General features: G+C 57.0%; 59 protein-coding genes (2 of these 59 running past the window's edge). 29 read left to right on the top strand and 30 right to left on the bottom strand.

Annotation, left to right across the window (positions count from 1 at the left end):
- From SERAS12_RS15270 to flgA, 4 genes are all read right to left on the bottom strand, one after another.
- Positions 1–213: the 5' portion of a type II toxin-antitoxin system RelE/ParE family toxin gene (locus SERAS12_RS15270; protein WP_013813498.1), read on the bottom strand. 33 nt of this gene lie to the left of the window's left edge; 213 of the gene's 246 nt are visible here — the first part of the coding sequence; it begins with the start codon at positions 211–213; its stop codon lies beyond the left edge, outside the window.
- Positions 214–438: 225 nt separating this feature from the next.
- Positions 439–873 carry a flagella synthesis protein FlgN gene (locus SERAS12_RS15265; protein WP_013813497.1) on the bottom strand — a complete coding sequence of 145 codons (435 nt, stop codon included), beginning with the start codon at positions 871–873 and terminating at the stop codon, positions 439–441.
- An 83-nt stretch (positions 874–956) separates the two neighbouring features.
- On the bottom strand, positions 957–1,283 hold the full coding sequence (gene flgM / locus SERAS12_RS15260) for a flagellar biosynthesis anti-sigma factor FlgM (protein ID WP_013813496.1): 327 nt from the start codon (positions 1,281–1,283) through the stop codon (positions 957–959).
- Positions 1,284–1,405: 122 nt separating this feature from the next.
- Complete coding sequence (gene flgA, locus SERAS12_RS15255; RefSeq protein ID WP_013813495.1) at positions 1,406–2,059, bottom strand: flagellar basal body P-ring formation chaperone FlgA; 654 nt, start codon at positions 2,057–2,059, stop codon at positions 1,406–1,408.
- 159 nt (positions 2,060–2,218) lie between these two features.
- Between flgA and flgB the strand changes: the two genes are divergently transcribed.
- The 11 genes from flgB to flgL all read left to right on the top strand — a co-directional run bounded on the left by flgB (position 2,219) and on the right by flgL (position 12,500).
- Entirely contained in the window at positions 2,219–2,632 is a 414-nt protein-coding gene (gene flgB, locus SERAS12_RS15250; RefSeq protein WP_013813494.1) for a flagellar basal body rod protein FlgB, read from the top strand.
- Positions 2,633–2,637: 5 nt separating this feature from the next.
- Positions 2,638–3,042 carry a flagellar basal body rod protein FlgC gene (gene flgC, locus SERAS12_RS15245; protein ID WP_004946094.1) on the top strand — a complete coding sequence of 135 codons (405 nt, stop codon included), beginning with the start codon at positions 2,638–2,640 and terminating at the stop codon, positions 3,040–3,042.
- A 12-nt stretch (positions 3,043–3,054) separates the two neighbouring features.
- A complete protein-coding gene (gene flgD / locus SERAS12_RS15240; protein ID WP_013813493.1) occupies positions 3,055–3,732 on the top strand; it encodes a flagellar hook assembly protein FlgD in 678 nt (225 codons plus the stop codon).
- A gap of 61 nt (positions 3,733–3,793) precedes the next feature.
- A complete protein-coding gene (gene flgE, locus SERAS12_RS15235; protein WP_013813492.1) occupies positions 3,794–5,026 on the top strand; it encodes a flagellar hook protein FlgE in 1,233 nt (410 codons plus the stop codon).
- Positions 5,027–5,038: 12 nt separating this feature from the next.
- Positions 5,039–5,794 carry a flagellar basal body rod protein FlgF gene (locus SERAS12_RS15230; protein WP_013813491.1) on the top strand — a complete coding sequence of 252 codons (756 nt, stop codon included), beginning with the start codon at positions 5,039–5,041 and terminating at the stop codon, positions 5,792–5,794.
- Positions 5,795–5,812: 18 nt separating this feature from the next.
- Entirely contained in the window at positions 5,813–6,595 is a 783-nt protein-coding gene (flgG, locus tag SERAS12_RS15225; protein WP_004946081.1) for a flagellar basal-body rod protein FlgG, read from the top strand.
- A gap of 75 nt (positions 6,596–6,670) precedes the next feature.
- A complete protein-coding gene (flgH, locus tag SERAS12_RS15220) occupies positions 6,671–7,372 on the top strand; it encodes a flagellar basal body L-ring protein FlgH (RefSeq protein ID WP_004946079.1) in 702 nt (233 codons plus the stop codon).
- Between the two features lie 145 nt (positions 7,373–7,517).
- On the top strand, positions 7,518–8,618 hold the full coding sequence (locus tag SERAS12_RS15215) for a flagellar basal body P-ring protein FlgI (RefSeq protein WP_013813489.1): 1,101 nt from the start codon (positions 7,518–7,520) through the stop codon (positions 8,616–8,618).
- Positions 8,618–9,559, top strand: a complete 942-nt coding sequence (flgJ, locus tag SERAS12_RS15210; protein WP_013813488.1) for a flagellar assembly peptidoglycan hydrolase FlgJ — start codon at positions 8,618–8,620, stop codon at positions 9,557–9,559. The genes SERAS12_RS15215 and flgJ overlap by 1 nt, the downstream gene beginning before the upstream one ends.
- Positions 9,560–9,835: 276 nt before the next feature.
- On the top strand, positions 9,836–11,482 hold the full coding sequence (gene flgK, locus SERAS12_RS15205) for a flagellar hook-associated protein FlgK (RefSeq protein ID WP_013813487.1): 1,647 nt from the start codon (positions 9,836–9,838) through the stop codon (positions 11,480–11,482).
- Between the two features lie 58 nt (positions 11,483–11,540).
- Positions 11,541–12,500, top strand: coding sequence for a flagellar hook-associated protein FlgL (gene flgL, locus SERAS12_RS15200; RefSeq protein ID WP_013813486.1), 960 nt, complete (start codon positions 11,541–11,543; stop codon positions 12,498–12,500).
- Between the two features lie 316 nt (positions 12,501–12,816).
- Here the strand turns inward: flgL and SERAS12_RS15195 are convergent, their stop codons facing one another.
- The 16 genes from SERAS12_RS15195 to fliF form a co-directional block, all read right to left on the bottom strand.
- A complete protein-coding gene (locus tag SERAS12_RS15195) occupies positions 12,817–13,143 on the bottom strand; it encodes a hypothetical protein (RefSeq protein WP_013813485.1) in 327 nt (108 codons plus the stop codon).
- Between the two features lie 14 nt (positions 13,144–13,157).
- The gene (locus tag SERAS12_RS15190) at positions 13,158–13,424 is read right to left on the bottom strand and encodes a hypothetical protein (protein ID WP_013813484.1); all 267 of its coding nucleotides are present in this window, start codon (positions 13,422–13,424) and stop codon (positions 13,158–13,160) included.
- 339 nt (positions 13,425–13,763) lie between these two features.
- Complete coding sequence (sra, locus tag SERAS12_RS26545) at positions 13,764–13,898, bottom strand: stationary-phase-induced ribosome-associated protein (protein WP_013813483.1); 135 nt, start codon at positions 13,896–13,898, stop codon at positions 13,764–13,766.
- A gap of 360 nt (positions 13,899–14,258) precedes the next feature.
- A complete protein-coding gene (gene fliR, locus SERAS12_RS15185; RefSeq protein WP_004946070.1) occupies positions 14,259–15,041 on the bottom strand; it encodes a flagellar biosynthetic protein FliR in 783 nt (260 codons plus the stop codon).
- Between the two features lie 2 nt (positions 15,042–15,043).
- A complete protein-coding gene (gene fliQ, locus SERAS12_RS15180; RefSeq protein ID WP_004946069.1) occupies positions 15,044–15,313 on the bottom strand; it encodes a flagellar biosynthesis protein FliQ in 270 nt (89 codons plus the stop codon).
- A 42-nt stretch (positions 15,314–15,355) separates the two neighbouring features.
- Positions 15,356–16,081, bottom strand: a complete 726-nt coding sequence (fliP, locus tag SERAS12_RS15175) for a flagellar type III secretion system pore protein FliP (protein ID WP_013813482.1) — start codon at positions 16,079–16,081, stop codon at positions 15,356–15,358.
- 47 nt (positions 16,082–16,128) lie between these two features.
- Entirely contained in the window at positions 16,129–16,533 is a 405-nt protein-coding gene (gene fliO / locus SERAS12_RS15170; RefSeq protein WP_013813481.1) for a flagellar biosynthetic protein FliO, read from the bottom strand.
- Positions 16,533–16,946: a flagellar motor switch protein FliN gene (gene fliN, locus SERAS12_RS15165; protein WP_013813480.1), complete on the bottom strand. Its 414-nt coding sequence runs from the start codon at positions 16,944–16,946 to the stop codon at positions 16,533–16,535. Before fliN ends, fliO begins: the two co-directional genes overlap by 1 nt.
- The gene (gene fliM, locus SERAS12_RS15160; protein WP_013813479.1) at positions 16,943–17,944 is read right to left on the bottom strand and encodes a flagellar motor switch protein FliM; all 1,002 of its coding nucleotides are present in this window, start codon (positions 17,942–17,944) and stop codon (positions 16,943–16,945) included. Before fliM ends, fliN begins: the two co-directional genes overlap by 4 nt.
- A gap of 5 nt (positions 17,945–17,949) precedes the next feature.
- Positions 17,950–18,432 carry a flagellar basal body-associated protein FliL gene (gene fliL / locus SERAS12_RS15155; RefSeq protein WP_013813478.1) on the bottom strand — a complete coding sequence of 161 codons (483 nt, stop codon included), beginning with the start codon at positions 18,430–18,432 and terminating at the stop codon, positions 17,950–17,952.
- 432 nt (positions 18,433–18,864) lie between these two features.
- A complete protein-coding gene (locus tag SERAS12_RS15150) occupies positions 18,865–20,094 on the bottom strand; it encodes a flagellar hook-length control protein FliK (RefSeq protein ID WP_013813476.1) in 1,230 nt (409 codons plus the stop codon).
- On the bottom strand, positions 20,091–20,537 hold the full coding sequence (fliJ, locus tag SERAS12_RS15145; RefSeq protein WP_006326110.1) for a flagellar export protein FliJ: 447 nt from the start codon (positions 20,535–20,537) through the stop codon (positions 20,091–20,093). Before fliJ ends, SERAS12_RS15150 begins: the two co-directional genes overlap by 4 nt.
- A gap of 21 nt (positions 20,538–20,558) precedes the next feature.
- Positions 20,559–21,920 (bottom strand): flagellar protein export ATPase FliI, encoded by a 1,362-nt coding sequence (gene fliI, locus SERAS12_RS15140; RefSeq protein ID WP_013813475.1) that lies wholly within the window; start codon positions 21,918–21,920, stop codon positions 20,559–20,561.
- Positions 21,920–22,618 (bottom strand): flagellar assembly protein FliH, encoded by a 699-nt coding sequence (gene fliH / locus SERAS12_RS15135; RefSeq protein ID WP_013813474.1) that lies wholly within the window; start codon positions 22,616–22,618, stop codon positions 21,920–21,922. Before fliH ends, fliI begins: the two co-directional genes overlap by 1 nt.
- Complete coding sequence (gene fliG / locus SERAS12_RS15130) at positions 22,611–23,603, bottom strand: flagellar motor switch protein FliG (protein ID WP_013813473.1); 993 nt, start codon at positions 23,601–23,603, stop codon at positions 22,611–22,613. The genes fliH and fliG overlap by 8 nt, the downstream gene beginning before the upstream one ends.
- Positions 23,600–25,300 (bottom strand): flagellar basal-body MS-ring/collar protein FliF, encoded by a 1,701-nt coding sequence (fliF, locus tag SERAS12_RS15125; RefSeq protein WP_013813472.1) that lies wholly within the window; start codon positions 25,298–25,300, stop codon positions 23,600–23,602. The genes fliG and fliF overlap by 4 nt, the downstream gene beginning before the upstream one ends.
- A 317-nt stretch (positions 25,301–25,617) precedes the next feature.
- On the opposite strand from fliF, the gene fliE reads away from it, so the two are divergent.
- Positions 25,618–25,932 (top strand): flagellar hook-basal body complex protein FliE, encoded by a 315-nt coding sequence (gene fliE / locus SERAS12_RS15120; protein WP_013813471.1) that lies wholly within the window; start codon positions 25,618–25,620, stop codon positions 25,930–25,932.
- A 203-nt stretch (positions 25,933–26,135) separates the two neighbouring features.
- Positions 26,136–26,426, top strand: coding sequence for a hypothetical protein (locus SERAS12_RS15115; protein ID WP_013813470.1), 291 nt, complete (start codon positions 26,136–26,138; stop codon positions 26,424–26,426).
- Between the two features lie 776 nt (positions 26,427–27,202).
- On the opposite strand, the gene SERAS12_RS15100 is transcribed toward SERAS12_RS15115, so the two are convergent.
- From SERAS12_RS15100 to fliD, 5 genes are all read right to left on the bottom strand, one after another.
- The gene (locus SERAS12_RS15100; protein WP_013813468.1) at positions 27,203–27,433 is read right to left on the bottom strand and encodes a hypothetical protein; all 231 of its coding nucleotides are present in this window, start codon (positions 27,431–27,433) and stop codon (positions 27,203–27,205) included.
- The gene (locus SERAS12_RS15095) at positions 27,433–28,299 is read right to left on the bottom strand and encodes an AraC family transcriptional regulator (RefSeq protein WP_013813467.1); all 867 of its coding nucleotides are present in this window, start codon (positions 28,297–28,299) and stop codon (positions 27,433–27,435) included. Before SERAS12_RS15095 ends, SERAS12_RS15100 begins: the two co-directional genes overlap by 1 nt.
- A gap of 347 nt (positions 28,300–28,646) precedes the next feature.
- Positions 28,647–29,015 (bottom strand): flagella biosynthesis regulatory protein FliT, encoded by a 369-nt coding sequence (gene fliT / locus SERAS12_RS15090; RefSeq protein WP_013813466.1) that lies wholly within the window; start codon positions 29,013–29,015, stop codon positions 28,647–28,649.
- Complete coding sequence (fliS, locus tag SERAS12_RS15085) at positions 29,015–29,425, bottom strand: flagellar export chaperone FliS (RefSeq protein ID WP_004945956.1); 411 nt, start codon at positions 29,423–29,425, stop codon at positions 29,015–29,017. Before fliS ends, fliT begins: the two co-directional genes overlap by 1 nt.
- Positions 29,426–29,452: 27 nt before the next feature.
- Positions 29,453–30,856: a flagellar filament capping protein FliD gene (gene fliD, locus SERAS12_RS15080; RefSeq protein WP_013813465.1), complete on the bottom strand. Its 1,404-nt coding sequence runs from the start codon at positions 30,854–30,856 to the stop codon at positions 29,453–29,455.
- 281 nt (positions 30,857–31,137) lie between these two features.
- Between fliD and SERAS12_RS15075 the strand changes: the two genes are divergently transcribed.
- The 7 genes from SERAS12_RS15075 to tcyN all read left to right on the top strand — a co-directional run bounded on the left by SERAS12_RS15075 (position 31,138) and on the right by tcyN (position 37,301).
- Entirely contained in the window at positions 31,138–32,379 is a 1,242-nt protein-coding gene (locus SERAS12_RS15075; protein WP_013813464.1) for a FliC/FljB family flagellin, read from the top strand.
- A 182-nt stretch (positions 32,380–32,561) separates the two neighbouring features.
- The gene (locus tag SERAS12_RS15070; protein WP_013813463.1) at positions 32,562–33,284 is read left to right on the top strand and encodes an RNA polymerase sigma factor FliA; all 723 of its coding nucleotides are present in this window, start codon (positions 32,562–32,564) and stop codon (positions 33,282–33,284) included.
- 56 nt (positions 33,285–33,340) lie between these two features.
- Complete coding sequence (gene fliZ / locus SERAS12_RS15065; protein WP_013813462.1) at positions 33,341–33,850, top strand: flagella biosynthesis regulatory protein FliZ; 510 nt, start codon at positions 33,341–33,343, stop codon at positions 33,848–33,850.
- Between the two features lie 125 nt (positions 33,851–33,975).
- Positions 33,976–34,968: a D-cysteine desulfhydrase gene (locus tag SERAS12_RS15060; RefSeq protein ID WP_013813461.1), complete on the top strand. Its 993-nt coding sequence runs from the start codon at positions 33,976–33,978 to the stop codon at positions 34,966–34,968.
- A gap of 114 nt (positions 34,969–35,082) precedes the next feature.
- Positions 35,083–35,883, top strand: coding sequence for a cystine ABC transporter substrate-binding protein (gene tcyJ / locus SERAS12_RS15055; protein WP_013813460.1), 801 nt, complete (start codon positions 35,083–35,085; stop codon positions 35,881–35,883).
- On the top strand, positions 35,883–36,545 hold the full coding sequence (gene tcyL, locus SERAS12_RS15050; RefSeq protein WP_013813459.1) for a cystine ABC transporter permease: 663 nt from the start codon (positions 35,883–35,885) through the stop codon (positions 36,543–36,545). Before tcyJ ends, tcyL begins: the two co-directional genes overlap by 1 nt.
- Before the next feature lie 3 nt (positions 36,546–36,548).
- A complete protein-coding gene (gene tcyN / locus SERAS12_RS15045) occupies positions 36,549–37,301 on the top strand; it encodes an L-cystine ABC transporter ATP-binding protein TcyN (RefSeq protein WP_013813458.1) in 753 nt (250 codons plus the stop codon).
- Positions 37,302–37,333: 32 nt separating this feature from the next.
- On the opposite strand, the gene SERAS12_RS15040 is transcribed toward tcyN, so the two are convergent.
- The 3 genes from SERAS12_RS15040 to putA form a co-directional block, all read right to left on the bottom strand.
- Positions 37,334–37,747: a type II toxin-antitoxin system HicB family antitoxin gene (locus SERAS12_RS15040; protein WP_013813457.1), complete on the bottom strand. Its 414-nt coding sequence runs from the start codon at positions 37,745–37,747 to the stop codon at positions 37,334–37,336.
- A 29-nt stretch (positions 37,748–37,776) separates the two neighbouring features.
- The gene (locus tag SERAS12_RS15035; RefSeq protein WP_013813456.1) at positions 37,777–37,959 is read right to left on the bottom strand and encodes a type II toxin-antitoxin system HicA family toxin; all 183 of its coding nucleotides are present in this window, start codon (positions 37,957–37,959) and stop codon (positions 37,777–37,779) included.
- Positions 37,960–38,125: 166 nt separating this feature from the next.
- Positions 38,126–42,097, bottom strand: coding sequence for a trifunctional transcriptional regulator/proline dehydrogenase/L-glutamate gamma-semialdehyde dehydrogenase (gene putA / locus SERAS12_RS15030; protein ID WP_013813455.1), 3,972 nt, complete (start codon positions 42,095–42,097; stop codon positions 38,126–38,128).
- A gap of 557 nt (positions 42,098–42,654) precedes the next feature.
- On the opposite strand from putA, the gene putP reads away from it, so the two are divergent.
- From putP to lpxO, 7 genes are all read left to right on the top strand, one after another.
- Positions 42,655–44,139: a sodium/proline symporter PutP gene (putP, locus tag SERAS12_RS15025; RefSeq protein ID WP_013813454.1), complete on the top strand. Its 1,485-nt coding sequence runs from the start codon at positions 42,655–42,657 to the stop codon at positions 44,137–44,139.
- Positions 44,140–44,390: 251 nt separating this feature from the next.
- Positions 44,391–45,236 (top strand): iron uptake transporter permease EfeU, encoded by an 846-nt coding sequence (efeU, locus tag SERAS12_RS15020; protein ID WP_006321371.1) that lies wholly within the window; start codon positions 44,391–44,393, stop codon positions 45,234–45,236.
- 19 nt (positions 45,237–45,255) lie between these two features.
- A complete protein-coding gene (gene efeO, locus SERAS12_RS15015; RefSeq protein ID WP_013813453.1) occupies positions 45,256–46,386 on the top strand; it encodes an iron uptake system protein EfeO in 1,131 nt (376 codons plus the stop codon).
- 10 nt (positions 46,387–46,396) lie between these two features.
- Positions 46,397–47,695, top strand: a complete 1,299-nt coding sequence (efeB, locus tag SERAS12_RS15010) for an iron uptake transporter deferrochelatase/peroxidase subunit (RefSeq protein ID WP_013813452.1) — start codon at positions 46,397–46,399, stop codon at positions 47,693–47,695.
- A gap of 214 nt (positions 47,696–47,909) precedes the next feature.
- On the top strand, positions 47,910–50,057 hold the full coding sequence (gene pqqU / locus SERAS12_RS15005; protein ID WP_013813451.1) for a TonB-dependent receptor PqqU: 2,148 nt from the start codon (positions 47,910–47,912) through the stop codon (positions 50,055–50,057).
- A 719-nt stretch (positions 50,058–50,776) separates the two neighbouring features.
- On the top strand, positions 50,777–51,562 hold the full coding sequence (gene phoH / locus SERAS12_RS15000) for a phosphate starvation-inducible protein PhoH (protein WP_004945903.1): 786 nt from the start codon (positions 50,777–50,779) through the stop codon (positions 51,560–51,562).
- A gap of 232 nt (positions 51,563–51,794) precedes the next feature.
- Positions 51,795–52,697, top strand: a complete 903-nt coding sequence (gene lpxO / locus SERAS12_RS14995) for a lipid A hydroxylase LpxO (protein WP_013813449.1) — start codon at positions 51,795–51,797, stop codon at positions 52,695–52,697.
- 57 nt (positions 52,698–52,754) lie between these two features.
- Here lpxO and chaA read toward each other — a convergent pair whose 3' ends face one another.
- Complete coding sequence (gene chaA / locus SERAS12_RS14990) at positions 52,755–53,855, bottom strand: sodium-potassium/proton antiporter ChaA (RefSeq protein ID WP_013813448.1); 1,101 nt, start codon at positions 53,853–53,855, stop codon at positions 52,755–52,757.
- Positions 53,856–54,227: 372 nt separating this feature from the next.
- Positions 54,228–55,046 (bottom strand): siderophore-interacting protein, encoded by an 819-nt coding sequence (locus tag SERAS12_RS14985; RefSeq protein ID WP_013813447.1) that lies wholly within the window; start codon positions 55,044–55,046, stop codon positions 54,228–54,230.
- 129 nt (positions 55,047–55,175) lie between these two features.
- On the opposite strand from SERAS12_RS14985, the gene chaB reads away from it, so the two are divergent.
- Together chaB and SERAS12_RS14975 are read left to right on the top strand one after the other, a co-directional pair.
- Positions 55,176–55,403 carry a putative cation transport regulator ChaB gene (chaB, locus tag SERAS12_RS14980; protein WP_013813446.1) on the top strand — a complete coding sequence of 76 codons (228 nt, stop codon included), beginning with the start codon at positions 55,176–55,178 and terminating at the stop codon, positions 55,401–55,403.
- Positions 55,404–55,664: 261 nt separating this feature from the next.
- Positions 55,665–56,118: the 5' portion of a gamma-glutamylcyclotransferase gene (locus tag SERAS12_RS14975; RefSeq protein WP_013813445.1), read on the top strand. 242 nt of this gene lie beyond the right edge of the window; 454 of the gene's 696 nt are visible here — the first part of the coding sequence; the start codon lies at positions 55,665–55,667; its stop codon lies off the right edge, out of view.

Here is a 56,118-nt window from a genome sequence, read left to right as displayed (position 1 = left end):
TCGATCTCCATCTCGAAAGGCAATCAGCACCCGGTAGCCGCCGCGTTTACCACCACCCGCTCGTGCGACCCGTTTCTTATAAACGCAACTGCCCAAATTGGCATCGTACAGTTGGCTTTGTATTTCTTGCGCAGCCTTGATCACCGTGGCGTCGTTAATGCGTTCATGGGCGGCAAATGCCTGAAACGTTTTGGTGAGATAAATATCGGTCATTCACTCTCCTTGCAAAACTATACCCTTTGAGGGTATAGATCAAGTGGTTTAAAAACCAACACAGAGTGGCGGAGTTGAATGGGAGGGCGAAGGGGGCAATTTTGGGTATGCGCAGTGTTGTGCAAATAAAAACTGCCGTGTAGGCAAGGGGCTGTTCAAAGTGCGAGTGAGTTTGAGCGTAAGAGATGCACCCGACTTTAGGTTGGTCGGGTGAAGTGTCTTTGATTAGACGCCGATTTTACGCCCCAGCAGGCTGCCGCTGCGCGACTGACCATCCGGGCCATAAAGCGATTTGTTGTTCTTGCCGAGGATCGCCAGCGCCTGGGCGTTATGATCAATCTGCTGATTGAGCAACAGGCCGTTATGCTGATTTTTCTCACGTAACTTTTGGCTGAGCAACTGTACTTGCTGCCAGGCGTCGGCCAGACGCGAGTGAGCGGAATAGGGCGCCTGTTGCCTTTGTGCGCGCTCCAGCCCCAGCCGTTGCTGTTCCAGGTAGTTCACCGTAGCCAACAGCTGGCTCTTGACATCGGTAACGCGCTGCAACGCTACGCCCGGCAGTTGGCCGGAGCAGAGTAAATGATGTTCTTCCGTCAGTACCGTATCGAGTGCATTCAGGGTTTCCAGCAAATTATCAAGCAGCTGTGGCAGATTTTCCATTGCGATTCATCACCTTTCAGAGTGTCCCTTGATCTTTCACGCCGCCGCCGTGTGGGCAATGCAGGCCAGGTTGCATCACACGATTATGCCTTCGGCGTTCGACCGCCGTTTGACATCCATTGGGCATCGCTCTGCGCGTCTTGCAGCAGCGCATCGGCAATTTTACCGGCGTCCATTTTCAATTCGCCGCGGCGGATTGCCTGCTTGATAGCGTCCACCCGGTTCATATCAATATCCTGAGTGCCCGGTTGCATCAGGCGCGCCTGCGCGTCGCTCAATTTTACCTGGGTGCCGCTGACGGCGCTTTCCGCCTGAACAGCCTTGCGCGGCTGAAGCTGATTTTCTGCCGGTGTTTCACGCGGCTGCACCGTTGTCACGGGCTGCAGCCGCTGGGTGCGATCGATACTCATGGTCAATCTCCATCAATGCCGCGGCCCGACGGGCAATGGCTGATATTTTTTGCGGCCCTGGCGGCCAGATAATTACTGCTTATGTTTTTCTTATCGGCAGGTTTTTATAAACCTTTACCTTTTTATAACGTAATGCGAATCGTACCGTCATCATCGGCAATACCGCTGACGATTTGCCCGGAGGCCATGCGTACGCGGACGCTGTCCTCGGCGGCGGCGTTGTTCATGGCTTTGCCTGCACCGCTGATGTTAAACCCGGTGCCTTGCGCCGTTACCCGCACCGGCTGACCGGCCTTGACCGCCCAGGCGCGGCGCAGCATGGCGAAGGTCAGCGGCTGCCCGGGGCTGATATTTCGCAGGCTGACCGCACCGACAGCCTTGCCCGCATTGGTCAGGGTGCGTGGTGCCAGGGTGTCGAGCCGGCCGCTTTTCAGCTTCACGTCTGCGGCCGTCAGCCGGCTGCCGGCGCTGATGCTACGCGCCGACACCAGGTAGTTGCCGATCACCTGCACTTGCGTTTGTATAAAACGCCGTTCCTGGCCGCAACGCGCCGAAATGCTGATGTTGCCCCAGAGGCGGGCGTTCGGCGCAAGCGACAACTGCGGAAACTCACACTGCGGCCACTGTGCCGCCGGCGTGCGCACCAGCACCTTAACCTGCACCGGGTTGCCGCTGAATTGGCCGCTGATGAAGCTGTCGATCTGTGCCGCCAGATCGTCGGCCTGTGCGTTCAGACTGCACAGCAGGGCGGCGAACAACAGTATTTTACCTTTCATCTTCGCTTCCTCAAGCGCCATCGGGTGCGGGTAAGTTTACCCGGACTGCGCGCAGGCTAAGCAGACAAATAGCGACGCATTTTGCCCTTATTCCCGCGATAGGCTGGCGGTAGGGACGTTTATGCTGTCGGCTCCAAATTCTAACCTCGCGGAGGGAGCATGATCGACAAACTGGACGCTGCTCTGCGCTTTGGTCAAGAGGCGCTGAATCTGCGCGCCCAGCGGCAAGAAATTTTGGCCGCTAACATCGCCAACGCAGACACACCGGGCTATCAGGCGCGGGATATCGATTTCGCCGGCCAGTTGAACAAGGTTCTGGCACAGGGCCGCGTCAGCGGCAGCGGCATCGCGCTGAATATGACGTCTGCACGCCACATTCCTGCGCAAAACATGCAGCCGCCGCAGCTCGATTTACTGTTCCGCGTGCCGGATCAGCCAGCGATGGACGGCAATACGGTGGACATGGATCGCGAACGTACCCACTTCGCCGATAACAGCCTGAAGTATCAGACCGACCTGACGCTGATCAACGGTCAGATCAAAGGGATGATGTCAGTGTTACAACAAGGATAAGGCGCATGTCGCTACTGAATATTTTCGATATCTCCGGTTCGGCGCTGTCCGCCCAGTCGCAGCGCATGAACGTCAGCGCCAGCAACATGGCTAATGCAGACAGTGTCACAGGCCCGGATGGCGAACCCTATCGCGCCAAACAGGTCGTGTTTGAAGTGGCCGCAGCCGCCGGGCAACCCACCGGCGGGGTGCGCGTATCTCAGGTGGTCGACGATCCGGCGCCGGAACGCCTGGTGTATCAACCGGGTAATCCGCTGGCGGATGGCAAAGGGTATGTGCGCATGCCGAACGTGGATGTGGTGAGCGAGATGGTCAATACCATCTCTGCCTCGCGCAGCTACCAGGCCAACGTCGAGGTGCTCAACACCACCAAGTCGATGATGATGAAAACCCTGACGCTGGGTCAGTAACCGGAGCTTTGCATGGCTATTGCCGCAACCACCAATGAATCGCTGGATAACACCGTCACCGGCGTCAACGCCAAAAGCAACACCGGCCAGGATCTGCAGAACAACTTCCTGACGCTGTTGGTGGCGCAGTTGAAAAACCAGGATCCGACCAACCCGATGCAGAACAATGAACTGACCACGCAACTGGCGCAGATCAACACCGTTCAGGGCATCGAAAAACTCAATACCACGCTGGGGTCGATCTCCGGCCAGATCAACAGCAATCAGTCATTGCAGGCAACTGCGCTGATTGGTCACGGCGTGATGATACCCGGCAGCAACATTCTGGTCGGCAGTAAAGACGGCAAGGTCAGCACCACGCCGTTTGGCCTCGAACTGGAGCGCGCCGCCGATACGGTAACCGCCACCATCACCGACGCCACCGGCAAAGCGGTGCGCACCATTGATATCGGCGGCCTGACCGCCGGCGTGCACTCATTTACCTGGGACGGTTCACTGACAGATGGCACCACCGCCCCCGACGGCGCCTACACCGTGGCGATCAACGCCAAGGGCAATGGCGAACAGCTGGTGGCGCGCAGCCTGCATTTTGGCATGGTCAATGGCGTTATCCGCGGTTCAGACGGCACTAAGCTGGATCTGGGCCTGGCGGGCAGCGCGACGCTGGAAGACGTTCGGCAGATTTTATAACTCTATCATTTGTTTCTCAGGCGTTATCGGACGATAGCCTGCACATTATTCGGAGAATGACATGGCCTTTTCTCAGGCAGTAAGCGGCTTGAACGCAGCAGCAACCAACCTGGACGTGATCGGTAACAATATCGCGAACTCCGCCACGTCCGGTTTTAAATCAGGCACCGTTTCCTTTGCCGACATGTTCGCCGGCTCGCAGGTCGGGTTGGGCGTCAAGGTGGCGGGGATCACTCAGAACTTCAAGGGCGGCACCACGACCGGCACCAGCCGCGCACTCGACGTCGCCATTTCCGACAACGGTTTCTTCCGCCTGCAGGACAAGGACGGCGGCATTTTCTACAGCCGCAACGGCCAGTTCAAGCTGGATGAAAACCGTAACCTGACCAATATGCAGGGCCTGCAATTGACCGGTTTCCCGGCGGCCGGTTCACCGCCGACCATTCAACAGGGCGCCAACCCGGTGCCGTTGAGCATTCCGGAAGGGATGATGACCGCCAAGTCCACCACCTCGGGCACCATGGTCGCCAACCTGAAGTCCACCCATAAGGTCCCGGATAACAAGACGTTCGATCCCGCCAAGCAGGATTCCTACAACTACGTCAACTCGATTACCGCCTATGATTCGCTGGGCAATGTGCACAATATCAATGCCTACTTTGTGAAGACCTCCGACAACAACTGGCAGGTGTACACCCAGGAAGGCAACATCCCCGGCTCCCCGGTGACGGATGCCGGTACGATGGCGTTCGATACCAGCGGCAACCTGGTCAGCACCACCAGCAAGCAGGGCACCACCGGCGCATTCAGCATGCTGATCCCGATGTCTGCCACCAACGGCGCCCCGGCGCAGAACTTCAGCCTGAGCTTTGCCAAGAGCATGCAGCAAAGCGTCAGCAGCGACTCGGTCAGTAAGGTGTCGCAGGACGGGTATACCGCCGGTGAGTACACCAACTTCCAGATCAATAACGACGGTAGCGTCGTAGGGGTCTATTCCAACCAGCAAACCCAATTGCTGGGCCAAATCGTATTGACCAACTTCTCCAATCCGGAAGGCTTGTCCTCACAGGGCGATAACGTGTGGCAGGAAACCGGCGCGTCCGGCCAACCGCGCGTAGGGCTGGCGGGCAGCGGCGGTTTCGGCAAGCTGACCAGCGGTGCGCTGGAAGCCTCCAACGTCGATCTGAGCCAGGAGCTGGTGAACATGATCGTCGCACAGCGTAACTACCAGTCGAACGCTCAGACCATCAAAACGCAGGACTCCATCCTGCAGACGCTGGTCAGCCTGCGCTAATAGGATTGATTTATGGATCACGCGATTTATACCGCGATGGGCGCAGCGCGACAGACGCTGGAGCAGCAGTCTGTCACCGCCAACAATCTGGCCAACGCATCGACTCCGGGCTTTCGCGCTCAACTTTCGGCGCTGCGTGCCGTGCCGGTGGACGGGCCTAGCCTGCCGACGCGTACGCTGGTCGCCGCGTCGACGCCGGGGGCCGACATGAGCCAGGGGGCGCTGAACTACACCGCGCGCCCGCTGGACGTCGCGCTGCAGCAGGACGGTTTTCTGGCGGTAAGCCTGCCGGATGGCGGCGAAGCCTACACTCGCAACGGCAATCTTCAGATTTCCTCCACCGGGCAGTTGACGGTGCAGGGCAGGCCGGTAATGGGCGATGGCGGGCCGATCGAAGTGCCGCCGTCGGCAGAGATCACCATCGCCGCCGACGGCACCATCTCGGCGCTGAACGCCGGCGACCCGCCGAACACCATCGCCCAGATAGGGCGGTTGAAACTGGTGAAGGCCAATGCGCGTGAAGTGATGCGCGGCGACGACGGACTGTTCCGCCTGACGCCGGAAACCCAGCAGCAACGCGGCAATCAGTTGCAAAACGATCCGCTGGTGCGGGTGATGCCGGGTGTGCTGGAGGGCAGCAACGTCAAGCCGATGGAAACCATGGTCGACATGATTGCCAACGCCCGTCGCTTTGAAATGCAGATGAAGGTCATCCACAGCGTGGATGAAAATGAACAGCGCGCCAACTCGTTGTTATCACTGAGTTAAGCAGCAAGGAAATAACCCATGATCCCCTCTTTATGGATTGCCAAAACCGGTCTGGATGCGCAGCAGACCAATATGGACGTGATCGCCAACAACCTGGCGAACGTCAGCACCAACGGCTTCAAACGCCAGCGTGCGGTATTTGAAGATCTGCTGTACCAGACCATGCGTCAGCCTGGCGCGCAGTCCTCCGAGCAGACGACCTTGCCGTCGGGCCTGCAGATCGGTACTGGCGTGCGCCCGGTGGCGACCGAGCGCCTGCACAGCCAGGGCAACCTGTCGCAGACCAACAACAGCAAAGACGTGGCGATTAAAGGCCAGGGCTTCTTCCAGGTGATGTTGCCGGACGGCAGCCAGGCCTACACCCGCGACGGCTCTTTCCAGATCGACCAGAACGGCCAACTGGTGACCGCCAGCGGTTTTCAGGTACAGCCGGCGATCACCATTCCGGCCAACGCCCTGAGCATTACCGTCGGCCGTGACGGCATCGTCAGCGTCACTCAGCAGGGGCAGACCGCCGCCCAACAGGTGGGTCAGTTGACCCTGACCACCTTTATCAATGACAGCGGCCTGGAAAGCGTGGGCGAGAATCTGTACCAGGAAACCGAGAGTTCCGGCGCGCCGAACGAAAGCACGCCAGGGCTGAACGGCGCGGGCCTGCTTTATCAGGGCTACGTGGAAACCTCTAATGTCAACGTGGCTGAAGAGCTGGTCAACATGATCCAGACCCAGCGCGCCTACGAGATCAACAGCAAAGCAGTATCGACGTCCGATCAGATGCTGCAAAAACTGACGCAACTGTAATTGACGGGCGCCGCCGGTGCGCCCGTCACCCTATTTCGTGAAACAAAGGCGAGACCCGTGGTAACCACATATCTGATGGCAAACGCGCCGCAGCAAGGAAAGCGCTGGCTGGCGGCGATGGCGATGCTGACGCTGAGCGGCTGCGCCTATATTCCGCATAAACCCCTGGTTGATGGCGCTACCACGGCGCAGCCGGCGCCGGCGGGCGCTCCGGTACCGAACGGATCGATTTTCCAGACGGTGCAGCCGATGAACTACGGCTATCAGCCGCTGTTTGAAGACCGCCGGCCGCGCAATATCGGCGATACCCTGACCATCGTGCTGCAGGAAAACGTCAGCGCCAGCAAAAGTTCCTCCGCCAACGCCAGCCGCAATGGGGCGAGCAAGTTCGGCGTCGCCACGTCGCCGCGTTATCTCGACGGCCTGCTGGGCAACGCGCGCGCCGATATGGATATCTCCGGCGACAGCACCTTTGGCGGCAAGGGCGGGGCCAACGCCAACAATACCTTCAGCGGTACCATTACCGTCACGGTCAATCAGGTACTGGTCAACGGCAACCTGCACGTGGTGGGTGAAAAACAGATCGCCATCAACCAGGGCACCGAATTTATCCGTTTCTCCGGGGTGGTCAACCCGCGCACCATCAGCGGCAGTAACTCGGTCACCTCCACCCAGGTGGCGGATGCGCGCATTGAATACGTCGGCAACGGCTATATCAACGAAGCGCAGACCATGGGGTGGTTGCAACGCTTCTTCTTAAATGTCTCCCCGTTTTGAGTACAGGCTATTTTACTTGTCATTTTGCGGTTGGGCAGTGCTCGGCGCCGTCACGTACTGCGTGTACGCTCCGCCGCCTGTGCGCTGTCCGCCCCCAAACTGCCTGCGACAATAACGCCTTGTGGGTAAGGCGAATGAGGTTCCAATGTTAAAGAAATTTCTAATGGCGCTGGTGATTTGTGCGCTGAGCCTGCCGGCGACGGCGGAACGCATCCGCGATCTGGTGACGGTGCAGGGAGTGCGTGACAACGCCCTGATCGGTTACGGGTTGGTGGTGGGGCTGGACGGTTCCGGCGATCAGACCATGCAGACGCCGTTCACCACCCAAAGCCTGAGCAATATGCTGTCGCAGTTGGGCATTACCGTACCGCCGGGCACCAATATGCAGTTGAAAAACGTAGCGGCGGTCATGGTCACCGCCAAGCTGCCGCCGTTCTCGCGCACCGGGCAGAACATTGACGTGGTGGTGTCCTCGATGGGCAACGCCAAAAGCTTGCGCGGCGGTACTTTGCTGATGACGCCGCTGAAAGGCGTGGATAACCAGGTTTACGCGCTGGCGCAGGGCAACGTGCTGGTGGGCGGCGCAGGCGCGGCGTCCGGCGGCAGCAGCGTGCAGGTCAATCAGCTGGCGGGTGGGCGCATCAGCAACGGTGCGACTATCGAGCGTGAGTTGCCGACCACCTTCGGCAACGGCGGGGTGATTAACCTGCAACTGAATAGCGAAGACTTCACGCTGGCGCAGCAGATCAGTGACGCCATCAACCGCCAGCGCGGCGGCGGCACCGCCTCACCGCTGGATGCCCGCACCATTCAGGTATTGGTACCACAGGGCAACAGCTCGCAGGTGCGTTTCCTGGCGGAAATTCAAAACATCAACGTCAGCGTCGGGGCAATTGACGCCAAGGTGATCATCAATTCACGCACCGGATCGGTGGTGATGAACCGCGACGTGATCCTGGATTCCTGTGCGGTGGCGCAGGGCAACCTGTCGGTGGTGGTCGATCGGCAAAATACCGTCAGCCAGCCGAACACGCCGTTTGGCGGCGGGCAAACCGTGGTGACGCCAAATACCCAGATTTCGGTGCAGCAGCAGGGCGGTTCGCTGCAGAAGGTGAACGCCAGCGCCAGCCTGAACAACGTGATCCGCGCGCTCAACGCACTGGGTGCCACGCCGATCGATTTGATGTCGATCCTGCAGGCGATGCAAAGCGCCGGCTGTCTGCGTGCCAAGCTGGAAATTATCTGATGGCCGGCGATCTGATGGCGATGTCGGGCGCCGCCTATGACGCCCAGGCGCTGAACGGCCTGAAACGCGACGCAGCGGCCGATCCGCAGGGCAACCTGAAGCAGGTGGCACAACAGGTTGAAGGCATGTTCGTGCAGATGATGCTGAAAAGCATGCGCGCCGCGCTGCCGCAGGATGGGGTGCTGAGCAGCGATCAATCGCGGCTATATACCTCGATGTATGACCAGCAGATCGCTCAGCAGATGTCGCAGAAGGGGCTGGGGCTTGCCGATATGATGGTGAAACAGATGGCCAATGCCAACGCCGTTCCGAGCGAAACGGCGGGGATGTCGCCGATGGCGTTAGACAACGAAGTGCTGCAAACGCTGCCGAATCAGGCGCTGGATCAGATTCTCCGCCGTGCGGTGCCGAAAGCGCCGGTGGCCGCGCCGCTGTCGCTCAACAGCGGCAACTTTGTCGCCCGTTTGTCGATCCCGGCACGCGTCGCCAGCCAGCAGAGCGGCATTCCGCATCAGCTGATTGTGGCGCAGGCGGCACTGGAATCCGGCTGGGGTCAACGCGAGATCCCGACCGCCGACGGCTCGCCGAGTTACAACCTGTTCGGCATCAAGGCGGGCGGCAGCTGGGACGGCCCGGTGACCGAGATCACTACCACCGAGTTTGAACAGGGGGCGGCGAAGAAGATCAAGGCGAGGTTCCGGGTTTATGGCTCTTACGTCGAGGCGATTGCCGACTACGTCAAACTGCTGACCCATAATCCGCGCTACGCCGACGTAGCCGCTGCCCGCAGCCCGGAGCAGGCGGCTCATGCGCTGCAACAGGCCGGTTACGCCACCGATCCGCAATACGCCAACAAGTTGGTCAGCGTGATCCAGCAGATGAAAAACGCCGGCGAGCAGGTGGTGAAAGCTTATACCTACGACCTGAAGGATCTGTTCTAAATCCCCTTCATTCTTGACGCTGTAGCGGCGTTGGCTGTGCAAGCGTACCCCGGTCACTGGGTTGACCAAGCTCCCGGGGATCCCTTTGCTTGCCGCCTGGCTACAACGCCAATTATTTGGGGGGACTTCAGTAAATGAAAAACAAAAGAGCCAGATCGGCTATTTCACACCTTAAGTTTCCCCCGTTTTTGCCGATAACAGAGACAGGCTGGGCGAACGGCTCGGCAGATTCATTGACTCCTGTGGGCCACCGGCGCCGCAGTAAAAGGAACTTCTATGTCCAATAGCTTAATCAATACCGCCATGAGCGGGCTGAATGCGGCGCAGGTGGCGCTCAGCACCGTCAGTAACAACATATCCAACTACAACGTGGCGGGCTACAACCGTCAGACGGCGATCCTGGCGCAAAACGGCGGCATGAGCACTATGAGCGGCTTTATTGGCAACGGCGTCACCGTCACCAGCGTCAACCGGGAATATAACCAGTTCATCACCAGCCAGTTGCGCGGTGCGCAGAGCCAGGCCGGGGCGCAGAACGCCTATTTCGAAAAAATCTCGCAGATTGATAACCTGTTGGCCAGCAAGACCAACACCTTGTCGACCAACATGCAGGACTTCTTCAGCAACCTGCAAAATCTGGTCAGCAACGCCGGTGATGACGCCGCGCGCCAGACGGTGCTGGGCAAGGCCAATGGCCTGGTCAATCAGTTCAACAATACCGACAAATACCTGCGCGACATGGACAGCGGCGTGAATCAGCAGCTCAGCGACAGCGCGCAGCAGATCAACAGCTACAGCCAGCAGCTTGCCAAACTGAACGAAGAGATCACCCGTTTGCGCGGCAGCGGCGGCGAGCCCAATGCGCTGCTGGACCAGCGCGATCAGCTGGTTACCGACCTGAACAAAGTGGTTGGCGTCCAGGTGACTCAGCAGGACGGCGATGCCTACACCGTCTCTTTCGCCAACGGCCTGACGCTGGTGCAGGGCAACAATGCTTACCAGGTCGCGGCGGTGCCCACCAGCGGCGATCCTTCCCGTCTGACGATGGGGTATGACCGCGGCAACGGCGCCAGCGAAATACCGGAAGGCCAAATCACCGGCGGCAGCGTCAGCGGCGTGTTGAAATTCCGCAGCGAATCGCTGGACAGCGCCCGCAATCAACTGGGGCAACTCGCGTTGGCGATGGCAGACAACTTTAACCAACAGCACCGCGCCGGGTTCGATCTTAACGGCGATGCCGGCACGGATTTCTTCAGCTTTGGCGGCGCCCGCGCAGTGGACAACAGCCGCAATACCGGCGATGCCGCGCTGTCGGTGTCCTACACCGACACCAGCAAGGTGAAGGCCAATGATTACCGGGTGGAATTTGACGGCAGCAACTGGCAGGTGAGCCGCCTGCCGGATAACGTCAAAGTTAACGCCACGGCGGGCACTGACGCCGCCGGCAACCCGACGTTGAGTTTTGACGGCCTGAAAGTCGGCATTGACGGCACTGCGCAAAAGAATGACAGCTTTACCGTCAAGCCGGTCAGCGACGTGGCGGGCAGCCTGAAGGTCGCCATCACCGATTCCGCCAACATCGCTGCCGCAGGCAAAGATGACAGCGGCCGTGGCGACAATGAAAACGCCAAGAAGCTGCTTGATCTGCAAACCCAAAAATTGGTCGATGGCAAGGCCACTTTCAGCGGCGCTTACGCCAGCCTGGTCAGCAGCGTCGGCAATCAGACCGCGTCCGCCAAGGTGAGCGCCACCTCGCAGGGCAACATCGTCAAGCAGTTGGAAAACCAACAGCAGTCGATTTCGGGCGTCAACCTGGACGAAGAATACGGCGAGCTGTTGCGCTTCCAGCAATATTATATGGCGAACTCGAAGGTGATTCAGACCGCCAGCACGCTGTTCGATACGCTGCTGAATATTCGTTGATTTTCATTTTAACCGGAGCCCTGGCGGCTCCGGCCGCTGATTTTGAGGAACCCGCACCATGCGCATGAGCACCAGCATGATGTACCAGCAGAACATGACCGGCATTACCGGTAATCAGTCGTTGTTTATGAAGGCGGCAGAACAGCTTTCTACCGGCAAAAAAGTCAGTAACCCGTCCGACGATCCGCTGGCGGCGTCGCAGGCGGTGATGCTGGCCCAGTCCCAGTCGGAAAACACCCAATATGCGCTGGCGCGTACCTTTGCCCGCCAGAGCGTGTCGATGGAAGAGACGGTGCTGTCCGGGGCGACCAGCACCATTTCGGACATGAAAGCGCTGATCGTCAATGCCGGCGGCACCAAAAGCGACAACGACCGCGATTCGCTGGCTACCCAGTTGCAGGGGTTGAAAGACCAATTGCTTAACCAGGCCAACAGTACCGACGGCAATGGCCGCTTTATGTTTGGCGGCTTTGAGAATGACAAGCCGCCGTTTGCGAACAACAGCGGTTCGGTCAGCTATGTGGGTGGCAATACGCCGGTCGAGCAGAAAGTGGATGCCAATCGCACCATGACGGTCGGCCATACCGGCGATACGGTATTCATGTCGCTGACCAGCAACCCCAAGCCGGAGCCGGACGGCAGCGCATCGGTGTCCAACGTGTTTGAAAGCATCGATATCGCGCTGAAAGCGTTGAAAACCCCGCTCGACGGGGCGGACGACGCCACCAAACAGCAAGTGAACGACGCGATGGCCAAGGCCAATCGCGGGCTGGACAACTCCTATAACAAGGTGCTCAGCGTGCGCGCCGAGTTGGGCAACCAACTGCAGGAAATGGATACGCTGGACAGTATTGGCAAGGATCGCGACATGATCAACCAAACGCAAATGAGTGCGTTGGTGGATGCCGATCTGACCGAGTCGATTTCCAGCTACTTCATGCAGCAGGCGGCCTTGCAGGCATCGTACAAGACCTTTGGTGATATGCAGGGGATGTCGCTGTTCCAAATGAACCGCTAATTCCCGTCGTCTTTCAAGCCGCAGCGTTGTTGCCTGCACTAACCCACCCCAGTCACTTACTTAAGTAAGCTCCTGGGGATGAGTTAGCTGGGCGCCTAGCTGCAACTCGAAATCCATAGGGTAATAACAAACACTCGTCGTGGATATATGGCGGGTACCTGGTTGGGTGTGCTTAGAGGACGTTATCGCTGTAACACAGCGGTGGGGAACTCTTGAAACCGGGCGCACTTTTTGGCACGTCACTCTTTCTCCCACAATAGGCTTGAGTGACGTGCCTTTTTTTTCTCCGCCATTCTCTTTCTATTTACGCTAATCGTTAGCGGAAGGGCACACCGCGATCGCGGCCGGCGTCTTTATTGCATTGACCGCCTATGTTGACAAAGGCTGAGGCCGCTGCAGTGCCAATCGCACTGCTGTTACGGCTGGCCAGGGCGCCGGCCATGGCAATGGCGCCGGTCACCACCGCGCCGGTACAAGGATCCTGAAATAGCCCATAGTCTTTCGCCGCCCAATTAGGCTGGAAGCCGTTCGCCTGCGCGCCGTAGGAGCTTGGGCCATAGTCGCGATCCCGGTCGCCGCCGTTATTGCCGTCACCGGCGCCGCCAATCCGTTGCATTTCTTCTCTGGTCAGTTCTCTCAGCATAGGTCGATCTCCTGTTAACGCGACTTAGCGTTATTTTTAGGGTTGTTATTTTCGATTTGAGGTTTGCGGCTCTCATTTAGCAGCCACCGTATTGGCTTATAGAGGCACTCGGCCAACTTCAATGAGCCAAATAAGGTAAACGGGATGATGACAAAACTATCGACACCAGGCGGCAGAGAAAATAAACCCCAGGAAAAACCCAGCGTGTTTAAAATAGTGCTCATGATCAAAATGGCGATGCCGCTGATGAATAAATCACTCAGCTGAAATTTTATCTTCATATTTACACCGATTATATTTTAGTGAGGCTTGCAGCGTGCTGGCTGCAAGGTTGTTTTCAATATAACGCTTGGGAAATAAGGTGGGAAATCGATTTTTCTTGTCAGTGAATAAATAAGAGGTGTGAGTAAATTAAATCGTTAATGCATTATTTTTAAATTTAACGCAGCAGCCAGAGTGATGTGGCGCGTTATTCCCTTCCTAAGAATAAAGTACACCGGCACAGTTTGCCGGCGAGTGATGAGTGTGGGTCCCGGGCTGCCGATGCGGCGCAGCGTCGAATGACGTTGCAGAAGCCGGATAGGGGCGCAACCCGGAATTTTTGCTAAGGTCCTGCGCGATTATTTCTTTTTCTTCACCACTTTCCATTTTCCGCCATCGCTGGTCTCGGTGAAGGAAACTCTAAACTTGTTGCTTTTCCAGTGGGTCAAACCGAATAATCGGCGTGCCTTGCGGTTGCTTTTCGCTTTAATCATGATATCACTCCTGTTGTTATCAGAGGTCAACGCTTCGCCCTGCAGCCAGCTGCCAGGCCGGGCGCATGTTTTTATGACGTACAGGGTCCTGCACGTAATTAATAAATACGTGGGTTAATCATTCAGTGGTTTAATAATTCGCCTATTGGATTTTTATGCCCTTTTCTCCAAAAGTTAATGGTCGATTATATTTTGTCGATGGGTCTATTCTAGGTCGGGTATTTTTTTATTCAAGCCGTGACGGACATTTGGACCTTAATCTGGACAAAAGGGCTTTATCACGCTTTTGTCCCGGTAAAGCCGGTTTATTGCCATTTTGTCTTGTGGCGGGCGGGGGCGTTGTGAGTAGCCGGTGGGGATTCAGAAAGCCATGCCGCCGATAACGCCTGCCAACTGGTCGAAGAATTCGCCGAACAGGTGCTCGCAGAACGGTGCCAGCATCGGCATCATCATGCCGATAGTCATAATGCCGATGGTCATGGTGACCGGGAAGCCAATGACGAACACCGACAGCTGCGGCGTCATGCGGTTGAGCAGGCCGAGCGCCATGTTCAGCGTCAGCAGCAGGCAGATCAGCGGCAGCGCCAGCATCATGCCGTTGATAAAAATCAGCGAGCCTACCTGGGTCAATGCTAGAAAACCGTTGCCGTTCAGCGGGGCGGGCTGGATCGGTAGGGTGTGGAAGCTGTCGGCCAGCAGGGAAATCAGCCACAGGTGGCCGTCAAAGCTCAAAAACAGCAACATCGCCAGCAGATTGAGCAGCCGCGCCAGCACCGGCGTGTTCGGTCCGCCGCTGGGATCGAAGAAGGTGGCGAAGGACAGACCCATCTGCATGCCGATCACTTCGCCGGCCAGGCGTATCGCCGCAAAGGCGAACTGCATGGTCAGCCCGAGCGCCACGCCAATCAGGATTTGCTGGGCTGCCAGCCACAAACCGGCGGCGGAGAAAATGGGAACGGCGCTGGTGGGTAGCCCGGGGGCGATCAGGATGACAATCAGCCCGCCGAGGCCGATTTTCACCTTTTTGCCGATTTGTTTTTCGCTGAACACCGGCGCGGTGCTGATCAGCGCCAGAATGCGCAGCAGCGGCCAGAAATAGTGGCTAAGCCAGACGCCGAACTGTGCGCTGTCAACGGTGAGCATGGCTAACCAATCAGATTCGGCAGGTTGCTGAACAGCGTGCGCATATAGTCCAGCAGCAGGTTCAGCATCCACGGCCCGGCAACCACGATAGTGGCGACCACCGCCAGAATTTTGGGAATGAACGACAACGTCATTTCGTTGATCTGGGTGGCGGCCTGCAGCAGGCTGACCACCAGGCCGCTGACCAGCGCGGCGAGCAGCAGCGGGGCGGACAGCGCCAGCGCCACTTTCATCGCCTCGGTGCCCAGCGCCATGACCGATTCGGGTGTCATTGTGAGTTCCTCAGTGGCTGCGTGGCGGCCACCTGAATAAATTTACGAATAAAAACTCTGCGCCAGCGAGCCGAGCAGCAATTGCCAGCCGTCCACCAACACAAACAGCATCAGTTTGAACGGCAGCGAGATGGTGGCGGGCGGCACCATCATCATCCCCAGCGCCATCAGCACGCTGGCGACCACCAGATCGATAATCAGAAACGGAATAAACACCGTGAAGCCGATTTGGAACGCGGTTTTCAGTTCGCTGGTGACGTAAGCCGGCAGCAGAATGCGCATCGGCACCGCTTCCGGCCCGGCCAGCGGCGGCTGGTTGGCGAGCCTGGCGTACAGCGCCAGATCGGTTTCACGCGTCTGGCGCAGCATAAACTCGCGCAGCGGTTGGGAACCTTTATCCAGTGCCGCGTCCAGGCTGATTTTGTCCTGGCTGAACGGCAGATAGGCGTCCTGATAGACCTTGTCGAAGACCGGCGACATGATGAAAAAGGTCAGGAACAGCGCCAGCCCGAGCATCACCTGATTCGGCGGCGCCGAGGGGGTGCCGAGCGCGTTGCGCAGCAACCCGAGCACGATGATGATGCGGGTGAAACTGGTCATCATCAGCAGCATGGCGGGCAGGAAGCTGAGTGACGTCAGCAGCACCAGCGTCTGTACCGGCAGCGACCAGCTTTGGCCGCCGTTGGCCAGCGGCTGACTGATCAGGCCGGGCAGCTGTGCCAATGCCGTCGGGCTGACAAGCAGCAGAGTGGCAGCCAGCCAGGGCATATTCTTCCCGCTTCGATAAAGCGAGGCGACACAATGAGCGATGGGTTTCATGCCGATTTTTCCGGACGTTTCAGAACTTTTTGCATCAGTTGGCGAAAATCAGCCGGTGGCGCGGCGTCGGCTGCTTCGCTATCCCGTGCTGGAGCCGGCAGCGTATGCAGCGGGGTGATTTGCTGCGCGGTTACGCCCAGCACCAGCAGGGTGTTATCCACTTCAATCACCACCACCCGCTCACGCTGCCCGACCTGGCAGCTGGCGCGCAGGTTGAGCAGTTTGCTGTTGCGCGCCTGAGGGGCAAACCCCAGGCGGCGGAACAGCCAGCCGGCCAGCAGGATAAGCAGCAGAATGCCACCCAGCGCAGTGCTGACCTGCGTCAGCACCGAACCGGCCGGCAGCGCCGGTGCGGCGGGTTGCAGTGTGCCCTGGCCGGGCACGGCGGTACCTGGGTTCATCAGCGGCTCAGGCGGCGCATGCGTTCGGATGGGGTGATGATGTCGGTGATGCGTACACCGAACTTGTCGGCCACCACCACCACTTCGCCCTGGGCGATCAGATAGCCGTTGATCAGAATGTCCAGCGGTTCACCCGCCAGCCCGTCCAACGCCACCACCGATCCCTGCGACAGGCGCAACAGCTCTTTGATGGTCATTTTGGTGCGGCCCAATTCCACGGTCAGTTTGACTGGGATATCCAGGATCAGATCGATATCCTGCAGGCTGCCGACGGCATCCTGCGCCTCCAGCGATTTGAATACCGCGTCGGTTGCGGACGTTTTGTCGGCCGCTTGCTGTTCGTTAAACGCATCAGCCCACAGATCGTCCACGGATTCCTTTCCTTCGCCAGACGGTTGCTTAGGATCACTCATTTGGGCTGTTCCTCACTCAGAGCATTCAAAATAGGGTTAATCAAATGTTCAACACGCAGGGCGTACTGCCCGTTTAACGTGCCATATTGGCTGGTCAAAACCGGTACGCCGTCCACATGGGCGATCAGGCGTTCCGGTTTATCAATCGGTAATACGTCACCCGGCTGCAGCTTCAGAATTTTTGACAGCCGCATCGGGATATCGACGAAGTTGGCAATCAGCTCCAGCTCGGAATGTTGCACCTGCTTCACCAGCGTTTCACGCCAGTGGCTGTCTTCCTGCCGCGAGTTTTCCAGCGGCGGGTTGGTCAGCAGTTCGCGCAGTGGTTCGATCATCGCGAACGGAATGCAGATGTTGAATTCACCGCTCAGCGCACCGATTTCCACCTGGAACGGTGTGGTGACCACGATGTCGTTCGGCGAGGTGGTGATATTGGTGAATTTCACCTGCATCTCGGCGCGCACGTATTCCACGTTGATCTTGTAAATCGCGCTCCAGGCGTCGCCATAGGCATCCAGCGCCAGGCGCAGCATGCGTTTGATCACCCGTTGTTCGGTTGGGGTGAACTCGCGGCCTTCCACTTTGGTCGGGAAGCGACCGTCGCCGCCGAACAGGTTATCGACGGCGATAAACACCAGGCTCGGCGCGAACACGAACAGCGCGGTGCCACGCAGCGGGTTCAGGTGCACCAGATTGAGGTTGGTGGGCACCGGCAGGTTGCGGGCAAATTCGTGATACGGCTGGATCCTGATCGGGCCGACGGTGATGTCCGGACTGCGTCGCAGCAGGTTGAACAACCCCATGCGAAACTGCCGGGCAAAACGTTCATTGATGATTTCCAGCGCGTGCAGCCGTTCGCGCACCACTCGGCGCTGGGTGGTCGGATCGTACGGCTTGACCTCGCTCTCGTTGCTGACCACCGCTTCGGGTTCATCCCCCGCGTTGTCGCCGTTGAGCAAGGCGTCGATCTCTGCCTGTGAAAGAATGCTGTCGCCCATAGTGATTACCGCAATATGAAGGCGGTGAACAGCACGTCGCTGACCACCTGCTTCGGTTGTCCCTTAACCAGCGGCGGGCTAAGCACGTCCTTAATCTGCGCCACCAGTTGCTGTTTCCCTTGCTCACTGCTCAGTTGGCCCACTTCCTGACGGGAGAGCAGCATCAACAGGCGGCTGCGTACTTCCGGTAGAAAATCGTTCATCTGGCGGCGGGTGTTTTCGTCCGGTAAGCGCAACGTCAGGCCGATATACAACACGCGATCGGGGTTGTTATCCGGCGTAACCAGATTGACGGTAAAAGTGTCCAACGGCATAAACACCGGCGCAGCCGGCGGCAGTGTTTTGGCGGCGGGTTGAGCGCCGTCTTTGTGTTGTTTCAGTTGCCACCAACTGTAGCCTGCCGCGCCGCAGGCGAGGACTGCAATCAACACCAGCAGGATGATCAGGAGAGGGCGTTTCGGTGCTGCCGGTAGGGTATTTTGAGACATAGCTAAATCAAATTCCTGTAGTGACATACCCTTCGTCTTTCAGGCCGCAGCGTTGTTGGCTGCTCGCACTCACCCCAGTCACTTACTTGAGTAAGCTCCTGGGGACTCATGCGCTGGCCGCCTAGCTGCAACTTGAAATCCATAGGGTATATATCCTTTATTTTTCAAGCTGCAACCTAAGATCTCGTAGGTATTTAGCGTGTGTAAAAGCCGCACGCACGACATATTTACCCAAAATAATTGGAGTGGCATCGCGACGGCAAGTTTGTAAGTCCCCAGGAGCATAGGTAACTATGTGACTGGGGCGCGCAAACGCAGCCAACACAGATGCAGCTTCAAGTATGACGGGTAAAGGTATTATCGCGCCTATTCCGGCGTGCAATAGCCAGAATAGGCGGGGAAAAGCGTGCCAGCTTGGACGTTTGCCGCCGCTCAGGCGAAAATATCAACGCCGCTGACGGCGCGGGCCATCGCCTGCAATTGTGTCGGGGCGATGAGGGTTTCGGCAGCCAGATCGCGTTCGCCGTGGCTATCGCGGTAGGACGGTCGGCCCTGATCGTCCGCCGTCTGCTGCTGTGCCTGTTGCCACTGTGGCGTGGACTCGCCGCCAACGCTGCTTTGCCCCAGACTGATGCCGCTTTCTGCCAGGGCATGGCGCAGTTGCGGCATGGCGGCTTCCACGGCGGCGCGCACCTGGCCGTGCGCTGAAGCGATGTGCAACTGCGCCTGGTTATCGTCCAGTTTGAGGGTGATTTGCAGTGCGCCCAGCTCCTGCGGGTGCAGGCGCAGTTCGGCGCTTTGCTGACCGTTGCGATGGAACATCAGTACCTGCTGGTTCAGCGCCTGTTGCCACTCCGGGCTGCCAAGTTGAGCATTCAATTGTGGCGTCGGCGGGGCGGTGACCAGGGAAGCGCTCGGCGTTGTCGCCACGACCGGGCTCGATATCTGCGGCACCATCAGGTGATTGACCGGTGCCTGAGGCTGGGTATCGGCGCTGAGTTTTAGCGCGGTTGTATCCGGCTGGTCATGGGCGGGCGCGGTTGGCTGTGGGCCATCGGTGCGCGCGTCAACGTTCAGCGGTTTCTCGGTCACTGGCGACGTGGCTTTTGGGGACGGCGTCATCGGGTTGACTGCGGCATTGGGCTGTTGGTTCAGCGCGACGCTCAGCAGGGCGGCAGGGTGCGCCGGGTCCTGTTCGCCGTCAAGGTTTGGCCCCGTTGCGGCCGTGGTCGGCGTGGCAGGGGTAACGGCCAGCGGCAGCATGGCGAACAGCGCCTGCAGCGTGGCGGCGTCTATTTCACCGGCGGGGCGCAAGGCGGCATCCGGTTTTTTATCCTGCGTCTTGTCATCGCCGCCCGCCGCGACTGGCGGCTGGATGTCGCTTAACAAGGAGGGCGCCAGCAGCCCATAGCGTTCACTGAAGGCGGCGAGCAGTGGGTTTAGCGGGGTGCGGCTCAGCGCCGGCGTGTTGTCATCTTCTGCTTCTGTGCTCAGCAACGTCGGCGGCAGCTTGCCCTCATCTTTGTCGGCCGGCAGCGTACGTGCGCCGAGCAGCAGGGCAAAGGCCGAGGACAACTGCGAGTCATCCATTGGCAACTGCGCGTCCGGCAGCACGCCGGCATCGCCAGGCGCTATGCTGCCCGGCAAGGCATTCAGGTTCATGGGTGTAGATTCCTTTGTGAACTGCGTTGAGCGAACTCATCCATCAGTTTTTGATCCCGTTTGTTCTCCACCTGCCGTTCTGCGCTTTGGGCGCGGGTATGCAGAGTGTCGAAGGCGTTCAGCCGCTGCTGTTTGTCCTGCCACTGTTTCATTGCGTGGTCTACCTTTTGGCCCCACTGCATCAGTTGTCGGCGGTGCTGATCGATGGCCTGCTCCAGCGTGCCGATAAACTGCTGGTAGTTTTGCCAGTGTGAAGAGTCCATTCCGTCACTCAACTGGTGATTCAGTTTCTGGCGGTACTCGTCTTGATAATTGAGCAGCATGGAAAGCTGTTGCTCGGCCGCCTGTTGCGCTTTGCGCACCTGGCCCAACTGTTGCGTAGCCTGTTCCACCGCATCCTGAGCCAGATCGCGTAGGGTAATCAGAGGTGACTGTGGTTTCATCGGGTTCAGCCTTTTGTGACGTTAAACGATCAACTGCTGTAACTGTTGACAGGCGTCGTCGTAACCGCTGCGTTCAAAAATGCCCTGCTGCAGATAGTCTTCCATCTGCGGGTACAGCGTCATGGCCTTATCCAGCAGCGGATCGCTGCCTGCTACGTAGGCGCCGACGCTGATCAGATCGCGGTTACGCTGATAACTGGCCAGCATCTGTTTGAAATTGCGCACCCGACGGTAATGTTCTTCGTCGATAAGCGAGGTCATGGCGCGACTGATAGAGGCTTCGATGTCGATCGCCGGGTAATGGCCTGCCTCTGCCAGTCGACGCGACAGCACCACGTGGCCATCGAGGATGGCGCGCGCCGAGTCGGCTATCGGATCTTGCTGGTCATCCCCTTCGGTCAGTACGGTATAAAACGCGGTGATCGACCCGCCGCCGTTGATGCCGTTGCCCGCGCGCTCCACCAGTGCCGGCAGTTTGGCGAACACCGAGGGCGGATACCCTTTGGTGGCCGGTGGCTCGCCGATAGCCAGCGCGATTTCACGTTGCGCCATGGCGTAGCGGGTGAGCGAGTCCATAATCAACAGCACGTGTTGACCACGATCGCGGAAGTCCTCGGCGATGCGTGTGGCGTAGGCGGCGCCCTGCATACGCAACAGCGGCGAGACGTCCGCCGGGGCAGCGATCACCACCGAGCGCGCTCGGCCTTCGGTGCCGAGGATATTCTCGATAAAATCTTTGACCTCGCGGCCGCGTTCGCCGATCAGACCGACGACAATCACGTCGGCCTGGGTGTAACGCGCCATCATGCCTAACAAGACGCTTTTGCCGACACCGGAGCCGGCAAACAGCCCCATGCGCTGGCCGCGCCCGACGGTCAGCAGGCCATTGATGGTGCGCACGCCGACGTCCAGCACCTGTTCGATCGGCGTACGTTGCAGCGGGTTGAACGGGGCGGTGATCAACGGCGCGCGATAGCCGGTCTCCGGCGCGGGCAGGCCGTCGAGCGGTTTGGCGCTGCCGTCCAGTACCCGGCCCAGCAGCGCCGGGCCGAGCGGCAGTTGCTTGCCGGCGCTTTGCCCTTCCGGCGCAATGCGGGCGTAAACCCGAGCGCCGGGCACGATGCCTTCCACTTCTTCCAGCGGCATCAGGAACAGCCGCTGGCCGTTAAAACCGACCACTTCGCTTTCCACTTCCTGCACCTCACCGCCGGTGTGACGTTCGATCAGGCAGGTGGCGCCGATCGGCAATTGCAGCCCGGTGGCTTCCAGTACCAACCCGGTGGCTCGTGTCAGGCGGCCGTAGCGGCGAACCGTAGGTGTGCAAGCGATGCGTTTTTCCAGCGTATCCAGCGAGGACAGCCAGCGGCCGAGGCGAGCGGTCATTACACGTCTCCCGGCGCAGCCAGGCGGCAGAGTTCGTGCCAGCGCGTCGCCAGGCTGGCATCGAGATCGCCTTCTTCGGCGCTGACCTTGCAGCCGCCGGGATGCAGTTGACCGTCCGCCAACAGCCGCCAGCCGTGCAGGCTGAGCGTGGCACCCAGTTGTTGTTCGATACGTTGATAGTCGTCCGGGTGCACGCGCAACTGTGGCTTGCCGCTGAACATCGGCTCTTGCTGGATCAACTGCTGGATCTGCGCCAGCAGGGCGGTACCGTCACATACCGGCGGCTGACCGAGCACCTGTTTGGCGGCGGTCAGCGCCAACTGCATCAAACGCGAGGCGATCACGCTGTCGAGTGCATCGAGCGTGTGCTGAAATTCGGTGATCAGTTGCTGCCAGTGCGCGGTCAGTGGCTGTTGTTGTTGCTGCGCCTCCCGCAACCCCTGCTGGCGGCCCTCTTCCATGCCGGCCTGGAGACCCGCTTCATAGCCTTTTTGCTGGCCGTCGGCATAGCCCAGCTGTTGGCCTTGCTGCTCCGCTTGCAGGCGCAACTGGAGCAACTGCTGTTGCCGTTCAGCGCCTTCGTCCAGTGGCGCGGCGTCCGTTTCAATGGGCGGCAAAGGTGCGATTGCCGGTTTAGGCTCCAGCAGATCGTTGAGTGACCAGGGCTGCCAGGGCAGGGTGTTAATGCGATCAGACATAGGTGTCCTCGCCACCGCCGATAATCATTTCGCCGCTCTCCGCCAATCGGCGGACAACCAGCAGGATGGCTTTCTGTTCGTTCTCCACCTGCGACATGCGCATCGGGCCACGGTTGGCCAGATCGTCGCGCAGAATGTCGGCGGCGCGTTGCGACATGTTTTTGAGGAACTTCTCGCGCAACGGCTGTTCCGCGCCTTTGAGCGCAACCAGCAGCGATTCGCCTTCCACTTCCTGCAACAGGCGCTGGATGCTGCGATCGTCGACTTCCACCAGATTTTCGAACAGGAACATCTCGTCGATGATCTTCTGCGCCAGCTCACCGTCGTATTCGCGCATGGCATCGATAACGGCTTCTTCCTGCTGGGTTTTCATCAGGTTGATAATCTCGGCTGCGGTGCGTACGCCGCCCATCTTGCTGCGCTTGAGGTTCTGGCCATCGAGCAGGTTGTTCAGCACCTCGGTCAGTTCCGCCAACGCCGCCGGTTGCACACCGCCGAAGGTGGCGATGCGCAGCATCACGTCGTTGCGCAGGCGTTCGTCGAACAGCGCCAGGATGTCCGCCGCCTGGCCGCGCTTCAGATGGACCAGAATGGTAGCGATGATTTGCGGATGCTCGTCGCGGATCAGATCGGCGGCGCTCATCGGCTCCATAAAGTTGAGGGTTTCCATGCCGGTGGTGGTCTCGCGCGATTCGAGAATGTCCTCCAACAGGCTGGAGGCACGCTCTTCACCCAGGGCTTTGACCAGCACCGAGCGCAGGTAGTCGCTGGCATTGACGCTCAGCGCTGCGTACTGTTCGGCATCGTCTTCGAACTCGCTCAGGACTTCGCCCAGCTGTTTGTGCGAGACCTGGCTCATGCTGGCCATGGTGCCGCTGAGCTGCTGCACTTCACGCGAGGAGAGGTGTTTGAACACCTCGGCGGCGCGATCTTCACCCAGCGTCATCAGCAGGATGGCGCTTTTTTCGGTTCCGGTCAGACTCATAATTCGTTACTCATCCATTGGCGGATTACCAGAGCGACCACGCGCGGGTCTTTATCAGCCAGATCACGGATCCGCTGGCTCTGGACTTCTGCACTGACGCGCTGCTGCGATTTTCTGTGCTGCGCCAGCTCCTCATTGCTCGGTTTATTGTTGTCAGCCGGCTTGGTCATCGGTGCGTTGGCGGCGGCGAGCGCGGCCTGTTGCACTGCCTGACGGTTTTGCAGTTGCGGGCGTACCAGCTTGCGCCACAGCAGCCAGGCCGCCAGCAAGACCAGCAGATAGCGACCGGCATCGAACAGACGATCGATAAAGCTCTGGGTTTGCCAGAACGGCAGTTCGCCACCGGTGACTTCGGTATCGGTAAACGGCGTGTTGACCACGTTCAGGGTATCGCCGCGGCTGCTGGAGAAGCCCATGGATTCACGCACCAGCGATTCGATCTGCGCCAGTTGCTCTTTGCTCATCGGCAAGGGTTTGCCGTCTTTATCGACGCCGCGATAGTTGACCACCACCGCCACCGACAGCCGCTGTACCGTCCCGGCCTTTTGCTGAGTGTGGCGGATGGTGCGATCGACCTCATAGTTGGTGGTTTCATCGCGACGGGTATTCTGTGGCCCGCTGCCGTTGGCTGCAGTGCTGCGGGTGGCGGTGGCGTTAGGTTTGGCGCCGGTGGCGTTATTGCCGGCAGCGTTGGGTTTGGCGGTTTCTATCGGCGCAGTCGCCGGCGCGCTAGGCTGATTGGAGAGCGCACCCGGTACGCCGCCGACCTGCGGCCCGCCAAGCTGTTCGCTCTGGCTCATTTGCTGAGAGCGCACGGCGGCCTGATTCGGCAGTTGGTTTGGCTGGTATTCTTCGTCGGTTTGCTCGCGGGTGGCGAAATCGATCTGCGCGGTGACCTGGGCTCGTACGTTATTGCCGCCGACCATCGGCGCCAGAATCGCCTCGATGCGGCGCTGGTAGCGGTTTTCCACTTCGTTGGCGTATTTCAGTTGTGCCGCGTTCAGATCGCGACCGGCGCCGTCAGACTGGGTCAGCAGGCGACCAGCCTGATCGACCACCGTGACGTTGCCCGGCGGCAATCCGGCCACGCTGCTCGAGACCATATAAACGATAGCGTTGATCTGGCCGTCATCCAGCGCCCGGCCGGGTTGCAGCGTCAGGGTGACGGAGGCGGAAGGGGATTTCTGCTCGCGGACAAACAGCGAAGGCTTGGGCAGCGCCAGATGCACCCGGGCGTTTTGTACCGGCCCCAGTGACTCGATGGTGCGGGACAGTTCACCTTCCAGCGCACGCTGATAGTTAATCTGCTCGCTAAACTGGCTGATGCCGAATTTTTCCTGATCCAGCAATTCGAAGCCCACCGCACCACCTTTCGGCAATCCCTGCTGCGCCAGACGCAGGCGGGTTTCATGGACCTTATCGGCCGGTATCATCAACGCAGCACCGTTTTCGGCAAACCGATAAGGGATATTCATCTGCGTCAATTGGGTAACGATGGCACCGCCGTCGCGATCGTTAAGATTGCTGTACAGCACGCGGTAATCCGGGCTTTTCGCCCATAACAGCAACGCGACCACAATGGCGATTGCCGCGGAAGCGGCGATCAGCAGCGGGATTTTCGGGTTGGCGCGCAGGCGGTTCCACAGGGCTTGCAGGCCATTTTCGCGGCTTTCGGTGGCGGTTATTGAAGCACTCATTTTATCCCGTGTCCTTCAATGTCGCTCAGTACCCGGTGCAAGCCACGGCGTAGCTCCCTGCCAGGCTGATGAACGGTGTGGTTAGCGTTGTGTGGTGACAAAACAGACTCCCTGATACACATATCTTCTAAATAGCGGCGCTCCCATTTCTGGGCGTGCCATTATTTGCCCTTAACGGCGATTTTGATGGGCCGATAAGCCGGGTTTTTTGCAGTTAATTAACCGCTTTAGGATAAAAATGCTGTGGTAGGCTCCTCAGCATCAAAGTAGTGCCTGATGAAAACACATCCGGCAGCAGAGTCTTTATTGAGGTCATAATGGCAATTCAGGGGATTGAAGGGGTATTGCAACAATTGCAGGCCGCGGCGATTCAGGCGGGGCAGATTGACCAAGGCTCAGCGTCGCAGGGTGTCAGCTTTGCCGGCGAGCTGAAAGCGGCTATCGGCAAGATCAGCGAGACCCAGCAGGCTGCGCGCAAACAGGCGCAAGACTTCGAGCTGGGCGCGCCGGGCGTCAGCCTGAACGACGTGATGGTCGATCTGCAAAAATCGTCCATCTCGCTGCAAATGGGCGTGCAGGTGCGTAATAAGCTGGTTTCCGCCTATCAGGAAGTAATGAATATGGCGGTGTGATGGGTTGAGGTCTTTGAAATCGTGAACAAATTTCATGCCCGCCGAGAGTCTCGGGGCAAGGCTGGGGAAAATGCCAATGCGGAAACATTTTAAATAGTGATTTAATTCTACTAATTAATTGATTTTAATAATTTTATTTTCCAGGGCTACCGTGCTAATTTTTCCCATTATGAATGGAATCTAATTGGCATTGGCAGGTGAAAATGGAAAAAGCGAAGGCGATGAAATCGCTTGAAAATGATATTGCCGTAGAACTCCTGGAAAGGAGCAAATTGTACTTTGAGTATCAAGAGACTCAATATGCAGCGGCTTTGGACAGGATACGAAAGCTGGAGGAAAAGGGACTTAAGGTTTTTGCATCTTTGAGCGTGATAGTTACTGCGTTTATCTTGATCGTCAGATTTACAGCGGCATTGCTGCTGAATCAGAAGTTTGCCGCACTTAACATGCTCACATGTATAGCTGGTTTTTTTTACCTTTCTTTGCCTTTGTAGCGCATGGAGCTTTGTTTTCAGAGCTGTCTTGCTAAAAGATATCCCCAAGTTGCCAACCAACCATCAGAAAATGGAAAGTGTTTTTCTGGATAACCCAAGAGATTCAACGTACGTAGGATTGGCAAAACAGTACTCTAAGGCAACATTGAAGATCGAAGAAACGCAGGGTGATAAGGCTAAGCTGATCGGCTTATCATTCAGGGAGATGGCGTTTACGGCATGGAGCTTTTTGGTATTTGTTATACTTGTAGTAGCATTAGCTTTCTGTAACTCTGGAGGTTGATATGACCGTGCGACATAAAAGCGTGCCTGGGGAAGCGAGCACTGATAGGCAGGGTAAAGGGTTCACGCATACTTCTGCCGCCTCAATGGGATATATCGGCAGACCGAGAGAAGCCGAAATCCCGGAGCTTGAGGTCAGCCTGGAAAGCCTTGATTCTCTCCTGAAGAGAGAACGGCAGGTTAAGGCCTGACTTAAAAAACCACCGATGGTGGTTTTTTTTGCTTTTTAACGGCAAAACCGAAAACCGCACTCGGTAATCGCCCGAGTAAACGCATAAAAAACATGCTTTGTCTCAAATTGCTGAACTTATTGCTGGATTATAATTGTGCGAGTTTAAGACACTTTAATTATCAGGTAATAAAAATGAGCAGCAAAAGTGAGAGCAGATGGCGGTTTTTCAGTGTGTTAATACTGATCGTTTTAGTTGGATTGATCACGGTATTAATTAAACAAAGTTAAATCATCATTGGCCACTGCGCGTGGCCTTGCTGATTTATTTCCCCGCCAGCATCCGCATCGCGTCTTCTTCGTACAACAGACCCATAAGCCACAGGCCGACAAGCAACACGGCAAGGGAAAGCAGCCATTTTTCGTTGAGCACCGTTGATTCACCTCTGGCGGTATTAAGGTTCGCCGATGCTATCGCACTTGGCCATTTTCCGCTAACGCCGGGTGCATAAACGGTGAGTTCATTGTGCAATGATTTAATTTGCAGGATGGACATCACTCCGGGTCCTCCATCAGGCTGAGGCGATAGGGTTGGATCGCGCCGGGCTCCATGATCCGCTGATGCCCGCGAATGGCCGTTGGCGCAAAACCGAAACGTTTGCGGAAACGCTCGGCAAACCGCGAAGAACTTTCATAACCGACGTGCTGGGAGATGGCGGATATTGGCCAATCGGTAGATTGCAGCAACGCCAGCGCGCTGCTCATGCGCACGTCGATCATCAAATCGCGCAACGCGGTGTTTTCTAAAGAAAGTTTGCGTCTCAGCATGACCTCGCTCATTGACAGACTTTCCGCCACTTTGGCCGCCGTCCAGATGCTATGCGGATCGGTCGCCAGGCAGCGGCGTACCCGCTGCGTTAAATCGCGCGCCTCGTTATGCATAAAGCTTACGTTGAATTGCTTCAGCCAGAGCAGGATTTCCAGCATCTTGTGGCGGATGATGATCGGCGGGAAACGGTGTTTAAGCGCCATCGCCAGGCTGGTGGTATCAAAACTGTGCATCAGCGCACAGGGCAGGTTGCGTAAGGCCAACACCGCGTCGAACGCGGGCTGAGGGGCGGTTTCAGCGGGAGTTTGCTGTACGTGGAACAACAGAGGATCGCAGATAAGCAACTGACAACTGAATATGCCCTCATTGGAAAGGCCATTAATTATATCCACGGTTTGCCCCCCGCCGATAATCAACAGTTCTCCCGCATGAGCCACCACTTCATGCTGTTGCCAGCGCACGCGTTTGTGGCCTTGCTGTACCAGATACAGATGGGGTTGCTCAAAATAAACTGAAGGGAATAATAATTCAGTATGCTGAATGATGTGCGCAGAGGCACCAATCCCAGGACAAAGATTAATTGTACGTTCCATCGATATTCATTTCGCAGCCATTATCTGGGAATATCTTTACGCTTTGATGGGCGTCGGAGCAACATTTTTCCATGCGTTGTGAAACACAACGACGTGTTTTATCTATCAAAAATCAATTTCCTGCTGAACAGAAAACGTCCGTGTCGGAGCGATATTTATCCGTATCCTAGGGGCGCTGCATGCCACCCCCGCGTTAGCCGGGGCGAATATATTCGCCCCTACGGAGTCTGGGTGATGAATGTGATGGGTATGAACAATTCAAATATCATGGATTAATATCCTGACTTAATCGGGTGTAAATAGCGTATGGTGCTATTTATCCATAAAATGTCGTTATTATAACCGGATCACCTGACTTGCGGTTCTCCTAATAGCAGGGCGCGATCGTGAAACTGACCGTAGGTGCTGTTGACCACGCTTTGGCGCGTCGATTGGCCAATCAATTCTTTCAACTGGTCCATGCGACGTTGCAACAGGCGCTTCAGCTCGTTTTCGTTGTCCAGGATCTGCTGCAGCTTATTGCGCAACGATTCCTGCAGCGCCATCGATGGCCCGGCTTTGCCGGTAAAAACGGTGGTTTTCTCTACCGCCTGAACGTAGGCCAGCTCCAGCTCGACCAGGTCTTCCCATCTTTCCGTTTGCGCCAGCGCGAGCATTTGGCTGCTCAGGCTATAAATTTGCTGATACGCGGCTAGCAGTTGCTGTTGACGTTCCATTATACGGCGTCCTGAGAAGGGTGATAATTGGGACCAATCTGGCGCCAGGCGTCAGCAATATTTTCCAGCAGCTTGACCACTTCGGCGATCGCCGCTTCGTCGTTATGCAGATTGGCCTGCATCAGGCGACGTTTCATATAGTCATACAGCGCGGCCAGATTATCGGCCATCTCGCCACCTTGATCGTGGTCGAGACCGTTTTTCAGGCCGTTATCAATAATGTTGATGGCTTTTGATATAGCCAGCCCTTTGCCGGCAATATCACCCTGATTCATCAGAATGCGTGCGCGTAACAGGGCGCTGAGCGCCCCGTCGAAAAGCATCACGATTAACTGGTGCGGGCTGGCACTCATTACGCCACTTTCCAAACTGACCTGGGCGTAGGCCTTAGTTCCGCTACGGTTATACATGCGATTTATTACCTGGTTAAAAAGTTCTTATTTGGATGAGAACTGTTGGTTTAAATAATTACTGGTGCCATTAAGTTTGGACATCATGGTATCGAGTTGAACAAACTGTTGTTTATAGCGGTCTATGGTGTTCTGAATACTTTCTGTCACGCGGGTAATTTGCGTATTCAGGCGATCGAGATTGGTGTTGATACTCTTGGTCGCATTCTCGAGCACACCGCCGGCTTTAATATAATTTTGAATTTCATTGTGGATTTCGGTCGCCATGCCGGTATCCGTGCCGTTGCCGGCAAAGAAATTCGCCACCTGGGCGGGTTTCTCATCGATGGCTTTTTTCAGTTTCTCGCTATCGAGCTCGAGCTTGCCGGTTTTCACATTGGTGGTGATCCCCAGATTGCCCAGTCCCTTCAGCTCCGGGTTGTCCTGAGCCGAGCTAAGCGCGCTTTTGATTGAGGATTGAATGCCGCGCAGGGTATTGTCGCCCAGCAGTGCGCCGTTTTTCGCCGATTGCTCTTCGCCGCTTTTCACCGGGGTAAACTTGGACAGCGAATTAAAGGTGTCCAGCAGCGAGTTATAGCTGTCGACCCAGCTTTTGATTTTATCGGCGGAGCCGGTTTTATCGTTGCTGATCACCAGGTTTTGCGGTTCATCGACCTTGGTCTTGGTTTTCAGATCCAGCGTTACGCCTTGCAGGGCATCGGCAATGGTGTTGGTGCTGCGTTGGATCTCCGTGCCGTTAACCTTGATTTTGGCATCCTGCGCGGGAACCGTCTGCTTCATGGCACCGCTGGGGATGCTGGAGTCGTAGCTCAGAATGTCGTTCAGCGCATCGTCATTATTGACCTTGACCGACATCTTGTTGCTTTCGCCGGTGGTCGAGGAACTTAACGCCAACTGATACTTGTTATCGCCAACGCGCATGATGCTGGCGCTGACGCCCGCTTTCGCGCCGTTGATCGCATCGCGCATTTCCAGCAGCGAGGTTTGATCGTCATTCAAAGGGATATTAACGGTCTTGGCCGGGTTGCCCTGGGTAATGCTGATGGTGCGGCCGCTGGCGCCGGAGGTGCCGAGTTCGGTGGTTTGATCGCTAATGGTCGCCTGAGTCGTCAGCGTCTGTGGCTGCGCCAGCTGTTCAACTTCGACCACATAGTTGCCCGGTACCGCTTTGGCATTGGTGGTAATGGTGAACTGATCGTGAGTGCTGGCGGTGGTGTTATTAAAGAAATCCGGTTTGGCCAGATCTTTGCTCAGGGTATCAAACTTCTCCAGCGAGCCTTTCAGGGTGCCGTAAGCGGTCAATTTGGCGTTGTAACTGGTCTGCTGGGTGGTGTAGGGCGTCAGGCGTTGCTGCTCCGCTTTGGTCAGCTTGTCCAGCAAGCCGTTGAGGTCGAGTCCTGAGCCGATGCCTAATGAACTGATCGATGCCATTCGTAATTCTCCTTGATAATGACTTTATTCGCTTTACGCGTTTATCGGCCCAGTGGAGAAAAAGTTTACTGAAAAAATAAAAAACCGATGGCGCAATAGAGGAAGGAAAAACAGCGTTATTTATGCCATTGCCGGAAAGCGAAAAAAAAATAAAAAATTTCTAAAGGTTGCAGGGGGAGGGCCGATACCTGATGGGACGGTGGTTGACGCCGTGGGCAACGAAGCCCGAACCTTTTAACCGTGATGCGAATATCGCAACTGATTCGTAAGGAAAGCATACAATGGCACAAGTAATTAACACCAACAGCCTGTCGCTGATGGCGCAGAACAACCTGAACAAATCCCAATCCACTCTGGGCACTGCGATCGAGCGTTTGTCTTCTGGTCTGCGTATCAACAGCGCGAAGGATGATGCTGCGGGTCAGGCGATCTCTAACCGTTTCACCGCTAACATCAAAGGCCTGACTCAGGCTTCCCGTAACGCTAACGACGGTATCTCTTTGTCGCAGACCACCGAAGGCGCACTGAACGAAGTCAACGACAACCTGCAAAACATCCGTCGTCTGACCGTACAGTCCCAGAACGGCTCCAACTCTTCCAGCGACCTGCAGTCAATCCAGGACGAAATCACCCAGCGTATGTCCGAGATCAACCGTATCTCTGCGCAAACCGATTTCAACGGCGTGAAAGTGCTGAGCGGCGACCAGAAACTGACCATTCAAGTGGGTGCCAACGATAACGAAACTATCGATATCGACCTGAAAAACATCAACTCTTCTACTCTGGGCCTGGACAAGTTCAGCGTTGCGACCTCCATCGATCCTACCAAAGTGGGTGGCGCGGCAACGACGGTACCAAACGGCAAAGATATTGCCATCACCAACACCACTAACAAGCAGGCTAACGGTGCTGCACCAGCCAGCTTTATCAAAGATGACGCGACCGGCGACGTTTACGCGGTAGGCACCGATGGCAAGAACTACCTGGCCACCGTTGACAAAACTTCAGGTGACATCACTGCGATCGCAGCGACTGAAACTACCGGTCTGACCGGCACCAGCGCGACCACCACCGTTAAGCAGGAAGTGACTGCAACCGGCGCTGACGCGGCTAACCTGAAGTCTTATGACAGCGGCAAGTCTTACGTTATCCAGGAAGGCACTGGCGCAAATGCCAAATACTTCAAAGCTAACGTAGACTCTGCGGGTAAAGTCAGCAAAGGCGCAGAAATGAGCACCACGCCAACAACGGATGATCCGCTGGCCGTATTGGACAAAGCGCTGTCTCAGGTTGATTCGCTGCGTTCTTCTCTGGGTGCGGTACAGAACCGTTTCGATTCTGTTATCAACAACCTGAACAGCACCGTGAACAACCTGTCCGCTTCTCAGTCCCGTATTCAGGATGCCGACTACGCGACCGAAGTGTCCAACATGAGCCGTGCCAACATCCTGCAACAGGCAGGCACCTCCGTTCTGGCACAGGCTAACCAGTCTACCCAGAACGTGTTGACCCTGCTGCGTTAATCGATTCTCCGCGATTAACCTGTCGTAAAGAACCCTGCTTCGGCAGGGTTTTTTTATGGTGCGCGCCCAGAAGTTAATGCATGGCGCAAATAAAGCCTATTTTGTGCGACTGTTCAGCCGATTGGCATTTTGCCCCCTACGGATAATAGCGCTGACTCTCTTATCCGCAGGTTTTAGACATAGTGAGCGATCTGTATACCGCCGAAGGCGTGATGGACAAAAATTCTCTTTGGCTGCGCTATGTTCCGTTAGTGCGCCACGAGGCGTTGCGCCTGCAGGTCAGGTTGCCCGCCAGCGTGGAGCTCGACGATCTGCTGCAGGCCGGGGGAATCGGGTTGTTGAACGCCGTTGAGCGTTATGACGCCCTGCAGGGAACCGCCTTTACCACCTATGCGGTGCAGCGCATTCGCGGCGCAATGCTCGATGAGCTGCGCAGCCGCGACTGGGTGCCGCGCAGCGTGCGTCGGCATGCACGTGAAGTGGCACAGGTGATGCGGCAACTGGAACAGCGGCTCGGCCGCCCGGCCAGTGAAGTGGAAGTCGCGCAGACGCTGAATATCCCGCTGGATGAGTACCGTCAAATACTGTTGGACACCAATAACAGCCAGCTTTTCTCCTACGACGAATGGCGTGAAGAGCATGGCGAAAGCGCAGAGCCGCTGCTGGAAGGGCACGAAGAGGCCAACCCGCTGCATCATCTGCTGGAGGGCAACCTCCGCCAGCGGGTGATCAACGCTATCGACGCGTTGCCGGAGCGCGAGAAAATGGTGCTGACGCTGTATTACCAGGAAGAGTTGAACCTGAAAGAGATCGGTGCCGTGCTGGACGTGGGGGAATCGCGCGTCAGCCAACTGCACAGTCAGGCGATCAAGCGGCTGCGCGCCCGCCTGGCGGCCGAAAATTGAGGCGAGTCAACTCTTACCCTTCAACCTGATTACCGTTGCGATAACCGGACTGTCTTATGCCAGGAATATTATTGAAAAAACGGCCGCTGAGTCGTTATTTGAAAGATTACAAACACAGCCAAACCCACTGCTCCCAGTGCAGTAAATTATTGGATCGCATGGCGTTGGTGTTCCGAGGCAAGATCATTAACAAAGATGCCATTGCGCGCATGGACCAGCCGATTGACGATAACGTCTGGCTGAATGTGCAAAATGAGCTGACCGCGCTATGCCGTTTTTGCAGTGAGATTTCCTGCAACAGCCATCCGAGCTATTTCGATATCATGGCGTTCAAACAGTATCTGTTTGAGCAGACCGAGATGAGCCACAGCACTATCCGCGAATACGTGGTGCGTCTGCGTCGGCTGGACGAAATGCTGGTGGCGCGAAACTATCCGGCGGACAAGTTCGCCAGCAACAATAACCATCAGCGCATTATCGAAGACTTGCCCAGCGCCGCACACAATAATTACCGCATTGCCCTGCGTAAATACGACCAGTATATCGCCTGGCAGAAGACCTACTGATCCCGTCTCCCCGGCGCGCCGGCCGGGGGTTTACCGCTTTACGTCTCATCAAAAAGAGTGATTATTCAGCCCACATCTGATAAATCTATGCTTTAGATGTTGATACCTGTTCCCTGGGGGACGTTGTGAATCTGCAACAGCAACTGGCGCAATTCCCGCGCCTCGATTTAGTCGGCTCTGCCACACCGCTCGAAAAACTGTCTCGCCTTTCAGACTACCTTGGCCGTGAAATTTACATCAAACGTGACGACGTCACGCCGATGGCGATGGGCGGCAACAAACTGAGAAAACTGGAGTATCTTGCTGCCGAGGCCTTGCGACAGGGCGCGGATACGCTGGTGACCGCCGGCGCTATCCAATCCAACCACGTGCGTCAAACTGCGGCGGTAGCGGCAAAACTCGGCCTGCACTGCGTGGCGTTGCTGGAAAACCCGATCGACACCCAAGCGGAAAACTACCTCACCAACGGCAACCGTCTGCTGCTCGGGCTGTTCAATGCCGAAGTGGTGATGTGCGAAGCGTTGCACGATCCGCAGCAGCAATTGGCCGACCTGGCGACGCGTCTTGAAGGGCAGGGTTTCCGGCCTTATGTGGTGCCGGTGGGCGGCTCCAACGCGTTGGGCGCGCTGGGTTACGTGCAGTGCGCGCTGGAAATTGCCGAACAGAGCCGGCGTAGCGGCGTCGTTTTCAGTTCAGTGCTGGTGGCTTCCGGCAGTGCCGGCACGCATGCCGGGTTGGCGGTCGGCCTTCAGCAACTGCTGCCGGAGACTGAACTGATTGGCGTTACGGTTTCGCGTAAAGTGATCGACCAATTGCCCAAGGTTGAGCTGATTCAAAAGGCGCTGGCTTGCTCGTTAGGCATCGACACTCTGGCGCCGATCCAACTGTGGGACGAGTATTTTGCGCCGCAGTATGGCATGCCCAACGAAGAGGGCACGGCGGCGGTGCAGTTGCTGGCGCAGCAGGAAGGGGTGTTGCTGGATCCGGTCTATACCGGCAAAGCGATGGCCGGCCTGATCGACGGCATTGCCCAGCAGCGTTTTTGCGGCGATGGCCCGATACTGTTTATTCACACCGGTGGTGCGCCGGCGCTGTTTGCCTATCATCCGCAGGTGTGACGGCAGCTTGTTATTCCATTTTGAACTATATTTATAAAGTTATATTCCTTTATGCAGTCAAACGCACTGGTAAAGTGCTGATATCAAAAAAGATAAACAGAATATGGGGTGTTTATGATCTTTTCCAAATTTCGTCGTCAATTGCTGTTGGGCGTGATGACCGTTGCGCTGACCGCCGGTTTAAGCGCACAAACCTATGCCGCCGACAATCTGCTCCAGCAGGTTAAGCAGCGCGGTACGCTGATTGTCGGGCTGGAAGGCACCTATCCGCCATTCAGCTTCCAGGGCGAAGACGGGAAGTTGACCGGATTCGAAGTGGATTTCGCCAACGCGCTGGCACAGCACATCGGCGTGAAGGCCAAGCTGAACCCGACCAAATGGGACGGCATGCTGGCATCGCTGGAATCGAAACGCATCGACGTGGTGATCAACCAGGTGACGATCTCCGCCGAGCGCAAGAAGAAATATGATTTCTCAACGCCTTATACCGTTTCCGGTATTCAGGCGTTGGTGAAGAAGGGCAACGAAGGCACCATTGCCAAGCCGGACGATCTGAAGGGCAAAAAGGTCGGCGTTGGCCTGGGGACCAACTATGAGCAATGGCTGCGTGAAAACGTGCAGGGCGTCGACGTACGTACCTATGATGACGACCCGACCAAGTACCAGGATCTGCGCGTTGGCCGCATCAACGCCATTCTGGTTGACCGTTTGGCGGCATTGGATCTGGTGAAGAAAACCGGCGATACGCTGGCGGTTGCCGGCCCGGCGTTCTCTCGTCAGGAGTCTGGCGTCGCGGTGCGTAAAAACAACCCGGAACTGTTGGCAGCGATTGACCAGGCGATTGCCGAGATGCAAAAAGACGGCACGCTGGCGAAGATCTCCGAGAAATGGTTTGGCGCGGACGTAACTAAATAATGCACGAAAGTATTCAACTGGCGCTGGATTCAGCGCCATTTTTATTGAAGGGCGCGATACTTACCCTCCAGCTTAGTCTGGGGGGCATGGCGCTCGGTTTACTGCTTGGTTTTCTGCTGGCGCTGATGCGCCTTTCGCCGTTATGGCCGCTGTCATGGCTGTCGCGCATTTATGTGTCGTTGTTTCGCGGCACGCCATTGATCGCTCAGCTGTTCATGATTTACTACGGCCTGCCGCAGTTCGGCATCGAATTTGATCCCTTCCCGGCGGCGCTGATTGGCCTGTCGCTTAACACCGCAGCCTATACCTCGGAAACGCTGCGTGCGGCGATTTCGTCGATTGAAAAAGGGCAGTGGGAAGCCGCAGCCAGCATTGGCATGACGCGCTGGCAAACCTTGCGCCGGGTGATCCTGCCGCAGGCGGCGCGCACCGCCTTGCCGCCGCTGGGCAACAGTTTCATCGGCCTGGTGAAAGACACCTCGTTGGCGGCGACCATTCAGGTCCCTGAGCTATTCCGTCAGGCGCAGCTGATCACCTCGCGTACGCTGGAAGTGTTTACCATGTATCTGGCGGCATCGTTGATTTACTGGGTGATGGCGACCCTGCTTTCGGCACTGCAAAATCGCCTGGAAGCCCACGTTAACCGCCAGGATCAGGAGTAACGCATGAGTGCCATCGAAGTGAAAAAACTGGTCAAGCAGTTCAACGGCCAAACGGTGCTGCATGGGATCGATCTGGAGGTTAACGCCGGTGAAGTGGTGGCGATTATCGGGCCGAGCGGCTCGGGGAAAACTACCTTGCTGCGCAGCATTAATCTGCTGGAGGTTCCGGATTCCGGCACCATTCGCGTCGGCGATATTCAGATCGACGGTTCAAAGCCGCTGAGCAAACAGAAAAAACAGGTGCGGGCATTGCGCCAGCAGGTGGGCTTCGTGTTCCAAAACTTCAACTTGTTTCCGCACCGTTCGGTGTTGGAGAACATTATTGAAGGCCCGGTCATCGTTAAGGGTGAGAGCAAAGCCAGTGCCGAACAGCGCGCCCGTGCTTTGCTGGCCAAAGTCGGGCTGAGCGGCAAAGAGTCCGCTTATCCACGCCGGCTTTCCGGCGGCCAGCAGCAACGTGTAGCGATTGCCCGCGCGCTGGCGATGCAGCCGGAAGTGATCCTGTTTGATGAACCCACTTCCGCGCTCGATCCAGAGCTGGTGGGCGAGGTGCTCAACACCATTCGCTCGTTGGCGGAAGAGAAGCGCACCATGGTGATCGTGACGCATGAAATGAGCTTTGCTCGCGACGTTGCCGACCGTGCCATTTTTATGGACCACGGACGCATCGTCGAACAGGGGCCGGCCAAACAACTGTTCGCCAACCCGCAACACCAGCGCACCCAGCAATTCCTCGACAAGTTTTTGAATCAATGAGAAAGGGGGGCGTTTTGCCCCCTGACTCTCGACTAACCGGCTTTCGATAATTCATTACGGGCGGCGGCGGCCAAAAAGGCGCTGCGGCTCCCATAGCCAGGATGCTGCTGCACCAGTGAATCGATGCGGTTCAACAAGCGGTGCGGCAGGGTGATATTGATACGTTCCGCCCGCCCATCGAACTTATCCATATTGATATCGACCAGCAGCCACTGTCCGCCGTTCAGGGTGTCGTTTTCCTGTGCCAGATGGAAGGAAACGGCCTGTGGGCGTGGGATGGCCTGGTTGTCTTCGCTCAGAAGTTCGAAATGCGCGTCCAGCGCGCCTTTGGCATCTTCAAAGGCTTTATCGAGGGTATCGCCGGCAAAATAACAACCCGGCACATCGGGGAAGAAACCGCTGGCGCTGCCGTCGAGGTCTGAATGTACATAAGCAGGGTAGAACATAATTTCTCCTGTTAACTCATGGTACCGGGTTAGCACAGCCCGGCATCTTTCATGATCTGGCGCAGCGTTCCCGGCTTCAGATCTTTACGCGGGTGTGGAACGGTGATCACCAAACGAGATCTCGGGTGTTTAAACTGATGGTGGCTTCCCTTTATCCGCTCTAAAACCCAACCTTCTCGTTCTAACAGCCTGATCAGTTCTGAACTTTTCACGCGCTTACCGTCCCTTTATGATACACACCATACACACTTTATGGCAACAGGATTAATACGCTAGCGCGCCGCTTTTGTGCAGACAATAAAAAACCCTGCACGGGTGCAGGGTTTGCGAGGGTGACAGCAGAGTGGATTACAAACGGCTGCAATCCCTCTTTAAGCGTTAACCGATGGTCATCAGGCTGGCGTTACCACCGGCGGCGGCAGTGTTGACGCTGAGCGAACGTTCGATCAGCAGGCGTTCCAACAGGATATTGGTTTCACCGTGGGCAAAGCCCTGTACCGAGACGATCGCACCGCTGCGTTGGGCGATCTGCTCGCACAGGGTACGCAGCTGATCGGCGTCGCCGTGGTAAATGGCGGCGTCGAACTCCACCTTATCCTGCTGCCAGTCCTTGCTGAAGCTGATACGCGCCTGAACCGTTGCCGGCAGGCGGCGGTATAGCGTGCGCTGCAATTCGGCTTCAGGCCACAGCACGCTGCTGCCAACCGCCAGCACGGCTGCCAGTTGAGTCAGCGCATCGGTTTCGTTGTCCGCCAGGCACAGCACGCGCTCACGCGGCAGCAGGGCGTAGGTGTTGCGTTCGCCGGTAGGGCCCGGCAGCGGTCGAACGGTGCCGCCCTGGCCCAGTTCGGCGTAACGTTGCGCCAACTGCACCAGATCGCTGTGTTTCTCGGCAACAGCCCACTGCTCGAGCGCCTGGTGGGCATTGAGCAGCAGCGGTCGCGCGGTGGCTTCCAGCGGGCGCTCGTCGTCCTGGCGGTTCAGGGTGCGCTGAACGGCGTCGTCCGGGCGGTTGGCCAGCAGGCGGTAGAGATACAGCGGGCCACCGGCTTTCGGTCCGGTGCCGGACAGGCCTTCGCCACCGAAGGGTTGCACGCCGACGACCGCGCCAACCATGTTGCGGTTAACGTACAGGTTGCCCACTTTGGCGCGGTCGGTAACGCGGGCAATGGTTTCATCGATGCGGGTGTGAATGCCCAGCGTCAGGCCATAGCCGGCGGCGTTGATCTGATCGACCAGCGACTCCAGATTGGTACGCTGGAAGCGGACCACATGCAGCACCGGGCCGAAGATCTCTTTTTGCAGCTCGTCGAAGCTGTCCAGTTCGATCAGCGTCGGCTTGATAAAGGTGCCGCGTGACCACTCTTTCTCATCCTGCGCATTGCCTTTCGCCGCTTGATAGACCTTGCGGCCCTTGGCGCGCATCGCCTGGATATGACGTTCGATGCCGGTTTTGGCTTCGGCGTCGATCACCGGGCCGATGTCGGTAGACAGGCGTTCCGGGTTACCCATGCGGCATTCGGCCATCGCGCCGCGCAGCATTTGCAGCGTATGTTCCGCCACGTCTTCCTGAATGCACAGGATACGCAGCGCGGAACAGCGCTGGCCGGCGCTGTCGAAGGCCGAGGCGACCACGTCCGTCACCACCTGTTCGGTCAGGGCGGAAGAGTCGACGATCATGGCGTTCAGGCCACCGGTTTCGGCGATCAATGGCGTTGGGCGGCCCTGCGGATCCAGGCGCCCGGCGATGCTGCGTTGCAGGATGCCTGCGACGTCGGTGGAACCGGTAAACATCACGCCGCGCACGCGGGCGTCGTTGACCAGCACCGAACCGACGCTCTCACCCTGGCCCGGCAGCAGTTGCAGCACACCTTGGGGAATACCGGCTTCAAGCAGAATGCGCACCGCCTGTGCGGCAATCAGCGGAGTTTGCTCGGCCGGTTTGGCCAGCACGCTGTTGCCTGCCGCCAATGCCGCGGCAATCTGGCCGGTGAAGATCGCCAGCGGGAAGTTCCACGGGCTGATACAGACCACCGGACCCAGCGGGCGATGGCTGTCGTTGGCGAAGTCATCACGCACCTGGCCGGCGTAGTAATGCAGGAAATCGACCGCTTCGCGCACTTCGGCGATGGCGTTGTTAAAGGTTTTACCCGCTTCGCGCACCAGGATGCCCAGCAGGCTTTGCAACTGGCCTTCCATCAGTTCTGCGGCGCGATCAAGAATGGCGGCGCGTTCGGAAGGTGGGGTAGCGAACCAGATTGGGCCGGCGGCGGCGGCGGCGTCGAGCGCCCGGCTGACTTCCGCTTCGGTGGCTTCACGCACGTAACCGACCACATCGCCCGGCTCGGCCGGGTTAATCACCGGCTGTTCCACGCCCTGATCCAGCTCTGCGTCGATAATGGGTTCTGCACGCCACGGCTGGGTGGCGCTGGTCAACAGTGCGCTGGACAGCGAGGCCAGACGTTGTTCGTTGGACAGATCCAGGCCGCTGGAGTTGGTGCGCTTATCGCCATACAGCTCACGCGGCAGCGGAATGCGCGGGTGCGGCAGGCCAATCTGGCCTTCGCTTGCGGCCAGGGCCTCGACTGCGGTGACCGGATCGGCAACCAGTTCGTCGAGCGGCAGGGTGGCGTCGGCAATGCGGTTAACGAACGAGGTGTTGGCGCCGTTTTCCAGCAGGCGACGTACCAGATACGCCAGCAGCGTTTCATGGGTGCCGACCGGGGCATAGATGCGGCAAGGGCGGTTCAGTTTGCCGTCGGCCACTTTGCCCACCACTTGCTCATACAGCGGTTCGCCCATGCCGTGCAGGCATTGGAACTCATACTGACCCGGATAATAGTTGTTGCCCGCCAGATGATAGATCGCGCTCAATGTGTGGGCGTTATGGGTGGCGAACTGCGGATAAATCAGGTTTGGCACCGCCAGCAGTTTGCGGGCGCAGGCCAGATAAGACACGTCGGTGTAGACCTTGCGGGTGTATACCGGATAGCCTTCCAGCCCGTCCATTTGGGCGCGTTTGATCTCGCTGTCCCAATAGGCGCCTTTCACCAGGCGGATCATCAGGCGGCGACGGCTGCGTTGTGCCATGTCGATAACCGCGTCGATAGCGAACGGGCAACGTTTTTGATATGCCTGGATCACGAAGCCAATGCCATTCCAACCGGCCAGTTGCGGTTCAAAGCACAACTTCTCCAGCAGATCGAGCGAGATCTCCAGACGATCGGCTTCTTCGGCATCGATGTTAATGCCGATGTCATACTGCCGCGCCTGCAAGGTTAGCGACAGCAGGCGCGGGTAAAGCTCTTCCATCACGCGCTCGTACTGCGCGCGGCTGTAACGCGGGTGCAGGGCGGAGAGCTTGATCGAAATGCCTGGGCCTTCATAGATACCGCGGCCGTTAGACGCTTTGCCGATAGCATGGATAGCCTGCTGGTAGGACACCAGATAGGCCTGCGCGTCGGCTTCGGTCAGCGCCGCTTCACCCAACATGTCGTAGGAATAGCGGAAGCCTTTGTCTTCGAGTTTGCGTGCGTTGGCCAGCGCTTCGGCGATGGTTTCGCCGGTCACGAACTGTTCGCCCATCAGACGCATCGCCATATCCACGCCTTTGCGGATCAGCGGTTCGCCGCTTTTGCCGATGATGCGGTTCAGCGAAAGGGACAGATTGGCTTCATTATGGGTCGATACCAGCTTGCCGGTGAACAGCAGGCCCCAGGTGGCGGCGTTAACGAACAGCGACGGGCTGCGGCCGAGGTGGGAATGCCAGTTGCCGTTGCTGATTTTATCGCGGATCAGCGCATCGCGAGTTGGCTTGTCCGGAATGCGCAGCAGGGCTTCCGCCAGGCACATCAGCGCCACGCCTTCCTGCGAGGAAAGCGAGAACTCTTGCAGCAGACCTTGCACCATGCCGGCGCGGCCGTTTGCACTCTTTTGGTTACGCAGCTTCTCGGCGATGTCGTAAGCCATCTTATGGGTAGCTTTGGCAAGATCGGCAGGTAATCGCGCCTGTTCGAGCAACATCGGCACCGCTTCGGTCTCCGGGCGACGATAAGCGGCGGTAATGGCGGCCCGGTTGACCGACTGCGGCAAAATTTGTTCTGCAAATTCAAGGAATGGCTGGTGGGACTCTTCCAGTGCTTGCGGCATAATGTCGTCCGCTTCGGCCTGGGCCGCGGCGGCAAGTGCTGGAATTTCAGGAATATCGGAACCGCTCTCGAGACGCTCGAGGTAATTGAAAATGGCCTGCTTGATGAGCCAGTGCGGCGTGCGATCGATACGCTGTGCCGCGTCTTTAATCCGGTCGCGTGTTGCTTCGTCGAGCTTCACGCCCATTGTGGTAGTGCCCATGCCAATCCAACTCCTGTGTTAAAGAACCTATCCCATCAGGCTATACAAACTATGGGCCACATAGGCTGTTGGGATAGGTTCGTACGTTATGCGGTGTGAAGAATGCAGACAATATCCAGCATGTTGCAACTTTGTGCAACCGTGTTAAATCAGGCCGATGAACGAAGTGTGAGTTTCATCGATTTTTTAACATCGGCAACCGGCATGATTCTTGCTGGGTTCTCTGCCAAAGAGTGCAGAGGTTGGCTGTGTGAGTCCGTTATCCCCAGCAATATAAGGGGTAAGCGCAGGGTTGCTGGAGGTGCAACTTGATTTGGGGGTGAGTGGTGCAACCGTAAAGGCGGTTAAATGTGACGCAGGGTAAACTTTGTGTAACTTTGTTGTTAAATATCTTGTTGAATAACGAACGGGTCATCTAGGATAGCCGGCGGTCAGACAATTGCGGGAGGAAACTATTTTCACTCGCGGCCTGTTCGTCATTTCGCCTCGTTCCGGCGGATCGGCAAGTAGCAAATATCGCAATACAGCGCGAAATAATAATGAGAGTGGAGAATTTCATGACAATGAGCACACCTATGCTGGTGACCTTCCTGGTGTATATCTTCGGGATGGTGTTAATCGGCTTACTTGCCTACCGGGCAACCAATAACTTCGACGACTATATTCTGGGGGGCCGCAGCCTGGGTAGCGTGGTGACCGCGCTCTCCGCCGGCGCATCGGATATGAGCGGCTGGTTGCTGATGGGCCTGCCGGGCGCCATCTTCCTGTCCGGCATCTCGGAAAGCTGGATTGCCATTGGCCTGACGATCGGCGCTTACCTTAACTGGAAACTGGTGGCGGGGCGGCTGCGTGTGCATACCGAAGCCAACAATAATGCCCTGACGCTGCCGGATTACTTCACCAGCCGTTTTGAAGACAACAGTAAACTGCTGCGGGTGATTTCCGCCATTGTTATCCTGGTGTTCTTCACCATCTACTGTGCATCCGGCATCGTGGCCGGTGCGCGCTTGTTTGAAAGCACCTTTGGCATGAGTTACGGCACGGCGCTGTGGGCCGGTGCGGCAGCCACTATCATTTATACCTTTATCGGCGGATTCCTGGCGGTGAGCTGGACCGATACCGTGCAGGCCAGCCTGATGATTTTCGCGCTGATCCTGACGCCGGTGTTCGTGATCCTGGCGGTAGGCGGTATCGACACGTCAATGCTGGTGATTGAGGCGAAGAACCCGGCCAACATCGACATGCTGAAAGGCCTGAACTTTGTAGCTATTCTTTCGCTGCTGGGCTGGGGGTTGGGTTATTTCGGCCAGCCGCACATCCTGGCGCGTTTCATGGCGGCGGATTCCCACCGCACCATCCGCAGCGCACGTCGCATCAGTATGACCTGGATGATCCTGTGCCTGGCGGGCACCATTGCCGTCGGTTTTTTCGGTATTGCCTACTTCGCCAACAACCCGGATCAGGCGGGCAACGTGTCGCAAAACGGCGAGCGCGTGTTTATCGAGCTGGCGATGATTTTGTTCAACCCTTGGGTGGCGGGCATTCTGCTGTCGGCGATCCTGGCTGCGGTGATGAGTACCCTGAGCTGCCAATTGCTGGTGTGTTCAAGCGCGATTACCGAAGACCTGTACAAAGCTTTCCTGCGTAAGGGGGCCAGCCAACGCGAGTTGGTATGGGTCGGTCGCATCATGGTGCTGGTCGTGGCGCTGGTGGCGATCGCGTTGGCCGCCAACCCGGAAAACCGCGTGCTGGGCCTGGTAAGCTATGCCTGGGCCGGCTTCGGCGCCGCCTTTGGCCCGGTAGTGCTGATCTCGGTGATGTGGTCACGCATGACCCGCAACGGCGCATTGGCCGGCATGCTGGTGGGTGCAGCGACAGTGATTGTCTGGAAACACTTCGCCTGGCTGGATCTGTATGAAATCATCCCGGGCTTCCTGTTCGGCTGCATCGCCATTGTGGTGGTGAGCCTGATGGGTCGCCAGCCTTCTGCCACCATGACCGAACGTTTCGACAAGGCGGAAGCTGAGTTCAAAACGGTTTAGCCTTCTCGCAGAGCGGGTCTCAAAGGGCGCTTAATGCGCCCTTTGTCATTTCTTGCTTCGTCGCTGTCTGTCATCTGCCGGAAACACCTCGCGACATTTGATTAGAAAAAATCACCCTTGCTCCCCTTGTATTTCTTTTTGGCAGAATGATAATCACTATCGTTGTGTTTTACTTTTCTTTACATTAGCGCTGTGGCCATTCCTGGCGTGCGGACGCTTCACGGCAGAAGCCTTTTTAGGGGTTATTACTTATGTTTGTTCCCTTCCTTATCATGTTCCGTGAGGGGCTGGAGGCTGCGCTGATCGTCAGCCTGATCGCCAGCTACCTGAAACGCACCCAGCGCGGTCAATGGCTAGGCGTGGTGTGGATAGGGGTGATTGTCGCCGCTGCCCTGTGCCTGGCGCTCGGCATTTTCATTAATGAAACTACCGGCGAATTCCCGCAGAAACAGCAGGAACTGTTCGAAGGTATTGTCGCGGTGATTGCGGTGTTGATCCTCACCTATATGGTGTTTTGGATGCGTAAGGTCTCCAAATCGGTCAAGGTGCATCTGGAAGGTGCCATCGACAGCGCGCTCAATTCCGGCAAAGGCCAGGGCTGGGCGCTGGTGGCAATGGTGTTCTTCGCCGTGGCCCGCGAAGGGCTGGAGTCGGTATTTTTCCTGCTGGCGGCCTTCCAGCAGGACGTCGGCATCGAAGCGCCGATTGGCGCGGTGCTCGGCCTGGTCGCCGCCATCGTGCTCGGCATGGCTCTCTACTGGGGTGGCGTGAAGCTGCACCTGGCCAAATTCTTCAAATGGACCAGCCTGTTTATCCTGTTCGTTGCCGCCGGCCTGGCCGCCGGGGCGATCCGCGCTTTCCACGAAGCCGGGCTGTGGAACCATTTCCAGGATATCGCGTTTGATCTCAGCAACCATCTGTCCACCCATTCGCTGTTTGGCACCCTGCTTGAAGGCATCTTCGGTTACCAGGAAGCGCCGACGGTGAGCGAAGTGGCGGTCTATTTCCTGTATCTGATCCCGGCGCTGATTTTCTTTTTCCTGCCGCAGCGTGCGGAGCCGGCAGCGGTTTCGGCGCAACGTAAAATCAATCATTAATTTTAATAGGGAATCTTATATGTCTACCCCGTTATTCCGCCGCAAGGCGTTGCACGCCGCATTACTGGCTATCCCGGCGTTCGCGCTGAGCATCGATGCCCTGGCGGCGGACGTGCCGCAGGTGAAGATTACCGTTAACGACAAGCAGTGCGAGCCGATGCAACTGACCGTACCGGCCGGCAAAACCCAGTTTGTGGTGCACAACACCAGCCAGAAAAACGTGGAATGGGAAATTCTGAAAGGGGTGATGGTCGTGGAAGAGCGCGAAAACATCGCGCCGGGTTTCACCCAGAAGATGACCGCCAATCTGGAAGCGGGCGAATACGATATGACCTGCGGGCTGCTCAGCAACCCGAAAGGCAAACTGATCGTTACGGCGGGTGCGGCTACCGACGGCAAACCTAACGCGCTGGATCTGGTTGGGCCGATTGCCGAGTACAAGGTTTACGTCACTAAAGAAGTGGAAGGGCTGGTCAAGCAGACCAAGCTGTTCACCGACGCGATAAAAGCCGGCAATGTCGCGCAAGCGCGCAAACTGTATGCGCCAACCCGCCAGCACTACGAGCGTATCGAGCCGATCGCCGAGCTGTTCTCCGATCTGGACGGCAGCATTGACGCCCGCGAAGACGACTACGAGAAGAAAGCCGAAGATCCGAATTTCACCGGTTTCCACCGTCTGGAGAAAGCGCTGTTTGCCGACAATACCACCAAGGACATGAGCAAATACGCCGATCGCCTGTACAACGATACCGTTGAATTGCAAAAGCGCGTGAGCGATTTGACCTTCCCGCCAAGCAAGGTGGTAGGGGGCGCGGCCGGCCTGATCGAGGAAGTGGCGGCGAGCAAAATCAGCGGTGAAGAAGACCGTTACAGCCGTACCGACCTGTGGGATTTCCAGGCCAACGTCGACGGTGCGCAAAAAATCGTTAACCTGCTGCGCCCGCTGCTGGTTAAGGCCAATAAACCCTTGCTTGACAAGATCGACGCCAACTTCAAAACCGTTGACGGCATTTTGGCAAAATACAAAACCAAAGACGGCTATGAGTCTTACGAGAAGCTGACCGACGCCGATCGTAACGCAATGAAAGGGCCGATCACTACCCTGGCGGAAGACCTGTCACAACTGCGTGGCGTACTGGGTCTGGATTGAGGCAAGCACTATGAGTAACAAGATCGGCCCAGGCAACGGGCCGCATCCGCAATCGACAGGCGCGGCGTCACCGTCGCGCCGTCGTTTGCTGCAGGGGCTGGGGCTGGGTGTTCTGGCGCTGGGCAGCAGCCGTTTGACGCAGGCAGCAGAGAAGGAGGCCGATCCGCTGGCGACGTCGCAGGACGAGCGTTGGCAGAAACAGCCGTTCTATGGCGCGCATCAGGGCGGGATCCTCACAGCGCAACAGGCGGCGATGATGCTGGTGGCTTTTGACGTGCTGGCAAGCAACAAGCAGGATCTGGAGCGTTTATTCCGGTTGCTGACTGCCCGCATTGCGTTTCTGACCAGCGGCGGCAAGGCACCGGAGGTGGATCCCAAGCTGCCGCCGCTCGACTCGGGCATCATGGGGCCGGAAATCTATCCCGACAACCTGACCATCACCGTGTCGGTGGGGACTTCGCTGTTTGACGAACGTTTTGGCCTGCAGGGGCAAAAACCGCTGCGGCTGCAAAAGATGACGCGTTTCCCTAACGACTCGCTGGACGCCAGCCTGTGTCATGGCGATCTGGTGTTGCAAATTTGCGCCAATACCAATGAAACGGTAATCCACGCGCTGCGCGATATCATCAAGCATTCGCCGGACTTGCTCAGCGTGCGCTGGAAGCGGGAAGGCTTTATTTCCGCCCACGCCGCGCGCAGCAAAGGCAAAGAAACGCCGATCAACCTGCTGGGCTTTAAAGACGGCACTGCCAACCCGAAAACCGGCGACAAGCCGTTGATGGATAAGGTGGTGTGGGTGGCGGACGACGCCGGGGAGCCGGCCTGGGCGGTAGGCGGCAGCTATCAGGCGCTTCGGATTATCCGTTTCCACGTCGAGTTCTGGGACCGCACGCCGTTGCAGGAGCAGCAAACCATCTTCGGCCGTGAAAAGCACAGCGGCGCGCCGCTCGGCATGAAACATGAGCACGACGAGCCGGACTACGCGAAAGATCCCGAGGGTAAAACCATTCCGATGGATGCGCATATCCGCCTGGCGAACCCACGCACACCGCAAACCCAGAGCAATCTGTTACTGCGCCGCGGTTACAGCTATTCGATCGGCGTGTCCAATTCCGGCCAACTGGAAATGGGGCTGCTGTTCGTCTGCTATCAGGCCGATCTGGAGAAAGGCTTCCTGACGGTGCAAAAACGCCTGAACGGCGAGGCGCTGGAAGAGTACGTGAAGCCGATCGGCGGCGGGTACTTCTTTGCGCTGCCAGGGGTGAAAGACAATAATGACTATCTTGGCAGCGGTTTGCTGAAAGCGTAGTCAATGTTCAATCTGGCGGGGTCTCCCCGCCTTTTTTCATCGGCCCTCCGCAGCGAACCGATCTTATTTAAATATTCCGTGGCCTTGCGCAACCGGGAATCCGGGTTTTTAATTATGGCTAACTGTTTTCATTTGTTTGTTAAAAGTATTAACATGCCAGCCATTTTGTTCCAGACGGTTCAGATTTCCCGATCCCTTTAACGGCATTCTCTTGATGAAAAACACCCGTAAAAACACGCTGGCGTCCGCCATCGTCATTCCCGCCTTACTGCCCCTTTCATTGTGCTATGCGCAAGACAGCGAGGGGGAACAGACCATGGTGGTGACCGCCAAACGCAGCGGTCTTTCCGAACTCTCGACGCCCGCCGCCGTCAGCGTGGTGAATGGTGATCAAATCCGTGACGCCAAGCCTCAGATCAACCTGTCTGAAAGCCTGGGCAGCGTGCCTGGCCTGCAAATTCAAAACCGCCAGAACTATGCGCAAGATTTGCAGTTATCGGTGCGGGGGTTTGGAGCACGCTCTATGTATGGCGTGCGCGGCGTGCGGATTTATGTGGACGGCATTCCGGCCACCATGCCGGATGGGCAGGGGCAAACCTCGAATATCGACCTGAACTCGGTCGACAAGGTGGAAGTGCTGCGTGGGCCGTTTTCCGCGCTTTACGGCAACTCCTCCGGCGGCATGGTGAACGTGGAAACCGAAACCGGCCAACAGCCCAACCGCATTGAGGCGGGCAGTTATTTTGGCAGCTACGGCACCTGGCGCAATGGCATCAAAGCCTCCGGGGCTACCGGGGATGGCAGCCATGCCGGCGACGTTAACTACACCATTTCCGGCACGCGGTTTACCACTCAAGGATTCCGCGACCACAGCGGTGCGCAAAAAAACCTCGGCAACGCCAAGCTGGGCGTGCGTATCGACGATGTCAGCACGCTTACGCTGCTGTTCAACAGCGTGGATATCGACGCCAACGATCCCGGCGGCCTGACGTCTGCCGAATGGCACGACAACCCACGGCAGGCACCGCGAGCCGATCAATACAATACGCGCAAAACCACCTCGCAGACCCAGGCCGGATTGCACTATGAACGCCAGATGGGCGTTAATGATGACCTGAGCGTGATGATGTACGCCGGCGAGCGCGAAACCACTCAGTACCAGTCGATCCCGGTCGCGGTACAGCAGCGCAGCGCACAGCATCCGGGCGGGGTGATTGACCTGACGCGTCATTATCAGGGGATTGATACGCGCTGGACCCACCGTGGCGAACTGGTGGCGGTACCTTACACTCTGACCGGCGGTCTGGACTATGAAACCATGACCGAACAGCGCAAAGGGTATGAAAACTTTACCCAGTCCAACGGCGTGACCGAGCTGGGCACCCAGGGCGCGCTGCGCCGCAACGAGCGCAATCTGATGTGGAATGTGGACCCTTATCTGCAAACTTCATGGAAACTGACCCCGCAACTGACGCTGGATGCCGGTGCGCGTTACAGCACCGTCAATTTTGATTCCAACGATCACTACGTCACCGGCAGCAATGGCGATGACAGCGGCAGCGCCAGCTACCATCAGTGGTTGCCGGCCGGCTCCTTCAATTATGCCGTCAGCCGCGGCTGGAATCTGTATTTGTCCGCCGGTCGCGGTTTTGAAACGCCGACCATCAACGAGTTGTCCTATCGCCCCGGCGACCAAAGCGGGCTCAATTTCGGCCTGAAACCGGCAACCAGCGATACGGTGGAGTTTGGCAGCAAAACGCGTATCGGCAACGGTCTGTTGACTGCCGCCGTTTTCCAGACCGACACCAAGAATGAAATTGTTGTCGATGAGAGCAGCAACGGGCGCACCAGCTACAAAAACGCCGGGCAAACGCGTCGGCGCGGGCTGGAGTTGGCGCTGGACCAGCAGTTTGCCTACGATTGGCGGCTGCAACTGGCCTGGACGCTGCTGGATGCGCGCTACCGGGATGACGTGTGCGGCGACAGCCAATGCTCGGTGGACAATAAGGTGCCAAGCGGCAACCGCATGCCGGGCATTGCACGCAATATGGGGTTCGCCTCCTTTGCCTGGGCCCCGCCGGAAGGTTGGTATGCCGGCGCGGAGGTGCGCTACATGAGCGACATCGAGGTGAATGATGAAAACACCGAACAGGCACCGTCCTATACCACCGTGGGGTTGAATACCGGCTACCGCTATCCGGTAGGGAACTGGATGCTTAACGTTTTCGGCCGCGTGGACAACCTGTTTGACCGCCAATATGTTGGCTCGGTCATCGTCAATGAAGGCAACGGCCGTTATTACGAACCGGCGCCGGGCAGGAACTGGGGCGGTGGCGTGAGCGTCTCTTACTCCTTCGAGTAAAGGCACTTTCGGCCACCCTTGGGCGCGTATACCTGGTACTTCAGGGCGGGAGATTTCCCGCCTTTTTTATTAATGAAGTACAGCGCCAGGGGGAAGGCGTGCCGCTAACATTGCGGATAAAATCGCGTTTTTGTTTGTGCGAAATTTAATCAGGAAACCAAAATGTCATCCGGCACTTTTAATCATAACTATTTGATCTGGCTGGGTGATAAAATTTCTCTGGAATGGCGTAAACAGCGTGATATAGTGTTCTGGCGTTATCTGAAAACAAAAAAGATTAAATTTTTTTACATTTTAGTAACGCGATGGGTTTGAATGTCATTATACTGTAATCATCTGGCGGTAGTTTTCACAAGGTGCACAGCGGAAGCTGTAAATAACACTGCGGGGATCGCTAATGGTAAAGTCCTTGGTTGGGCTGGAAAGAAAAAACAATACACCTTCTCTGATTTCTCGTTGTAACGAGGGTTCTCTCTCCGACTCTCTTTTCCTGGCAACTCCGCATTCCCGGCATGACAAATTCTTGTCACTTTTTACTCCACAATTAATTACGCAATCGCGTTCTCCCGTGAAAAAACGGTGCGCTACAACGCCCGCGTATTCACTTCGTCTATTGGCTTTTATTGGCTCTGAAGGAAGCCAAAACCTCATCTGTATGTGAAACATTAATCGCGCGGCCAGGCCGCAGCGGTAGGTGAAACAAACTGTAAGGTGCCACTATGAGACAAAAAGCAGTGATCAAAGCACGTCGTGAAGCGAAACGCGTTATTCGTCGTGACGCTCGTAGTCATCGCCAGCTGGAAGAAGAGTCCGTAACCTCGCTGGTACAAATGGGTGGAGTTGAGTCTATCGGCATGGCGCGAGACAAGCGCGATAGCTCTCCCATCGAGGCTAGAACCGAAGCTCAGGGTCATTACTTAATCGCCATAGATAAAAAGCAGTTGATATTTGCCACCGGCGAAGCCGGCTGCGGCAAAACATTCATCAGCGCCGCGAAGGCGGCAGAAGCCCTTATACATAAAGAAGTGGATCGGATTATTGTTACGCGTCCGGTTTTACAGGCGGATGAAGACCTCGGTTTCTTGCCCGGGGATATTTCTGAGAAGTTCGCCCCTTATTTCCGCCCGGTGTATGACATTCTGGTGCGCCGCTTGGGATCGTCCTTTATGCAATACTGCCTGCGCCCGGAAATCGGCAAGGTAGAGATCGCGCCTTTCGCCTACATGCGCGGGCGTACCTTCGAAAATGCGGTCGTTATCCTGGATGAAGCCCAGAACGTCACCGCCAGCCAGATGAAGATGTTCCTGACCCGTTTGGGTGAGAACGTAACGGTAATCGTCAATGGCGACGTAACCCAGTGCGATTTACCGCGCGGCGTGAAGTCCGGCCTCAGCGATGCGATGGAGCGCTTCGAAGAGGATGAAATGATCGGCATCATCCGCTTTGATAAACAAGACTGCGTCCGCTCCGCCTTGTGCCAGCGTACGCTCAACGCCTACAGTTAACCTGCCTGCTATGACGAGGCCGCTTCGGCGGCCTTTTTCTTTTCTGCCGCGAATCCTCGTCCGCCAATCCGTTATGTAAATTATTGTAGGTTTTTGTATGGATTTTCGTTGCATTAGCGTTAATGATTAATGGTGTTCCAAATTGGCGCCAGCCTTTACCTGGCAAACGGAAGTAGTTGCGTTGTGCGCCGGTTTGGCGCACAGGTGTTGGGCTTCTCACAGCGGTTCAGTCATGAAATATATTATTTTAATTTTATTTATTTTATGTGTGATCTATATCCATTATCGCGGCCGGGTGCGTTATACCTTCTGGCGGCAGCTTTCCGATCATTCCACTTTTACCGCGCCACTGAACGTTTTTATGTATTTGTTCTCGCGCGCGCCGATAACGCCTTATCTGCAACCGGAGCAATTTCCCGAACTGGGGGTGCTACGGGATAATTGGCAAACCATTCGCGACGAAGGGCAGCAGTTGATGGCGATCCAGCAAATTAAAGCTTCGGATCAATTCAACGATGCCGGCTTCAACTCGTTCTTCAAAACCGGTTGGAAGCGTTTTTATTTGAAATGGTATGAAGACAACCACCCGTCGGCGATGAGCCTGTGCCCACAGACCACCGCGCTGCTGCGCAGCCTGCCTTCGGTCAAGGCGGCGATGTTTGCCGAACTACCGGACGGTAGCCGCCTGCCACGCCACCGTGACCCCTACGCCGGTTCGCTGCGTTACCATCTGGGGCTGATTACGCCTAATGACGATCGCTGTTTTATTGAAGTCGACGGCGAACGTTACAGCTGGCGTGACGGAGAAGGGGTGATGTTTGATGAAACCTATCTGCATTACGCCGAGAACCAGAGCGGGCAAAATCGGTTGATTCTGTTTTGCGATATCGAGCGGCCGATGCGTTATCGCTGGGCGCAGAGCATCAACCACTGGCTGGGGCGCAACCTGATGAGCGCGGCTACTGCGCCAAACGAAGAGGGCGATCGCACCGGCGGCGTTAATAAGTTGTTCAAGTATATTTATGCGGTGCGCAAAGTGGGGAAACGGCTAAAGGCGTGGAACCGCACCGGTTATTACATCATTAAATGGATTCTGTTTGGCGGGATCGCGGCGGGCATTTTCTTCGCGGTATAAATCCTGGCGGTACAAGGCGGTATAAGAAGAGGGGCGCAGAGTGCGCCCCTCGGTCATTCAGGAAAAGATGGTCATCATGTAGGCGGCAAACAGCGCCAGGTGCGCGGTACCGTTCAGCACGTTGGTGCGCCCGGTGGAGAACGACAGCTGGCACAGCAGCAATACCGTCAACATCACCACGATATGCGGTGTCTGCAGGCCGAAGATCAGTGTCTGGCCGGTGAGGGTAGCGATGATGGTTACCGCCGGCACCGTCAGAGAAATGGTCGCCAATACCGAGCCGAAGAACAGGTTCATAGCGCGCTGCACCTGATTGTTCAACACTGCGCGCAGGGCGCCCAGACCTTCCGGCGACAGGATCAGCAGCGCCACCAGGAAGCCGGTAAACTGCGCCGGGGCGTTCACTTTGGTCAGCAAACCTTCCAGCGGGTTGGCGTTGAATTTGGTCACCGCGATCACGGCAATCAGATGCACGACCAGCCAGCCCGCATGCCAGGCGCTGCTGTGCGAGGAAGGCTTGCCGTGGTGCGGGTCACCGTCGTCATCTTCATGCTCGTACACGAACAGGCTCTGGTGGGTTTTGGTCTGGATCACCAGGAACACGCCATACATGGCGGCAGAAATCACCGCGACCAACAATGCCTGACCGGTGCTGAAGTTACCCCCCGGCAGCGCACTCGGGAACACCAGAACGATGATCGCCAGCGGGAAAATCGCCATCAAATACTGTTTGATGCCGCCGAGGTTAACGTACTGGGTAGCGAATTTACGCCCGCCGAGCAGCAGCGCAACGCCTACCAGCCCGGCGGTGACGATCATGATGATGGAATAAAGCGTATCGCGCATCAGCGCTGGGGCCGCGTCGCCGGTAGCCATCAGCGCTGAAATCAGGCTCACTTCCAGAATAACCACCGACAGGCTGAGGATCAGCGAGCCGTAGGGTTCCCCCAAACGATGAGCCAGCACGTCCGCATGGCGCACCACGCTAAAGGCGCTGCTGAGAATACCTATTAGGGCGACGATGTTAATGCCGACGATCAAAGGAAAGTTGCTGGTGCTGCCCCACAGATTCAGGACGACCAGGGCGGCAATCGGGAAAATCAGCGAGTACTCGGTGTGGCGGGATTTGGATCGGCCAGGATCGTGTTGCGACTTCATTTTGATGGTACTCCTTCTCAAACAGCGTGGACCCGTCATCGCTGACTGCCGCAGTACGGCAACTCGCGTATCCAGAATGTTTACCCGCCGCCTTTCACGCTGCTGCATTGTTGACCGCAGCTTGAAATCCATTGGGCATATTTATATTTAATAATAATAGGATACACCCAGTGTCTTGTGTCGGGTAATGATGTGATGTTGTGTTACTCGAAAAAGCAATTGCTTGCTTTGTGTGACAAGGTTAACAAAAAAACCGCATCTGATGCGGTTTTATTTACTTACTTTTACGTAGTGGGATTAACTTTTCGCATCAATGGCGCGTAAATTGCAGTTATACACGCATTGTATGGTTAATAAAGGGAAAAATTCCCATTAGTCGTCAATATTATCCATGATTTCATGCCGTTTATTATGATAACCCTCTTCATTTAACCCCTCACGCCAGTAAGGCACGGCATAAAGCTGATTACGATCACATTGGCGATCGCGGCGCAGGTAGCGGCGCAGCTCGACCACCAGGCGATCTTCACCCGCCAGCCAGAACTGGGTGGCGGCCTGCGGCAAGGATAATGCGCAAAATTGGGTTATCAGCTCCGGCGTTTTTTCGGTGCCGCCGATAATCCAATTCAGCTCGACGCCGGCAGGTTTTTTCATGCTGATAACGTCGGCGGCAGTATCCACGCGGATAAAAGCATGGCCTTCGCTGCTCGCCGGCAGCTGTTCCAGCAACGCGGCCAGCGCGGGTAAAGATGAAGGATCGCCGGCCAGGCAGTAGAAATCGGCTGGCGGCAGCATCGGTTTGGGGCCGCCAGGGTTGCTGATGCCAATTTTGTCGCCCGCTTTGGCCTGGCGCGCAAAGTTTACCGCCGGGCCGCTATGGTCGTGGATGGCGAATTCGATGTCGATCTCGGCCAGTTCCGGGCGCACGGCGCGCACCGAATAGGTGCGAATAATCGGGCGTACCGCGTCCGCTGCCCAAACCGGGCCGCTAGCGGTCAGCGTTGGGAGATCCGGTTGCTGTTGGCCTGCGAGCGGCAGGAAAACCTTGATGTGCGCGGCAGCGGCTTGCGCCGGGTAATAGCGCAGGTCTGGCGCGCTAAAGGTGATGCGACGCAGGTGCGGCGTGATGTCACGGACAAGGGCGACTTCAATCAGGTAAGGCGCGCGTGAGCGGGGGGCATCGGTATTCACGGTGATCTCCTTATGTTCGTTTGGCGCCGAGTATATCATGTCATTTGATAATGAGAATCGTTTGCTAGTTGAGGCGGCAGGCGGTATTGACTAGGCTTATAGATTAATACGTCGTTATGGAGAAAAATGATGCCGTACAACAGCAAGAGCGCCTTGCCTGACAATGTGAAAAATGTGCTGCCGGATCATGCACAAGAGATCTATAAAGAAGCGTTTAATAGCGCCTGGGATCAATACAGTGATTCTGATGACCGCCGCGGCGATGACAGCCGCGAAGAAACGGCGCATAAAGTCGCCTGGGCGGCGGTAAAGCAGATCTATCGCAAAGGCGACGACGGCCATTGGCACAAAAAGTGACCTTAAAACCCAGCTTCGGGTGCCGGTAAAATCACAATATCTGCATAGCTACGCATACAATTAATATTATTGCTTCCGCGTACAAATACTTTTTCACTTTATCTACGTTTTGAAACTTGATTGCGGATCGAGAAAAGAATAAGGTCATTATTATCGTGGAGTGACTATTGAATTAATAAAATTCCGCATCCAAAAAATAAAAATTCCAGAGATCGCAGTGGCGAGGGAGTAGGAGTAGCCTATTCCCAGGAGGTTGTTAAGATGTTAACGCGAGATTTTCTGCAAAAGGCAGATTGCAAAACAGCATTCGGCACAATTGAGGAGTCGCTGTTACTGACATCAGAGCAGCGTGCGGCCTCGCTGAGTTGTACTTTATCCCGTCGTCCAGATAACAGCCCGGTGTGGGTATTTGGCTATGGTTCACTGATGTGGAACCCGGTATTCGAATCCGAAGAAGTGCGGCCGGCTACGTTGCAGGGGTGGCACCGTGCGTTTTGCCTGCGGTTAACCGCCGGACGCGGTACCCTGCATCAGCCTGGGCGCATGCTGGCGCTGAAAGAGGGCGGCCATACTACCGGGCTGGCGTTCCGCTTGCCGGAAGAGAAGCTGCGCGAAGAGCTGGAACTGCTGTGGAAACGCGAAATGGTGACCGATTGTTACCTGCCGACCTGGTGCGATCTCCAGCTTGCCGATGGCGAGGTGGTCACCGCGCTGG

This window comes from Serratia sp. AS12 (genome assembly GCF_000214195.1).
Taxonomy (GTDB): domain Bacteria; phylum Pseudomonadota; class Gammaproteobacteria; order Enterobacterales; family Enterobacteriaceae; genus Serratia; species Serratia plymuthica.
Note: the sequence above shows the minus strand (reverse complement) of the source record. Positions and strands in the feature narration are given on the sequence as shown.

Bases quoted from the DNA above. Each gene is read 5' to 3' on its own strand.
- SERAS12_RS15265 (WP_013813497.1), bottom strand. From the start codon at position 873: ATGGAAAATCTGCCACAGCTGCTTGATAATTTGCTGGAAACCCTGAAT.
- flgM (WP_013813496.1), bottom strand. From the start codon at position 1,283: ATGAGTATCGATCGCACCCAGCGGCTGCAGCCCGTGACAACGGTGCAG.
- flgA (WP_013813495.1), bottom strand. From the start codon at position 2,059: ATGAAAGGTAAAATACTGTTGTTCGCCGCCCTGCTGTGCAGTCTGAAC.
- flgB (WP_013813494.1), top strand. From the start codon at position 2,219: ATGATCGACAAACTGGACGCTGCTCTGCGCTTTGGTCAAGAGGCGCTG.
- flgC (WP_004946094.1), top strand. From the start codon at position 2,638: ATGTCGCTACTGAATATTTTCGATATCTCCGGTTCGGCGCTGTCCGCC.
- flgD (WP_013813493.1), top strand. From the start codon at position 3,055: ATGGCTATTGCCGCAACCACCAATGAATCGCTGGATAACACCGTCACC.
- flgE (WP_013813492.1), top strand. From the start codon at position 3,794: ATGGCCTTTTCTCAGGCAGTAAGCGGCTTGAACGCAGCAGCAACCAAC.
- SERAS12_RS15230 (WP_013813491.1), top strand. From the start codon at position 5,039: ATGGATCACGCGATTTATACCGCGATGGGCGCAGCGCGACAGACGCTG.
- flgG (WP_004946081.1), top strand. From the start codon at position 5,813: ATGATCCCCTCTTTATGGATTGCCAAAACCGGTCTGGATGCGCAGCAG.
- flgH (WP_004946079.1), top strand. From the start codon at position 6,671: ATGGCAAACGCGCCGCAGCAAGGAAAGCGCTGGCTGGCGGCGATGGCG.
- SERAS12_RS15215 (WP_013813489.1), top strand. From the start codon at position 7,518: ATGTTAAAGAAATTTCTAATGGCGCTGGTGATTTGTGCGCTGAGCCTG.
- flgJ (WP_013813488.1), top strand. From the start codon at position 8,618: ATGGCCGGCGATCTGATGGCGATGTCGGGCGCCGCCTATGACGCCCAG.
- flgK (WP_013813487.1), top strand. From the start codon at position 9,836: ATGTCCAATAGCTTAATCAATACCGCCATGAGCGGGCTGAATGCGGCG.
- flgL (WP_013813486.1), top strand. From the start codon at position 11,541: ATGCGCATGAGCACCAGCATGATGTACCAGCAGAACATGACCGGCATT.
- SERAS12_RS15195 (WP_013813485.1), bottom strand. From the start codon at position 13,143: ATGCTGAGAGAACTGACCAGAGAAGAAATGCAACGGATTGGCGGCGCC.
- SERAS12_RS15190 (WP_013813484.1), bottom strand. From the start codon at position 13,424: ATGAAGATAAAATTTCAGCTGAGTGATTTATTCATCAGCGGCATCGCC.
- sra (WP_013813483.1), bottom strand. From the start codon at position 13,898: ATGATTAAAGCGAAAAGCAACCGCAAGGCACGCCGATTATTCGGTTTG.
- fliR (WP_004946070.1), bottom strand. From the start codon at position 15,041: ATGCTCACCGTTGACAGCGCACAGTTCGGCGTCTGGCTTAGCCACTAT.
- fliQ (WP_004946069.1), bottom strand. From the start codon at position 15,313: ATGACACCCGAATCGGTCATGGCGCTGGGCACCGAGGCGATGAAAGTG.
- fliP (WP_013813482.1), bottom strand. From the start codon at position 16,081: ATGCCCTGGCTGGCTGCCACTCTGCTGCTTGTCAGCCCGACGGCATTG.
- fliO (WP_013813481.1), bottom strand. From the start codon at position 16,533: ATGAACCCAGGTACCGCCGTGCCCGGCCAGGGCACACTGCAACCCGCC.
- fliN (WP_013813480.1), bottom strand. From the start codon at position 16,946: ATGAGTGATCCTAAGCAACCGTCTGGCGAAGGAAAGGAATCCGTGGAC.
- fliM (WP_013813479.1), bottom strand. From the start codon at position 17,944: ATGGGCGACAGCATTCTTTCACAGGCAGAGATCGACGCCTTGCTCAAC.
- fliL (WP_013813478.1), bottom strand. From the start codon at position 18,432: ATGTCTCAAAATACCCTACCGGCAGCACCGAAACGCCCTCTCCTGATC.
- SERAS12_RS15150 (WP_013813476.1), bottom strand. From the start codon at position 20,094: ATGAACCTGAATGCCTTGCCGGGCAGCATAGCGCCTGGCGATGCCGGC.
- fliJ (WP_006326110.1), bottom strand. From the start codon at position 20,537: ATGAAACCACAGTCACCTCTGATTACCCTACGCGATCTGGCTCAGGAT.
- fliI (WP_013813475.1), bottom strand. From the start codon at position 21,920: ATGACCGCTCGCCTCGGCCGCTGGCTGTCCTCGCTGGATACGCTGGAA.
- fliH (WP_013813474.1), bottom strand. From the start codon at position 22,618: ATGTCTGATCGCATTAACACCCTGCCCTGGCAGCCCTGGTCACTCAAC.
- fliG (WP_013813473.1), bottom strand. From the start codon at position 23,603: ATGAGTCTGACCGGAACCGAAAAAAGCGCCATCCTGCTGATGACGCTG.
- fliF (WP_013813472.1), bottom strand. From the start codon at position 25,300: ATGAGTGCTTCAATAACCGCCACCGAAAGCCGCGAAAATGGCCTGCAA.
- fliE (WP_013813471.1), top strand. From the start codon at position 25,618: ATGGCAATTCAGGGGATTGAAGGGGTATTGCAACAATTGCAGGCCGCG.
- SERAS12_RS15115 (WP_013813470.1), top strand. From the start codon at position 26,136: ATGGAAAAAGCGAAGGCGATGAAATCGCTTGAAAATGATATTGCCGTA.
- SERAS12_RS15100 (WP_013813468.1), bottom strand. From the start codon at position 27,433: ATGTCCATCCTGCAAATTAAATCATTGCACAATGAACTCACCGTTTAT.
- SERAS12_RS15095 (WP_013813467.1), bottom strand. From the start codon at position 28,299: ATGGAACGTACAATTAATCTTTGTCCTGGGATTGGTGCCTCTGCGCAC.
- fliT (WP_013813466.1), bottom strand. From the start codon at position 29,015: ATGGAACGTCAACAGCAACTGCTAGCCGCGTATCAGCAAATTTATAGC.
- fliS (WP_004945956.1), bottom strand. From the start codon at position 29,425: ATGTATAACCGTAGCGGAACTAAGGCCTACGCCCAGGTCAGTTTGGAA.
- fliD (WP_013813465.1), bottom strand. From the start codon at position 30,856: ATGGCATCGATCAGTTCATTAGGCATCGGCTCAGGACTCGACCTCAAC.
- SERAS12_RS15075 (WP_013813464.1), top strand. From the start codon at position 31,138: ATGGCACAAGTAATTAACACCAACAGCCTGTCGCTGATGGCGCAGAAC.
- fliZ (WP_013813462.1), top strand. From the start codon at position 33,341: ATGCCAGGAATATTATTGAAAAAACGGCCGCTGAGTCGTTATTTGAAA.
- tcyJ (WP_013813460.1), top strand. From the start codon at position 35,083: ATGATCTTTTCCAAATTTCGTCGTCAATTGCTGTTGGGCGTGATGACC.
- tcyL (WP_013813459.1), top strand. From the start codon at position 35,883: ATGCACGAAAGTATTCAACTGGCGCTGGATTCAGCGCCATTTTTATTG.
- tcyN (WP_013813458.1), top strand. From the start codon at position 36,549: ATGAGTGCCATCGAAGTGAAAAAACTGGTCAAGCAGTTCAACGGCCAA.
- SERAS12_RS15040 (WP_013813457.1), bottom strand. From the start codon at position 37,747: ATGTTCTACCCTGCTTATGTACATTCAGACCTCGACGGCAGCGCCAGC.
- putA (WP_013813455.1), bottom strand. From the start codon at position 42,097: ATGGGCACTACCACAATGGGCGTGAAGCTCGACGAAGCAACACGCGAC.
- putP (WP_013813454.1), top strand. From the start codon at position 42,655: ATGACAATGAGCACACCTATGCTGGTGACCTTCCTGGTGTATATCTTC.
- efeU (WP_006321371.1), top strand. From the start codon at position 44,391: ATGTTTGTTCCCTTCCTTATCATGTTCCGTGAGGGGCTGGAGGCTGCG.
- efeO (WP_013813453.1), top strand. From the start codon at position 45,256: ATGTCTACCCCGTTATTCCGCCGCAAGGCGTTGCACGCCGCATTACTG.
- efeB (WP_013813452.1), top strand. From the start codon at position 46,397: ATGAGTAACAAGATCGGCCCAGGCAACGGGCCGCATCCGCAATCGACA.
- pqqU (WP_013813451.1), top strand. From the start codon at position 47,910: ATGAAAAACACCCGTAAAAACACGCTGGCGTCCGCCATCGTCATTCCC.
- phoH (WP_004945903.1), top strand. From the start codon at position 50,777: ATGAGACAAAAAGCAGTGATCAAAGCACGTCGTGAAGCGAAACGCGTT.
- lpxO (WP_013813449.1), top strand. From the start codon at position 51,795: ATGAAATATATTATTTTAATTTTATTTATTTTATGTGTGATCTATATC.
- chaA (WP_013813448.1), bottom strand. From the start codon at position 53,855: ATGAAGTCGCAACACGATCCTGGCCGATCCAAATCCCGCCACACCGAG.
- chaB (WP_013813446.1), top strand. From the start codon at position 55,176: ATGCCGTACAACAGCAAGAGCGCCTTGCCTGACAATGTGAAAAATGTG.